Origin of the sequence: Escherichia sp. MOD1-EC6819 (assembly GCF_002965765.1) — a bacterium.
GTDB lineage: Bacteria > Pseudomonadota > Gammaproteobacteria > Enterobacterales > Enterobacteriaceae > Escherichia > Escherichia ruysiae.
Window position 1 is genome coordinate 113,147 of record NZ_PTRG01000009.1, and the last position, 56,700, is coordinate 169,846.

The 56,700-nt window shown below is 50.3% G+C and carries 59 protein-coding genes and 1 tRNA gene (2 of these 60 only partly in view); 29 read left to right on the plus strand and 31 right to left on the minus strand.

Features of this window, described 5'->3' with window-relative positions; genetic code table 11:
• Both flgC and flgB read right to left on the minus strand, forming a co-directional pair.
• On the minus strand, positions 1-374 hold the 5' portion of the coding sequence (gene flgC / locus A7Z06_RS14420) for a flagellar basal body rod protein FlgC (protein WP_001196460.1). It extends 31 nt beyond the left edge of the window; 374 of the gene's 405 nt are visible here — the first part of the coding sequence; it begins with the start codon at positions 372-374; its stop codon lies off the left edge, out of view.
• A 3-nt stretch (positions 375-377) separates the two neighbouring features.
• On the minus strand, positions 378-794 hold the full coding sequence (gene flgB, locus A7Z06_RS14425; RefSeq protein WP_000884706.1) for a flagellar basal body rod protein FlgB: 417 nt from the start codon (positions 792-794) through the stop codon (positions 378-380).
• A 153-nt stretch (positions 795-947) separates the two neighbouring features.
• Between flgB and flgA the strand changes: the two genes are divergently transcribed.
• The 3 genes from flgA to flgN all read left to right on the plus strand — a co-directional run bounded on the left by flgA (position 948) and on the right by flgN (position 2,397).
• Entirely contained in the window at positions 948-1,607 is a 660-nt protein-coding gene (gene flgA, locus A7Z06_RS14430; RefSeq protein ID WP_000880637.1) for a flagellar basal body P-ring formation chaperone FlgA, read from the plus strand.
• Between the two features lie 75 nt (positions 1,608-1,682).
• A complete protein-coding gene (gene flgM / locus A7Z06_RS14435) occupies positions 1,683-1,976 on the plus strand; it encodes a flagellar biosynthesis anti-sigma factor FlgM (RefSeq protein WP_000020870.1) in 294 nt (97 codons plus the stop codon).
• 4 nt (positions 1,977-1,980) lie between these two features.
• Entirely contained in the window at positions 1,981-2,397 is a 417-nt protein-coding gene (gene flgN, locus A7Z06_RS14440; RefSeq protein WP_000197371.1) for a flagella biosynthesis chaperone FlgN, read from the plus strand.
• Positions 2,398-2,436: 39 nt separating this feature from the next.
• Here flgN and murJ read toward each other — a convergent pair whose 3' ends face one another.
• The 4 genes from murJ to rimJ form a co-directional block, all read right to left on the minus strand.
• Complete coding sequence (gene murJ, locus A7Z06_RS14445) at positions 2,437-3,972, minus strand: murein biosynthesis integral membrane protein MurJ (RefSeq protein WP_001050689.1); 1,536 nt, start codon at positions 3,970-3,972, stop codon at positions 2,437-2,439.
• Positions 3,973-4,081: 109 nt separating this feature from the next.
• Positions 4,082-5,005, minus strand: a complete 924-nt coding sequence (locus A7Z06_RS14450) for a Gfo/Idh/MocA family protein (protein WP_000736172.1) — start codon at positions 5,003-5,005, stop codon at positions 4,082-4,084.
• A 1-nt stretch (position 5,006) separates the two neighbouring features.
• Complete coding sequence (locus A7Z06_RS14455) at positions 5,007-5,654, minus strand: YceH family protein (RefSeq protein ID WP_000877105.1); 648 nt, start codon at positions 5,652-5,654, stop codon at positions 5,007-5,009.
• Positions 5,655-5,664: 10 nt separating this feature from the next.
• Positions 5,665-6,249 carry a ribosomal protein S5-alanine N-acetyltransferase gene (gene rimJ, locus A7Z06_RS14460; protein WP_000468197.1) on the minus strand — a complete coding sequence of 195 codons (585 nt, stop codon included), beginning with the start codon at positions 6,247-6,249 and terminating at the stop codon, positions 5,665-5,667.
• 235 nt (positions 6,250-6,484) lie between these two features.
• Between rimJ and mdtH the strand changes: the two genes are divergently transcribed.
• The 9 genes from mdtH (at position 6,485) to A7Z06_RS14505 (ending at position 13,225) form a co-directional block, all read left to right on the plus strand.
• Positions 6,485-7,693, plus strand: a complete 1,209-nt coding sequence (mdtH, locus tag A7Z06_RS14465) for a multidrug efflux MFS transporter MdtH (protein WP_000092224.1) — start codon at positions 6,485-6,487, stop codon at positions 7,691-7,693.
• A gap of 171 nt (positions 7,694-7,864) precedes the next feature.
• On the plus strand, positions 7,865-8,425 hold the full coding sequence (locus tag A7Z06_RS14470; RefSeq protein ID WP_010345626.1) for a lipoprotein: 561 nt from the start codon (positions 7,865-7,867) through the stop codon (positions 8,423-8,425).
• 105 nt (positions 8,426-8,530) lie between these two features.
• Positions 8,531-9,577 carry a dihydroorotase gene (gene pyrC / locus A7Z06_RS14475; RefSeq protein ID WP_000126572.1) on the plus strand — a complete coding sequence of 349 codons (1,047 nt, stop codon included), beginning with the start codon at positions 8,531-8,533 and terminating at the stop codon, positions 9,575-9,577.
• 73 nt (positions 9,578-9,650) lie between these two features.
• Entirely contained in the window at positions 9,651-9,896 is a 246-nt protein-coding gene (gene dinI / locus A7Z06_RS14480; RefSeq protein WP_001217767.1) for a DNA damage-inducible protein I, read from the plus strand.
• 276 nt (positions 9,897-10,172) lie between these two features.
• A complete protein-coding gene (gene bssS, locus A7Z06_RS14485) occupies positions 10,173-10,427 on the plus strand; it encodes a biofilm formation regulator BssS (protein ID WP_000414435.1) in 255 nt (84 codons plus the stop codon).
• Between the two features lie 114 nt (positions 10,428-10,541).
• Positions 10,542-11,660 carry an N-methyl-L-tryptophan oxidase gene (solA, locus tag A7Z06_RS14490; RefSeq protein ID WP_000872755.1) on the plus strand — a complete coding sequence of 373 codons (1,119 nt, stop codon included), beginning with the start codon at positions 10,542-10,544 and terminating at the stop codon, positions 11,658-11,660.
• Between the two features lie 46 nt (positions 11,661-11,706).
• Entirely contained in the window at positions 11,707-11,820 is a 114-nt protein-coding gene (locus A7Z06_RS14495) for a YceO family protein (RefSeq protein WP_001253424.1), read from the plus strand.
• A gap of 261 nt (positions 11,821-12,081) precedes the next feature.
• On the plus strand, positions 12,082-12,648 hold the full coding sequence (locus tag A7Z06_RS14500) for a cytochrome b (protein ID WP_000060038.1): 567 nt from the start codon (positions 12,082-12,084) through the stop codon (positions 12,646-12,648).
• Between the two features lies 1 nt (position 12,649).
• Complete coding sequence (locus tag A7Z06_RS14505; RefSeq protein WP_000749261.1) at positions 12,650-13,225, plus strand: YceI family protein; 576 nt, start codon at positions 12,650-12,652, stop codon at positions 13,223-13,225.
• 41 nt (positions 13,226-13,266) lie between these two features.
• Here A7Z06_RS14505 and trhO read toward each other — a convergent pair whose 3' ends face one another.
• Positions 13,267-14,319 (minus strand): oxygen-dependent tRNA uridine(34) hydroxylase TrhO, encoded by a 1,053-nt coding sequence (gene trhO, locus A7Z06_RS14510; RefSeq protein WP_010345633.1) that lies wholly within the window; start codon positions 14,317-14,319, stop codon positions 13,267-13,269.
• Positions 14,320-14,543: 224 nt separating this feature from the next.
• Here trhO and lpxL point away from each other — a divergent pair, with 224 nt between their 5' ends.
• The 3 genes from lpxL (at position 14,544) to A7Z06_RS14525 (ending at position 17,318) form a co-directional block, all read left to right on the plus strand.
• The gene (gene lpxL, locus A7Z06_RS14515) at positions 14,544-15,464 is read left to right on the plus strand and encodes a kdo(2)-lipid IV(A) lauroyltransferase (RefSeq protein WP_010345635.1); all 921 of its coding nucleotides are present in this window, start codon (positions 14,544-14,546) and stop codon (positions 15,462-15,464) included.
• 170 nt (positions 15,465-15,634) lie between these two features.
• Complete coding sequence (mdtG, locus tag A7Z06_RS14520; RefSeq protein ID WP_000050573.1) at positions 15,635-16,861, plus strand: multidrug efflux MFS transporter MdtG; 1,227 nt, start codon at positions 15,635-15,637, stop codon at positions 16,859-16,861.
• 82 nt (positions 16,862-16,943) lie between these two features.
• Positions 16,944-17,318, plus strand: a complete 375-nt coding sequence (locus tag A7Z06_RS14525; RefSeq protein WP_000180062.1) for a MysB family protein — start codon at positions 16,944-16,946, stop codon at positions 17,316-17,318.
• Here A7Z06_RS14525 and A7Z06_RS14530 read toward each other — a convergent pair whose 3' ends face one another.
• The 3 genes from A7Z06_RS14530 to mdoG form a co-directional block, all read right to left on the minus strand.
• Positions 17,319-17,546 carry a YceK/YidQ family lipoprotein gene (locus A7Z06_RS14530; protein ID WP_001211109.1) on the minus strand — a complete coding sequence of 76 codons (228 nt, stop codon included), beginning with the start codon at positions 17,544-17,546 and terminating at the stop codon, positions 17,319-17,321.
• Between the two features lie 148 nt (positions 17,547-17,694).
• The gene (gene mdoH, locus A7Z06_RS14535; protein WP_105279474.1) at positions 17,695-20,238 is read right to left on the minus strand and encodes a glucans biosynthesis glucosyltransferase MdoH; all 2,544 of its coding nucleotides are present in this window, start codon (positions 20,236-20,238) and stop codon (positions 17,695-17,697) included.
• Positions 20,231-21,766 carry a glucans biosynthesis protein MdoG gene (gene mdoG / locus A7Z06_RS14540; RefSeq protein ID WP_077629659.1) on the minus strand — a complete coding sequence of 512 codons (1,536 nt, stop codon included), beginning with the start codon at positions 21,764-21,766 and terminating at the stop codon, positions 20,231-20,233. The genes mdoH and mdoG overlap by 8 nt, the downstream gene beginning before the upstream one ends.
• 392 nt (positions 21,767-22,158) lie before the next feature.
• Here mdoG and mdoC point away from each other — a divergent pair, with 392 nt between their 5' ends.
• The gene (mdoC, locus tag A7Z06_RS14550; protein ID WP_001070367.1) at positions 22,159-23,316 is read left to right on the plus strand and encodes a glucans biosynthesis protein MdoC; all 1,158 of its coding nucleotides are present in this window, start codon (positions 22,159-22,161) and stop codon (positions 23,314-23,316) included.
• 7 nt (positions 23,317-23,323) lie between these two features.
• On the opposite strand, the gene clsC is transcribed toward mdoC, so the two are convergent.
• The 6 genes from clsC to csgB all read right to left on the minus strand — a co-directional run bounded on the left by clsC (position 23,324) and on the right by csgB (position 27,148).
• On the minus strand, positions 23,324-24,805 hold the full coding sequence (gene clsC / locus A7Z06_RS14555) for a cardiolipin synthase ClsC (RefSeq protein WP_123058182.1): 1,482 nt from the start codon (positions 24,803-24,805) through the stop codon (positions 23,324-23,326).
• Positions 24,747-25,280: an O-acetyl-ADP-ribose deacetylase gene (gene ymdB / locus A7Z06_RS14560; RefSeq protein ID WP_000842234.1), complete on the minus strand. Its 534-nt coding sequence runs from the start codon at positions 25,278-25,280 to the stop codon at positions 24,747-24,749. The genes clsC and ymdB overlap by 59 nt, the downstream gene beginning before the upstream one ends.
• Positions 25,281-25,374: 94 nt before the next feature.
• Positions 25,375-25,686 carry a hypothetical protein gene (locus A7Z06_RS14565; protein ID WP_000489602.1) on the minus strand — a complete coding sequence of 104 codons (312 nt, stop codon included), beginning with the start codon at positions 25,684-25,686 and terminating at the stop codon, positions 25,375-25,377.
• Between the two features lie 116 nt (positions 25,687-25,802).
• On the minus strand, positions 25,803-26,135 hold the full coding sequence (gene csgC / locus A7Z06_RS14570; RefSeq protein ID WP_000992819.1) for a curli assembly chaperone CsgC: 333 nt from the start codon (positions 26,133-26,135) through the stop codon (positions 25,803-25,805).
• 58 nt (positions 26,136-26,193) lie between these two features.
• Positions 26,194-26,652 (minus strand): curli major subunit CsgA, encoded by a 459-nt coding sequence (gene csgA / locus A7Z06_RS14575; protein ID WP_000771421.1) that lies wholly within the window; start codon positions 26,650-26,652, stop codon positions 26,194-26,196.
• A gap of 40 nt (positions 26,653-26,692) precedes the next feature.
• A complete protein-coding gene (gene csgB, locus A7Z06_RS14580) occupies positions 26,693-27,148 on the minus strand; it encodes a curli minor subunit CsgB (RefSeq protein ID WP_010345644.1) in 456 nt (151 codons plus the stop codon).
• A gap of 756 nt (positions 27,149-27,904) precedes the next feature.
• Between csgB and csgD the strand changes: the two genes are divergently transcribed.
• The 4 genes from csgD to csgG are packed head-to-tail and all read left to right on the plus strand — an operon-like array spanning position 27,905 to position 30,250.
• Positions 27,905-28,555 carry a biofilm master transcriptional regulator CsgD gene (csgD, locus tag A7Z06_RS14590; protein WP_000481491.1) on the plus strand — a complete coding sequence of 217 codons (651 nt, stop codon included), beginning with the start codon at positions 27,905-27,907 and terminating at the stop codon, positions 28,553-28,555.
• 4 nt (positions 28,556-28,559) lie between these two features.
• Positions 28,560-28,949, plus strand: coding sequence for a curli production assembly/transport protein CsgE (csgE, locus tag A7Z06_RS14595; RefSeq protein ID WP_000833234.1), 390 nt, complete (start codon positions 28,560-28,562; stop codon positions 28,947-28,949).
• 24 nt (positions 28,950-28,973) lie between these two features.
• Entirely contained in the window at positions 28,974-29,390 is a 417-nt protein-coding gene (gene csgF, locus A7Z06_RS14600) for a curli production assembly/transport protein CsgF (RefSeq protein WP_001264078.1), read from the plus strand.
• Between the two features lie 26 nt (positions 29,391-29,416).
• Positions 29,417-30,250 carry a curli production assembly/transport protein CsgG gene (gene csgG / locus A7Z06_RS14605; RefSeq protein WP_001189336.1) on the plus strand — a complete coding sequence of 278 codons (834 nt, stop codon included), beginning with the start codon at positions 29,417-29,419 and terminating at the stop codon, positions 30,248-30,250.
• A gap of 62 nt (positions 30,251-30,312) precedes the next feature.
• Here csgG and A7Z06_RS14610 read toward each other — a convergent pair whose 3' ends face one another.
• From A7Z06_RS14610 to ghrA, 4 genes are all read right to left on the minus strand, one after another.
• Positions 30,313-30,804: a DUF1097 domain-containing protein gene (locus A7Z06_RS14610; protein ID WP_032147879.1), complete on the minus strand. Its 492-nt coding sequence runs from the start codon at positions 30,802-30,804 to the stop codon at positions 30,313-30,315.
• 101 nt (positions 30,805-30,905) lie between these two features.
• The gene (gene ycdY / locus A7Z06_RS14615; RefSeq protein WP_001001898.1) at positions 30,906-31,460 is read right to left on the minus strand and encodes a molecular chaperone YcdY; all 555 of its coding nucleotides are present in this window, start codon (positions 31,458-31,460) and stop codon (positions 30,906-30,908) included.
• Positions 31,461-31,483: 23 nt separating this feature from the next.
• Positions 31,484-32,221 carry a phosphatase gene (locus tag A7Z06_RS14620; RefSeq protein ID WP_000283652.1) on the minus strand — a complete coding sequence of 246 codons (738 nt, stop codon included), beginning with the start codon at positions 32,219-32,221 and terminating at the stop codon, positions 31,484-31,486.
• A 54-nt stretch (positions 32,222-32,275) separates the two neighbouring features.
• Positions 32,276-33,214: a glyoxylate/hydroxypyruvate reductase GhrA gene (gene ghrA / locus A7Z06_RS14625; RefSeq protein ID WP_000351340.1), complete on the minus strand. Its 939-nt coding sequence runs from the start codon at positions 33,212-33,214 to the stop codon at positions 32,276-32,278.
• Positions 33,215-33,447: 233 nt separating this feature from the next.
• Here ghrA and A7Z06_RS14630 point away from each other — a divergent pair.
• Positions 33,448-33,535, plus strand: a tRNA-Ser gene (locus A7Z06_RS14630).
• A gap of 195 nt (positions 33,536-33,730) precedes the next feature.
• Here the strand turns inward: A7Z06_RS14630 and phoH are convergent.
• From phoH to putP, 5 genes are all read right to left on the minus strand, one after another.
• Positions 33,731-34,519, minus strand: a complete 789-nt coding sequence (phoH, locus tag A7Z06_RS14635) for a phosphate starvation-inducible protein PhoH (protein ID WP_000533536.1) — start codon at positions 34,517-34,519, stop codon at positions 33,731-33,733.
• A gap of 643 nt (positions 34,520-35,162) precedes the next feature.
• On the minus strand, positions 35,163-36,434 hold the full coding sequence (efeB, locus tag A7Z06_RS14645; RefSeq protein ID WP_001199151.1) for an iron uptake transporter deferrochelatase/peroxidase subunit: 1,272 nt from the start codon (positions 36,432-36,434) through the stop codon (positions 35,163-35,165).
• Between the two features lie 5 nt (positions 36,435-36,439).
• Positions 36,440-37,567 (minus strand): iron uptake system protein EfeO, encoded by a 1,128-nt coding sequence (gene efeO, locus A7Z06_RS14650; protein ID WP_000154420.1) that lies wholly within the window; start codon positions 37,565-37,567, stop codon positions 36,440-36,442.
• Positions 37,568-37,624: 57 nt separating this feature from the next.
• Entirely contained in the window at positions 37,625-38,455 is an 831-nt protein-coding gene (gene efeU, locus A7Z06_RS14655) for an iron uptake transporter permease EfeU (protein ID WP_000497964.1), read from the minus strand.
• Positions 38,456-38,674: 219 nt separating this feature from the next.
• A complete protein-coding gene (putP, locus tag A7Z06_RS14660; protein WP_066019061.1) occupies positions 38,675-40,183 on the minus strand; it encodes a sodium/proline symporter PutP in 1,509 nt (502 codons plus the stop codon).
• A gap of 421 nt (positions 40,184-40,604) precedes the next feature.
• Here putP and putA point away from each other — a divergent pair, with 421 nt between their 5' ends.
• Entirely contained in the window at positions 40,605-44,567 is a 3,963-nt protein-coding gene (gene putA / locus A7Z06_RS14670) for a trifunctional transcriptional regulator/proline dehydrogenase/L-glutamate gamma-semialdehyde dehydrogenase (RefSeq protein ID WP_105279477.1), read from the plus strand.
• Positions 44,568-44,606: 39 nt separating this feature from the next.
• On the opposite strand, the gene rutR is transcribed toward putA, so the two are convergent.
• Positions 44,607-45,245, minus strand: a complete 639-nt coding sequence (gene rutR / locus A7Z06_RS14675) for an HTH-type transcriptional regulator RutR (protein ID WP_010344430.1) — start codon at positions 45,243-45,245, stop codon at positions 44,607-44,609.
• 221 nt (positions 45,246-45,466) lie between these two features.
• Positions 45,467-45,640 (minus strand): general stress protein, encoded by a 174-nt coding sequence (locus A7Z06_RS14680; protein WP_001273661.1) that lies wholly within the window; start codon positions 45,638-45,640, stop codon positions 45,467-45,469.
• Between the two features lie 361 nt (positions 45,641-46,001).
• Here A7Z06_RS14680 and wrbA point away from each other — a divergent pair, with 361 nt between their 5' ends.
• Both wrbA and A7Z06_RS14695 read left to right on the plus strand, forming a co-directional pair.
• Positions 46,002-46,598 (plus strand): NAD(P)H:quinone oxidoreductase, encoded by a 597-nt coding sequence (gene wrbA, locus A7Z06_RS14690; RefSeq protein WP_001151442.1) that lies wholly within the window; start codon positions 46,002-46,004, stop codon positions 46,596-46,598.
• A 20-nt stretch (positions 46,599-46,618) separates the two neighbouring features.
• On the plus strand, positions 46,619-46,846 hold the full coding sequence (locus tag A7Z06_RS14695) for a YccJ family protein (protein WP_001143120.1): 228 nt from the start codon (positions 46,619-46,621) through the stop codon (positions 46,844-46,846).
• Between the two features lie 37 nt (positions 46,847-46,883).
• Here A7Z06_RS14695 and agp read toward each other — a convergent pair whose 3' ends face one another.
• Both agp and A7Z06_RS14705 read right to left on the minus strand, forming a co-directional pair.
• Positions 46,884-48,125: a bifunctional glucose-1-phosphatase/inositol phosphatase gene (gene agp / locus A7Z06_RS14700; RefSeq protein ID WP_000751741.1), complete on the minus strand. Its 1,242-nt coding sequence runs from the start codon at positions 48,123-48,125 to the stop codon at positions 46,884-46,886.
• A gap of 157 nt (positions 48,126-48,282) precedes the next feature.
• A complete protein-coding gene (locus tag A7Z06_RS14705; RefSeq protein WP_001285185.1) occupies positions 48,283-49,716 on the minus strand; it encodes a hypothetical protein in 1,434 nt (477 codons plus the stop codon).
• A 272-nt stretch (positions 49,717-49,988) separates the two neighbouring features.
• Between A7Z06_RS14705 and A7Z06_RS14710 the strand changes: the two genes are divergently transcribed.
• From A7Z06_RS14710 to cbpM, 5 genes are all read left to right on the plus strand, one after another.
• Positions 49,989-50,903, plus strand: a complete 915-nt coding sequence (locus A7Z06_RS14710) for a LysR family transcriptional regulator (protein WP_000776562.1) — start codon at positions 49,989-49,991, stop codon at positions 50,901-50,903.
• A 50-nt stretch (positions 50,904-50,953) separates the two neighbouring features.
• Entirely contained in the window at positions 50,954-52,207 is a 1,254-nt protein-coding gene (locus A7Z06_RS14715; RefSeq protein WP_000746239.1) for a D-amino acid dehydrogenase, read from the plus strand.
• A complete protein-coding gene (locus A7Z06_RS14720) occupies positions 52,204-52,560 on the plus strand; it encodes a RidA family protein (RefSeq protein ID WP_024165060.1) in 357 nt (118 codons plus the stop codon). Before A7Z06_RS14715 ends, A7Z06_RS14720 begins: the two co-directional genes overlap by 4 nt.
• A 213-nt stretch (positions 52,561-52,773) precedes the next feature.
• Positions 52,774-53,694, plus strand: coding sequence for a curved DNA-binding protein (gene cbpA, locus A7Z06_RS14725; RefSeq protein ID WP_000420621.1), 921 nt, complete (start codon positions 52,774-52,776; stop codon positions 53,692-53,694).
• Positions 53,694-53,999, plus strand: coding sequence for a chaperone modulator CbpM (gene cbpM / locus A7Z06_RS14730; protein ID WP_000024502.1), 306 nt, complete (start codon positions 53,694-53,696; stop codon positions 53,997-53,999). Before cbpA ends, cbpM begins: the two co-directional genes overlap by 1 nt.
• Positions 54,000-54,153: 154 nt before the next feature.
• On the opposite strand, the gene torD is transcribed toward cbpM, so the two are convergent.
• The gene (torD, locus tag A7Z06_RS14735; RefSeq protein WP_000209885.1) at positions 54,154-54,753 is read right to left on the minus strand and encodes a molecular chaperone TorD; all 600 of its coding nucleotides are present in this window, start codon (positions 54,751-54,753) and stop codon (positions 54,154-54,156) included.
• Positions 54,750-56,700, minus strand: partial view of a trimethylamine-N-oxide reductase TorA gene (gene torA / locus A7Z06_RS14740; RefSeq protein WP_001063157.1) — the 3' portion only. Its footprint extends 596 nt past the window's final position; 1,951 of the gene's 2,547 nt are visible here — the last part of the coding sequence; its start codon lies off the right edge, out of view — the gene reads right to left on this strand; its stop codon occupies positions 54,750-54,752. The genes torD and torA overlap by 4 nt, the downstream gene beginning before the upstream one ends.

The window sequence follows — 56,700 nt, forward strand, 5'->3', positions numbered from 1 at the left end:
ATGCTTTTCACCGTGTTAAGCACTTCCACGTTGGCCTGATAGCTGCGCGACGCCGACATGGTGTTAACCATCTCCCCGACAACATCAACGTTTGGCATTTTCACGTAGCCCTTCGCGTCCGCCAGCGGATTACCCGGCTCATAAACCAGTTTGTCCGGAGCCTGACTTTCAATAACATCGGCAACCTTTACGCCGCCCGTAGCAGCGCCTGGCGCGGCGTTCACCTGGAACACCACCTGTTTTGCCCGATAAGGTTGTCCGTCTGGGCCAGTCACACTGTCGGCATTAGCCAGATTACTGGCCGCCACGTTCAGACGCTGGGACTGAGCAGTTAACGCCGATCCGGCGATATCAAAAATATTCAGCAGTGCCATCCGTTAATTTCCGCTCTGTAAAACGTTCATCATGCCTTTGATTTGCCCACTCAACGCACTAAGGCTCATCTGGTATTGCAGGCTGTTATCGGCAAACTGGGTACGTTCGCGATCCATATCGACGGTATTGCCGTCCAGCGAAGGCTGATCCGGAATACGGTATTGCAGTTCTGTGGAAGGAGGCGTCAGCGCCTGCGCCGGAATGTGTTGCGTTGAGGTCATGGTCAGCGCAACCACGCTGGTTTCATCTCGTCCACGCTGCATCACTTTTTTAAGTTCACTGGCAAAATCTATATCGCGCGCCTGATAACCAGGGGTATCAGCATTGGCGATATTTGCCGCCAGCACTTCCTGACGCTGGGCGCGCAGATTGAGCGCCTCTTGTTGAAAACGTAAGGCGGCGTCGAGCTTATCGAGCATATCTCCTCCGCAGGTATCAAAATTCTGCCGTCAGCTTAAAGGCTTTACGCGCGCGTTATCGGCGGAATAAACGCAAAATGGGTCGCTATTTATGCCGTTGATGGTCACAACGCGCGGGTACAATTTGGCCTGTAGAAATGGCTGGAGGTGAAAATGCTGGCAATGAAGCGTTGTATGGTGATCATCGCGATACTGTTCAGTCCGCTGAGTGCGGCTGGCGATCTCACATCACAATTGCAAACCTTTTTTGCCGCACAACTGGCAGGGTTGAGTGATGAAGTCCGGGTCTCTATTCGTACTGCGCCCCATTTACTGCCTCCGTGTGAACAGCCATTGCTGTCGATGACCAGCAATTCCCGCCTGTGGGGCAATGTGAATGTGCTGGCGCGCTGCGGCAACAACAAACGATATTTGCAGGTTAATGTGCAGGCCACGGGAAATTATGTGGTTGCTGCGATGCCCGTTGTGCGTGGGGGAAAACTGGAATCTGGCAGTGTCAAACTAAAACACGGACGGCTGGATACCTTACCGCCGCGTACTGTACTGGATGTCAATCAACTTGTTGATGCCGTCAGCCTGCGCGATCTGGCGCCCGAACAGCCTGTACAGCTAACCATGCTGCGCCAGGCCTGGCGAGTCAAAGCCGGTCAACGCGTCAATGTGATTGCCAGCGGGGAGGGATTCAGCGCCAATGCTGAAGGTCAGGCACTGAACAATGCCGCCGTCGCGCAAAATGCTCGTGTCCGCATGGTGTCGGGTCAGGTGGTCAGTGGCGTGGTGGATGCTGATGGGAATATTCTTATAAACCTGTAAGCTGTTAAAGATTGACCGACTATTGCCGATAAATAAGCAACAAATGATAAAAGCGCCCTCAATGAGGAATAAACCATGAGTATTGACCGCACTTCACCTCTGAAGCCCGTAAGCACCGTTCAGCCACGCGAAAACACTGACGCGCCGGTAGCCAATACCCGCTCGACTAAAACGACCGCAGCCACCAGCACCAACGTCACGTTAAGCGATGCGCAGGCAAAATTGATGCAGCCAGGCAGCAGTGATATCAATCTTGAACGCGTAGAAGCGTTGAGACAGGCGATTCGTAACGGTGAGCTAAAAATGGATATCGGCAAAATTGCCGACGCGCTGATCAGCGAAGTACAACAAGACTTACTGAGTAAATAGGCTTATGACGCGTCTTGCAGAGATCCTCGACCAGATGTCCACAGTGCTTAACGAGCTTAAAATGGTGATGGATCAAGAGCAACAACATCTCTCTATGGGGCAGATCAACGGCAGCCAGTTGCAATGGACTACAGAACAAAAAAGCTCACAGCTGGCAACGCTGGATTACCTTGAGCAGTTACGTCGGCAAACACTGGATACTGTAAACAGCGACGAGATCACACAGCGATGGCAGGAAATTACCGTGAAAACGCAGCAACTGCGCCAGTTAAATCAACATAACGGCTGGCTTCTGGAAGGACAGATTGAGCGCAATCAACAGGCGCTGGAGATGCTGAAACCGCATCAGGAACCGACGCTGTACGGGGCTAACGGTCAAACCTCAACGTCCCATCGCGGCAGTAAAAAGATATCTATCTGAAGATTTTCTCCGGCCTGCAATGCAGGCCGGAACGCATTATTACACCGTCCGACGGGCAAACTCTTTAACTTTGAAGCCCAGCACCGCCAGCGCGGCAAAGTATGCCGCGATCCCCGCGACAACAACCGCCATCAAGCGTAGTAAACGCCAGGGCATAGTGCCCAATGACCACTCTGGCATGATGTGTAACATACCTAACAGCACGCCAGACATCACCAATACGGCTACCAACAAACGCAGCAGAAACGCAGTCCAGCCGGGCTGCGGGGTGAAGATTTTCTGCTTACGCAACTGCCAGTACAGCAGCGAAGCATTCAGGCAAGCCGCAAGACCAATGGAAAGCGACAATCCGGCATGTTTCAACGGGCCGATAAACGCCAGGTTCATCAATTGCGTCAGGATCAGCGTGACGATGGCTATTTTTACCGGTGTTTTAATGTCCTGTCGGGAATAAAAGCCCGGAGCCAGCACTTTCACCACAATCAGGCCAATCAAACCCACCGAGTAAGCAATTAACGCCCGCTGGGTCATCAGCGCATCAAAGGCGGTAAATTTACCGTATTGAAACAGTGAAACGGTCAACGGCCCGGAAAGGATACCCAGCGCCACCGCGCTTGGCAGCGCCAGCAAGAAACAAAGACGCAGCCCCCAGTCCATCAAGCGGTTGTATTCATCGTGATTGCCGCTGGCAAAACTTTTCGACAGCGACGGTAGCAAAATGGTGCCCAGCGCCACGCCCAGTACGCCAGACGGGAACTCCATTAAACGGTCGGCGTAATACATCCAGGACACAGAACCGGATGCCAAAAACGAAGCGAAAATGGTGTTAATGATCAAGGAGATCTGACTGACAGAGACGCCAAGAATCGCCGGTCCCATCTGTTTCACCACGCGCATCGCACCCGCATCGTGGAAGTTAATGCGTGGCAAAACCAACATGCCTATCTTCTTCAGGTGCGGTAGCTGATAAACCAGTTGCAGGATACCGCCCACCGTTACAGCCCACGCCAGCGCCAGCACAGGCGGATTAAAGTACGGCGCGGCAAACAGCGCAAAACCAATCATGCTGATGTTAAGTAACGTCGGGGCAAATGCCGGAATCGAAAAACGGTTCCAGGTATTGAGAATCGCCCCCACCAGCGACGCCAGGGAGATCAGCAAAATATAGGGAAAAGTAATCTGTAATAGCTGGGTAGTCAGGGCAAATTTGTCGGCAGTATCAGCAAAGCCCGGCGCGGTCACCATGATTACCCACGGCGCGGCGAGCATCCCGGCAACCGTCACAACCGCCAGCGCGAGTGTCAGCAGACCAGAAACATAAGAGACAAAGACCCGCGTGGCGTCTTCACCCTGCTTGCTTTTATATTCCGCCAGAATCGGCACAAATGCCTGGGAGAAGGCTCCTTCAGCAAAAATACGGCGCAACAAGTTAGGAAGTTTAAAAGCGACAAAAAAGGCGTCGGTTGCCATCCCTGCGCCAAAGATTCTGGCGACAATTGCGTCACGTGCGAAGCCAAGCACACGCGAAAACATGGTCATCGAGCTGACGGCGGCCAGCGATTTTAATAAATTCATCGGTGTTCTAATCCAGACCCACGGGCAAAACGCCTGCAAGGCAGGCGCTGAAAGAGGCGAATAGTCTACCTGGATTATGGTGAATTGCTACCGCCAGATGTTACAGGGTTTATTCACTCATCGCGTCGCGCCAGATCTTGTCAACGATGCGCTGCGCCAGCACCGCCTGTTCACCGGCGGTTTGCGGAACTGTCTGATTTTGCACGCACTCAATGAAGTGACGTGCGCAACCAACAAATCCACGCTGCTCAAGGGTACTCTGCCAGCCTGGAATCGGTTTATGCACTACCCCCTGCCCGCGCTCCTCACGCCATTCACGCATATCCGTAATGTCGATGAGCGCACCGTCAGTCACGGCCTGCACGGCTTCACGCTGACTTCCGGCACGGCGATGCATACTGGTGGTAATCTGCAAAGAACCCGCAGAAAAATGGTGCTCGGCAAATAGCATTTCGCCAGCGTCGTTAGTCAGTAGCGTGCCGCCATCCAGAGAGGCTTTACCGCCAGACAACCACAGCGCGGTATCCACCACATGCAGATAATCATCCAGCAACGTGAAATAAAGATCGTGCGGCCCGACACTATTGCTACGATGCTTATCCATTCTTAGCGAGGCCGCCGTAGCGAGTTGCGTTTTTAACTCACAGTAGAGAGGTGCGAAACGGCGGTTAAAACCGACCATCAGGGTGAGTTTTTTCCGTGCTGCCAGTTCCACCAGCCGCTCGGCATCACGCAGATTTTCCGCCAGCGGTTTATCAACACAAACATGCACCCCCGCATTTAACAGCGCACTGACAACCTCAAAGTGGCTGGCAGTGCTTGAATGCACGAAAACCGCATCGCAACTGGCGGCGAGGCTGGATAACGAATCAGCGTAGGGAATGCGCCAGCTTTCACAAACTGGCAGGGCTTTCTCACGCGTTGGCGACCACGCGCCTTGTAACGTCCAGTCTGATGCTGCCGCCAGCACCGGTAACCACGCTTTTTGCGCGATGCCGCCTAATCCCACTACGCCGATACGTAATTTTTTCACTTTAATCTCCCAGATGGGCCAGCAATGAATCAAGACGCTGTTTCAGTTCTGCCACTTCGATTTCCAGTGCTTCGACACGAGCCTGTAAATCGCCGTCAACCGCGTTCGACGACTCCGTTAACACCGGTTGATCCTCAACCTCACCGCTGAAAAGATGCATATAACGGCTTTCACGTTTACCCGGGTCACGAGCCAGGCGAACCACAAAAGGCCCGTCTTCACGATTAGCCAGTTGTTCCAGCGTGGACTCCACTTCCGCCATATCGCTAAATTCATACATCCGCGCCGCGCGGCTGCGCAATTCGCCTGGCGTCTGGGCACCGCGTAACAACAAAGTGGTTATCAACGCCACTTCTGCGGCACTCAGTTTCAGATCGCCAAATTCTGAATTACAAAAGCGTTGCTCATATTTGGTGACCCGATTACCAAAACCGCTCACCGTGCGTAAATAATGACGTTTGACCAGATTATCCAGCTGCTCCTGCACCTCGGATTCACTCAGATTCATTACCGGTTCACGGTTCGTTTTCTGATTACAGGCCGTTACTACACCATTTACAGAAAGCGGATATTGCTCCGGCGTTGTCACCTGTTTTTCCAGCAAGCAGCCAATCACGCGGGCTTCCAGTGCAGTAAGTTGATATTTCATGAGATTCTCCTTAGCGGCCGGGCGTCCAGTCTGGGGTGGTTAATGCCGTCAGTACGTGATCGCGCCATTGTCCATCAATCAACAAATAATCTTTCGCATAGCCTTCTTTTTCAAAACCCAGTCGCGCAAGTAAATCACCGCTGCGTTTATTGTGCGGCATATAGTTGGCCATAATGCGATGAATATGTTGGGTGCGCTGCATATAACGAATGGCGGCGGTCAGGGCTTCAAACATTAGCCCTTTGCCCTGCCATTTTTGCCCAATCGAATAACCGAGATAGCAGGCATGAAAAGATCCTCGCACCACATTAGAAAAATTGGCAACGCCAATAATCTCTTTCTCATCCGGGTCGAATAACCCAAAATAGAATGCAGAACCTTGTTTATGAAATTCATTAATCATGCTTAACCTGGCCTGCCAGCCTGAAGGATAGCAGTGGCTTTCGTCGCGCACTGGTTCCCAGGGCTTGAGGAAATGGCGATTCTCTGCGTAATAATCCGCCAGCCGCCAGGCATCACGATCATGCACCAGACGCACGACCAGTCGGTCCGTGGTTAAGCGCACTTTTGGCACGTTACTGCGATAGCCAAACATTCTATACCTACTCCTTCCCGTAACGTCTTTAATACGCTGTAAGTATTACTATACCTGCGCAACCAGAGCCTGTGAAAAGTCCAAAATGCCATTTCCTGCATTATTCACATATTTGATAAAAACTCTCTATCAAAGAGGGCTTTCGATAAAAAAATATTGTCCCGGGAATTGTGGGAAAAGTATTAGCGACCATGCAGAATAGAAAGTGCTCATCTTTTATTTCCCAGGAGGGGAAATGTCGCGCGTGTCGCAGGCGAGGAACCTGGGTAAATATTTCCTGCTCATCGATAATATGCTGGTCGTGCTGGGGTTCTTTGTTGTCTTCCCGCTGATCTCCATCCGCTTCGTTGATCAAATGGGCTGGGCCGCCGTGATGGTCGGTATTGCCCTCGGTCTGCGTCAGTTCATTCAGCAAGGGTTGGGTATTTTTGGCGGCGCAATTGCCGACCGCTTTGGCGCTAAACCAATGATTGTCACCGGTATGCTGATGCGCGCCGCCGGATTCGCCACTATGGGCATCGCCCAGGAGCCCTGGTTACTGTGGTTTTCCTGCCTTCTCTCAGGTCTTGGCGGCACTCTTTTCGATCCGCCGCGTTCGGCGCTGGTGGTCAAATTGATTCGCCCGCAGCAACGTGGGCGCTTTTTCTCGTTGTTGATGATGCAGGACAGTGCCGGTGCGGTCATTGGCGCTTTGTTGGGAAGCTGGCTGTTGCAATATGATTTCCGCCTGGTCTGCGCCACAGGGGCGATTCTATTTGTACTGTGTGCAGCGTTTAATGCCTGGTTGTTACCGGCATGGAAACTCTCTACCGTGCGCACGCCAGTCCGCGAAGGCATGGCTCGCGTGATGCGTGATAAACGTTTTGTCACCTACGTCCTGACGCTGGCGGGCTACTACATGCTTGCCGTTCAGGTGATGTTGATGCTGCCGATTATGGTCAACGACGTCGCCGGAGCGCCCTCTGCCGTTAAATGGATGTATGCCATTGAAGCATGTCTCTCCTTAACCTTGCTCTACCCTATCGCTCGCTGGAGCGAAAGGCGCTTTCGTCTGGAACACCGGTTGATGGCTGGGTTGTTGATAATGTCATTAAGCATGATGCCGGTGGGCATGGTCAGCAGCCTGCAACAACTTTTCACCCTGATTTGTCTGTTTTATATCGGTTCGATCATTGCCGAACCTGCGCGTGAAACCTTAAGTGCCTCGCTGGCGGATGCACGAGCACGCGGCAGCTATATGGGTTTTAGCCGTCTGGGTCTGGCCATTGGCGGAGCTATTGGCTATATCGGCGGCGGTTGGCTGTTTGATCTGGGAAAGTCGGCACAACAACCAGAGTTACCGTGGATGATGTTGGGCATTATTGGCATAATCACCTTCCTTGCGCTGGGTTGGCAATTTAGCCAGAAACGCGCGGCGCGTCGGTTGCTGGAACGCGACGCCTGAAAACGCGATGCTTTCTGTTACCATTGCTCGCCCTGTCAACCTGACACGCCTTAACAGCTTGTTATTACCTGCCGCCGCAGAATTCAGTTTTTTCTGCTGGCGAGTTTAACGCTGGTGGCACATGCTGCGTTGTGTCAGGATATTGACGCAGATTTCATGTCGAGGACTACCATGAACAAGTTTTTATTTGCCGCTGCATTGCTCGTCAGCGGCCTGCTCGTTGGCTGTAATCAACTCACCCAGTACACGATTAGCGAACAAGAAATTAACCAGTCACTTGAGAAACATAATAATTTCTCGAAAGATATCGGTTTGCCCGGCGTAGCGGATGCCCATATTGTTCTGACAAACCTGGCCAGCCAAATTGGTCGCGAAGAGCCGAATAAGATAACCTTAACCGGGGATGCAAATCTGGATATGAACTCCCTGTTCGGCAGCCAGAAAGCGACCATGAAACTAAAACTGAAAGCACTGCCGGTTTTCGATAAAGAAAAAGGCGCTATCTTCCTGAAGGAAATGGAAGTGGTCGATGCGACGGTACAACCGGAAAAAATGCAGACAGTGATGCAAACGTTGCTCCCCTATTTGAATCAGGCATTACGCAACTACTTTAACCAGCAACCGGCTTACATTCTGCGCGAAGATGGCAGCAAAGGTGAAGCAATGGCGAAAAAACTGGCGAAAGGTATTGAGGTGAAACCTGGCGAAATTGTCATTCCGTTTACTGATTAAACACGAGGGCGCATTCGCGCCCTTTATTTTTCGTGCAAAGGAAAACGTTTCCGCTTATCCTTTGTGTCCGGCAAAAACATCCCTTCAGCCGGAGCATAGAGATTAATGACTGCACCATCCCAGGTATTAAAGATCCGCCGCCCAGACGACTGGCACCTTCACCTCCGCGATGGCGACATGTTAAAAACTGTCGTGCCGTATACCAGCCAAACCTATGGTCGGGCCATCGTTATGCCCAATCTGGCACCGCCCGTGACGACCGTTGAAGCTGCCGTGGCTTATCGTCAACGTATTCTTGACGCCGTCCCTGCCGGGCACGACTTCATCCCGCTGATGACCTGCTACCTAACTGATTCACTGGATGCAGACGAACTGGAGCGAGGGTTTAACGAAGGCGTGTTCACCGCTGCAAAACTTTACCCAGCAAACGCGACCACCAACTCCAGCCACGGCGTGACGTCGGTTGACGCTATCATGCCCGTACTGGAGCGAATGGAAAAAATGGGTATGCCACTGCTGGTACACGGAGAGGTGACACACGCCGACATCGACATTTTTGACCGTGAAGCGCGCTTTATTGAAACTGTTATGGAGCCGCTACGCCAACGTCTGGCTGGGCTGAAAGTGGTTTTTGAGCACATCACGACGAAAGATGCCGCTGAATATGTTCGTGACGGTAATGAACTGCTGGCTGCTACCATTACACCCCAGCATTTGATGTTTAACCGTAACCATATGCTGGTTGGTGGCATACGTCCGCATCTGTACTGCCTGCCCATTCTCAAACGTAATGTGCATCAACAGGCGCTGCGTGAACTGGTCGCCAGTGGCTTTAGTCGCGTTTTCCTTGGGACTGACTCCGCGCCACATGCGCGTCATCGCAAAGAGAGTAGCTGCGGTTGTGCCGGCTGTTTTAATGCCCCAACGGCGCTGGGCAGTTACGCCACTGTCTTTGAAGAAATGAATGCGTTACAGCACTTTGAAGCATTCTGTTCTTTAAACGGCCCGCAGTTCTATGGTTTGCCAGTCAACGAATCGTTTATTGAACTGGTACGCGAAGAGCAGAAAGTGGCTGAAAGCATCGCTCTGACTGACGACACGTTGGTGCCATTCCTGGCCGGAGAAACAGTACGCTGGACAGTTAAACAATAAAAAACGTAGTTCCCTGTTGTCATTAGGTTATTTTGCCTGTATAAATAACCAGTATATTAAACAGGGGGCTATTATGAGAATTGAAGTCACCATAGCGAAAACTTCTCCATTACCTGCCGGAGCCATTGACGCTCTGGCAGTTGAACTTTCCCGCCGTATTCAATATGCGTTTCCTGATAACGAAGGTCATGTTTCTGTTCGTTATGCCGCAGCTAATAATTTATCGGTTATTGGCGCAACAAAAGAAGATAAACAGCGCATTAGCGAAATTCTGCAAGAAACATGGGAAAGCGCAGATGACTGGTTCGTTAGCGAATAATATGCAGTAATGTTTGTTTTTGCCGGGTCGCCCCGGCTTTTTTATTTTCAGCACAAAATTTCTACACTTCCTCAAAATAATTGCACGATATGCTAAAAAAATATGAATGACATGCTGTTTTATTGTTCATATAAATCTTAAAAACAAAAAAATATCTCTTTCCCCCTTTAAAAATTCTGTGGATACCCTTACTTATTGGTATACTGAAGTTGCTTCAGATAAAAATGCATTGAACCTCGAATAACGTTGTCTAGTAACACGAATTAGGGGGCCATGATGGAAAAAAACAATGAAGTCATTCAGACTCATCCGCTCGTAGGGTGGGACATCAGCACCGTTGATAGCTATGATGCTCTGATGTTGCGTTTGCACTACCAGACCCCAAATAAGTCCGAGCAGGAAGGGACTGAAGTTGGTCAGACACTCTGGTTAACTACTGATGTTGCCAGACAATTTATTTCGATATTAGAAGCAGGAATCGCCAAAATTGAATCTGGTGATTTCCATGTAAATGAGTATCGTCGTCATTAACTTGACATGACCATCCACCCAAAAGGCACCAGATTGGTGCCTTTACTATTTCTGGGTTGTATATCTGCATTCACTTAATTACTCTGCTTAAACCATGAGAGCAGAGAGAAAAAAATGAAATACGATCTCATCATTATTGGCAGCGGTTCCGTAGGCGCTGCAGCCGGGTATTATGCCACTCGGGCCGGTTTGAAAGTGCTGATGACCGACGCCCATATGCCGCCGCACCAACACGGCAGCCACCACGGTGATACACGATTAATTCGCCATGCTTATGGTGAAGGTGAAAAGTATGTTCCGTTGGTACTTCGCGCGCAAACCCTGTGGGATGAACTCTCCCGTTACAACGAAGAAGACCCCATTTTTGTGCGCTCTGGCGTCATTAACCTCGGCCCAGCCGACTCCGAATTCCTCGCCAATGTCGCCCACAGCGCGGAACAATGGCAACTCAACGTCGAAAAACTGGATGCGCAAACCATTATGGCTCGCTGGCCTGAAATACGCGTCCCTGACAATTACATCGGCTTGTTTGAGGCTGATTCTGGCTTTCTGCGCAGCGAACTGGCAATTAAAACCTGGATCCAACTGGCGAAGGAAGCTGGCTGTGCCCAACTGTTCAACTGCCCGGTCACCGCAATTCGTCATGACGATGACGGCGTAACTATTGAAACAGCTGACGGCGAGTATCAGGCGAAAAAAGCGATCGTCTGCGCGGGAACCTGGGTAAAAGACCTGCTGCCAGAACTGCCTGTCCAGCCAGTACGCAAAGTGTTCGCCTGGTATCAGGCCGATGGTCGTTATAGCGTGAAAAATAAATTTCCGGCCTTTACCGGAGAACTGCCCAATGGCGATCAGTATTACGGCTTTCCCGCCGAAAATGACGCTCTGAAAATTGGAAAACATAATGGTGGTCAGGTGATTCATTCAGCGGATGAACGCGTTCCGTTTGCTGAAATCGCCAGTGACGGTTCTGAAGCATTTCCCTTCTTACGTAGCATACTGCCGGGCATTGGTTGCTGCCTGTACGGAGCTGCCTGTACCTACGATAATTCGCCTGATGAAGATTTTATTATCGACACCCTGCCCGGTCACGATAATACGCTGCTGATTACCGGCCTGAGTGGTCACGGATTTAAATTTGCATCGGTATTAGGGGAAATAGCCGCCGATTTTGCGCAAGGTATAAATAGCGATTTTGATTTGACGCCATTCAGACTTTCCCGCTTCAAATAATCATCATCACGGCCTCAAAATGAGGCCGTTTTTACAGGAGTATTTAATGCGTCGGCTGTTGAACTATCTCATCAATAATATTCGCGAGCATCTGATGCTTTATCTTTTTCTGTGGGGATTATTGGCCATTATGGATCTGATCTACGTGATTTATTTTTAACCACGCAGCACTGACATAAATTGACAAAAACTTAATCTCTCTTTCATTTGGTGTGAAAAATTGAATAAGCTTATGTCTCTCTTAACTTCATTCCCCAGACATACCTCATCCTGAAACCACTAAACTTATGAAGATTCTTTCATTATTAAATCAAAATTATTGAAATAAAAATAAATATCATTTGAATTGTTATTTTTAAGTTGCAATTCATTCTCCAACGCGCCATTTTCATTCTTTCGCAAATAAGTTTCGGATGCACTGATGTCCCTTACAAATACCCCCAAACGCTATGGTGTTATATCAATGACCTTTCATTGGCTGAGTGCAATCATTATCTACTGCATGTTTGCTTTAGGGCTATGGATGGTAACACTCAGTTATTACGATGGCTGGTATCACAAAGCACCAGAGCTGCATAAAAGCGTCGGTATTCTGCTCATGATGGGGCTGGTTATACGCATTCTGTGGCGTGTTATATCCCCACCACCTGGTCCGTTGCAAAGTTATTCGACCATGACGCGTCTCGGCGCACAAATTGGACATCTCGCGCTATACCTTTTGCTCTTCGCCATTGGCATCAGCGGCTATCTCATCTCGACCGCCGATGGCAAACCAATCAGCGTTTTTGGCTGGTTTGACATCCCCGCGACCCTTGCCGATGCTGGCGCACAGGCTGACTTAGCCGGTGCCCTGCATTTTTGGCTAGCGTGGAGCGTCGTCGTACTGTCCGTTATGCACGGATTTATGGCCCTGAAGCATCATTTCATCGATAAAGACGACACCCTGAAGCGTATGCTGGGAAAATCGTCATCTGACTATGGAGTATAAAATGAAAAAAAGCCTGCTTGGTTTAACCTTCGCTTCCCTGATGTTCTCTGCCGGTTCAGCTGTCGCCGCCGATTACAAAATTGACAAAGAAGGTCAGCACGCCTTTGTCAATTTCCGCATCCAGCATCTTGGCTATAGCTGGTTATATGGCACCTTTAAAGATTTCGACGGTACTTTTACCTTTGATGAAAAGAACCCAGCTGCTGATAAAGTGAATGTGACAATTAACACCACCAGCGTCGATACCAATCACGCCGAACGTGATAAGCATCTTCGCAGCGCAGATTTCCTCAACACCGCAAAATATCCGCAGGCGACGTTCACTTCTACCAGCGTGAAGAAAGACGGTGATGAGCTGGATATTACGGGTGATCTGACACTCAATGGCGTAACCAAACCAGTAACGCTGGAAGCAAAATTGATTGGTCAGGGCGACGATCCGTGGGGCGGTAAACGTGCGGGCTTCGAGGCAGAAGGCAAAATTAAGCTGAAAGACTTCAACATTAAGACTGATTTAGGTCCAGCTTCGCAGGAGGTTGATCTGATTATTTCGGTGGAAGGTGTACAGCAGAAGTAATGCATAGATGTTGCCGGATGACGCGCATCCGGCACGAATGTTTATTTTGTTGGATCAGGAATGACCAGCGTCGTGTTCAGCCGTCCACGCGATTTATTAAAGATCTTATTGCCATTTTCTCGCCCGGCACGACGGCGGCGCTGTTCTTCTGGCGGTAATGCGCTTTCTTCACAGCAAATCTCACTACAACAGCCCTTGAATTTCTCGGCACATGCCGGACACTGGATAAACAACAGATGACAGCCATCATTTCTACAATTGGTATGGCTGTCACAAGGTGTGCCGCACTGATGACAATGCGCAATAATTTCGTCAGAGATCCGCTCGCCCATCCGCTCGTCAAAAACAAAATTTTTACCAATAAAGCGGACAGGCAAACCTTGTTCACGCGCCTTACGAGCGTATTCAATAATCCCGCCTTCAATATGCCAGACTTTATTGAATCCGTTATGTTTCATCCAGGCACTGGCCTTTTCGCAACGAATACCACCGGTACAGTACATCACGATTTTTTTATCTTTATGCACCTGCATCATCTCAACCGCTTTTGGCAGTTGTTCGCGAAAGGTATCTGCCGGAATTTCCAGCGCGTTTTCAAAATGCCCCACTTCATATTCATAGTGGTTGCGCATATCGATAAACAGCGCATCGGGATCATCAAGCATGGCATTCACTTCCGCTGCTTGCAGGTATTCCCCCACGTTACTGGCATCAAATTGAGGATCGTCAATACCATCGGCAACAATTCGGTCGCGAACCTTCATGCGCAGCACCCAGAAGGATTTCCCGTCATCATCCAGCGCAATATTCAGACGTAAACCGTTTAAAGCAGGATCAAAAGCATAAAGCTGTGCGCGAAATGTCTCTACGTTGCTCGCCGGTACGCTGATTTGTGCGTTGATCCCTTCATGCGCCAGATAGACCCGCCCAAAGACATTCAACGCGGTAAATAGCTTATATAAAGCATCGCGGGTCGTTTTGGGATCGGTAATGTGGAAATATTTATAGAACGAAATGGTGGTACGTGGTTCGCTCTCGGCCAGCATTTTGGCTTTCAGCGCGTCATTAGAAATGCGGTTGTGTAACACTGGCATGGTGTACGGTTCCTGCAGGGTGGGAAAGTAAAAATCCGCAGCATGATATAGCAATTATCGACAATTAACATCCATACATTTTACGCTACATTTGCGCATTAAAAATTATTAATGATTTACATACGCGGTAATTTCGCCCAGTCTTCGGTCACAAATTTTGGTTGCGGACGAAAAAATGCGACAATACATACAATTGCCCGTATAGGTTGAAAGACAGGATTTATATGACGAATCTACCCAAGTTCTCCACCGCACTGCTTCATCCGCGTTATTGGTTAACCTGGTTGGGTATTGGCGTACTTTGGTTGGTCGTGCAATTGCCCTACCCGGTCATCTACCGTCTCGGTTGTGGATTAGGAAAACTGGCGTTACATGTTATGAAACGTCGCGCCAAAATTGTACATCGCAATCTGGAACTGTGCTTCCCGGAGATGAGCGAACAAGAACGCCATGAAATGATGGTGAAGAATTTCGAATCCGTTGGGATGGGGCTGATGGAGACCGGCATGGCGTGGTTCTGGTCGGATCGTCGAATTGCCCGCTGGACGGAAGTGATTGGCATGGAACATATCCGTGACGTGCAGGCGCAAAAGCGCGGCATTCTGTTGGTCGGCATCCATTTCCTGACGCTGGAGCTGGGCGCAAGGCAATTTGGTATGCAGGAACCGGGTATCGGCGTCTATCGCCCAAACGATAATCCGTTGCTCGACTGGCTGCAAACCTGGGGGCGCCTGCGTTCGAATAAATCGATGCTTGATCGCAAAGACTTAAAAGGAATGATCCGGGCACTAAAGAAAGGCGAAGTGGTCTGGTATGCGCCAGATCACGATTACGGCCCGCGCTCAAGTGTTTTCGTGCCGCTGTTTGCTGTTGAGCAGGCGGCGACCACCAGTGGCACCTGGATGCTGGCGAAAATGTCTGGTGCGTGCCTGGTGCCGTTTGTTCCGCGTCGTAAGCCAGACGGCAAAGGGTATCAGTTGATCATGCTGCCGCCAGAGTGTTCACCTCCGTTGGATAACGCTGAAATCACCGCTGCATGGATGAATAAAGTGGTCGAAAAATGCATCATGATGGCACCGGAACAGTATATGTGGCTGCATCGTCGCTTTAAAACGCGCCCGGAAGGCGTACCTTCACGCTATTAAATCTCCCTTGCCGGATGTTTCGAACTGCATCCGGCATTACCACTACAAATCCTCCTGATTTAGCGATAAAAGCTCTGTACATTGCGTCACTTATAAGTCAGGCGCATAATTAGTGTGCTTACTTTTTCTTCTTTTAATCACCGCGCCTGGCGCACCAACAGCGGATTGCTATGTCACTCTGTGAAAATGACACCCCCATAAACTGGAAACGAAACCTGATCGTTGCCTGGCTAGGTTGTTTTCTTACCGGTGCCGCCTTCAGTCTGGTGATGCCATTCTTACCCCTCTACGTTGAGCAACTTGGCATCACCGGCCACAGCGCGCTGAATATGTGGTCGGGGATTGTCTTCAGTATTACCTTTTTATTTTCCGCCATCGCCTCCCCTTTCTGGGGCGGGCTTGCCGACCGCAAAGGCAGAAAAATCATGTTATTGCGTTCTGCTCTCGGCATGGGCATCGTGATGGTGCTGATGGGGCTGGCGCAAAATATCTGGCAGTTTTTGATTCTGCGGGCGCTGCTTGGTTTGCTTGGCGGATTTGTCCCCAACGCCAATGCTCTTATCGCCACACAAGTACCGCGTAATAAAAGCGGCTGGGCGCTGGGCACGCTCTCCACCGGCGGCGTTAGCGGCGCGTTGCTCGGCCCGATGGCTGGTGGCTTACTCGCTGATAACTACGGCTTACGTCCGGTATTCTTTATTACCGCCAGTGTGCTCATACTCTGCTTTTTCGTCACCCTGTTTTGTATCAGAGAAAAATTCCAGCCCGTCAGCAAAAAAGAGATGCTGCACATGCGGGAAGTCGTAACATCGCTTAAAAATCCGAAACTGGTACTTAGCCTGTTTGTCACAACATTAATTATCCAGATTGCTACTGGATCTATCGCACCAATCCTGACGCTGTATGTCCGCGAACTGGCAGGAAATGTCAGTAATATCGCCTTTATTAGTGGCATGATCGCCTCCGTGCCCGGCGTGGCTGCACTGCTAAGTGCTCCACGACTTGGTAAACTTGGCGATCGTATCGGGCCAGAAAAGATCCTGATAACTGCGCTGATCTTTTCTGTGCTGCTGTTGATCCCAATGTCTTATGTCCAGACACCACTGCAACTGGGGATTTTACGCTTTTTGCTCGGCGCCGCAGACGGCGCTCTGCTCCCAGCCGTACAAACGTTGCTGGTTTATAATTCGACCAACCAAATCGCCGGACGCATTTTCAGCTATAACCAGTCGTTTCGCGATATTGGCAACGTTACGGGGCCGTTGATGGGCGCAGCTATTTCAGCACACTACGGCTTTCGTGCTGTATTTCTGGTTACCGCCGGAGTCGTTTTGTTTAACGCGGTCTATTCGTGGAACAGCCTGCGCCGTCGCCGACTCCCCCAGGTATCGAACTGATTTTTCGCCTTTCATACTTGCAAAAGCGGAGAATCAGCTATTCTTTCCCTGAACACCTCAGCAAATCAAAGGGAGAGTCGTGATGACTATGTACGCAACGCTTGAAGAAGCCATTGATGCCGCACGCGAAGAATTTCTTGCTGACAACCCCGGCATCGACGCCGAAGAAGCGAATGTGCAACAGTTCAATGTCCAGAAATATATTCTGCAAGATGGCGACATTATGTGGCAGGTTGAGTTTTTAGCCGATGAGGGCGAAGAAGGTGAATGCCTGCCAATGTTCAGTGGAGAAGCCGCACAAAGCATCTTTGATGGCGACTATGATGAGATTGAAATCCGCCAGGAATGGCAGGAAGAAAATACCCTGCATGAATGGGACGAAGGTGAATTTCAGCTTGAACCACCGCTGGATACCGAAGAAGGACGCGCAGCAGCAGATGAGTGGGATGAGCGTTAATTACTCATATGCTCCGTGATGAATGTCGATCGGTAGCAGTAAGGTATCAAAGACTAAAGAGAAAGGGAGATCAAGGATTGTGACATAGCGCCATGCGGAGTCACGTACATCCCATTGCACGCCGGGATAATATTGGTTGCCATGCCCCTGTCCCGGTATGGTGCGGCTAATGATGCTGCCACAACCACTCAGCAAGGTAACCATGATGCTGACTACGATGAAACGCATTTGAACCCTCTTCCGTAAAAAAATACCGGCATAACGCCGGTATTTTTATTGCTGACAAAATGCTTGTTGTTTTTGCCGGATGCGGCATGAACGCCTTATCCGGCCTACGAAACCTTGCAAATTCAATATATTGCAGGTATCTACACTTTTATTGCGAAGCCGCATCCGGTTTACGCAATGCCAGTGGATTCAACTTTATCCCTTCGTAGTAACTCACCCATGAAGAATATCTCTCCGGGGAATTCCAGACGCGGAAATGCAAACGAGCCATCGTCACCGGATCGCTTAGCAGCACCAGACGACGATCGCGATTCAGCTTCTCTGGCGTCTCGTTCAGCGCCTGTTCAACATGGCGGTCACGGGCGATTTCCAGCACCTTACTGGCGCGGTGACGCGCAGTGGCCATTGCCGTTGCCAGAGCGTTAAACGACGGATTAAACACTGCATGCATAAAGCCATCGTCGAGAGAACGTTGACGGTTCAACTCAAGGAAACGATCGGTATCGATCAGTACCTGAGGCGGTGAATACTCTTCCGGGATCAGGAACAGTTTCCAGCGTTTCGTGCGCAGCCCAACGGTTGTACGGCTGGAGATCACCGAAACAAACGGTGACAGAATCAGCGAGAAGACAATCGGTGCCAGCCAGAACAGGAAACGCAGATCCAGCCACGCCATACCGACCGCCCACACTAACCCCAGCAGCAACTGTGAGCCGTGGCGTTTAAACGCTTCGCCCCAGGAGGTAGAGTCGTCATCACGTTGCGGGGAATTCCACACCACTTCCCAGCCAAGGAAGGCGCTAACCACGAATACCGTATGGAACAACATACGCACCGGCGCCAACAGCACGGAGAACAGCACTTCTAACAGCAGCGATAACGTAACTCGCCAGAAGCCGCCATACTCTTTAGTCCCTTTGCACCAAATAAGCAAAATACTCAACAACTTCGGCAGGAACAGCAGCACCATCGTCGAGGCAAACAGCGCAATCGCCAGTTCAGGACGCCACTGTGGCCAGACCGGGAATAACTGCCGTGGTTGCAGGAAGTATTGCGGTTCGGTAAGCGCGTGCACGACCTGCAATGCGGTAGAGAGCGCAAGGAACATAAACCACAGCGGTGCGGAAAGATAAGACATCACGCCCGTCAGGAACACCGCGCGGTGAACCGGGTGCATCCCTTTAACCAGGAACAAACGGAAGTTCATCAGGTTACCATGGCACCAGCGGCGATCACGTTTTAACTCGTCAAGCAGGTTAGGCGGCAGTTCTTCATAAGAGCCAGGGAGATCGTAAGCAATCCATACCCCCCAGCCTGCACGGCGCATCAGTGCGGCTTCCACGAAGTCGTGCGAAAGGATTGAACCCGCAAATGATCCTTCACCAGGCAGCGGCGCCAGCGCGCAGTGCTCGATAAACGGTTTCACGCGGATAATCGCATTATGCCCCCAGTAGTGCGACTCGCCGAGCTGCCAGAAATGCAAACCGGCAGTGAACAATGGCCCATAGACACGGGTCGCAAACTGTTGGCAACGTGCATATAGCGTATCCATACCAGACGCTTTCGGCGACGACTGGATAATCCCGGCGTTCGGGTTGGCTTCCATCAGGCGCACCAGACCGCACAAACAATCACCGGTCATCACCGAGTCCGCATCCAGCACCACCATGTAGCTGTACTGGCTACCCCAGCGACGGCAGAAATCGTCAATGTTACCGCTTTTACGCTTCACGCGACGGCGGCGACGGCGATAGAAAATCTGGCCCTCGCCCTGCACTTCGGCGATCAGCTCCATCCAGGCTTTTTGTTCTGCCACACAGATGTCCGGGTTGTAGCTGTCACTCAGGATATAAACATCAAAGTGTTTGGCATTACCAGTCGCTTTCACGGATTCCCACGTTGCACGCAGACCTGCAAAAACGCGATTCACGTCTTCGTTACAGATAGGCATGATCAATGCTGTGCGATGCTCCGGATTTAACGGTTCATCGCCAACGGTTGAAGCGGAAATACTGTATTTATCGCGCCCAATAAGCAGTTGCAGGAAGCCCATCAACGCCGTCCAGAAACCGGCTGACACCCAGCAGAAAAGAACAGCGAAGAGGATCAGAATACCGGTTTGCAGCATGTAAGGCAGAAGCTGCATAAAGGAAACCCACAAATCCTGATCGACCATATCAACTGGATTAATCAGCGCCCACCCCTGATAAGGCAGAATGGTCTTCATATACCAGGTAGCGACGACGGTTTGCGCCAGAGTGAGAAGAAGCAGGATGTAACGACGGATGGTGCCGACGGTACGCCACTTTTGCTCGCTCTCCTGCTCTTCTTTGGTCAATCGCGCCAGATAGCGCGGCGTCACATCGCGCCCACGCAGACGATCCCAGAAACGACCAACCGGGTTAGTACGCCACGGATCGGGGAACATAGAAGAACGTTTTGCTTTCGGCATTGCCTTAAGCTGATCGCGCCCTTCGTCGTCTTGAATTAACTGTCCATCAGCGAGTGAATCTGGCCAGGCTTGTTCCAGACGTGCTTTTACCGACCCTTGCGGGGAGTCATCCTCTCGCGCCCAGGTTCGGTGTTCAGCATCCAGCGCCTGATGAACAGCGCGGATATCAGTCTTCGGCAATGCCGCTTTCTCGCTTGCGGAGATGGGCATTGCGTCAATGTACTCGGTTGTCTTATTCATTGGCAGGTAACTGGTAGCTCCAGGTTTCACTCAACGTTTGATCGGCATTCACCAGGGCAGCACGCATTTCAGTGGTTTTCTTGGCATCTTTCACTTTCACACGCATTACCAGACGCCAGCCTTTGGTGACCGGGTTATAGCGCACCGTGCTTTCTACAATCTCACCATTATCGCCAATGCTGGTTTGTGCAGTGACCGGTGTATTCTCTGGCAGTTTTTTCATCTCTGCGCCAGTAAAATCGACCACAAAAGCGATAGTGCCGTCAGGCTGTCGAATCAGGTTCGACTGCTTCACATCCCCCGTTGAACGACGCGTCTGCTGCACCCAAGCGTTATCAGGCGCGTGAAGTTTGTCTTCATCACGGCTGAAAGTAATGGTGTATTTAAAGTTCATCTCTTTACCTGGTTCCGGTAACTGATCCGGCGTCCAGTAAGCGACGATGTTATCGTTGGTTTCATCGTTGGTTGGAATTTCCACCAGCTCAACGCTGCCTTTGCCCCACTCCCCTTTCGGTGTCACCCACGCGCTTGGACGGAGATCGTAACGATCGTCGAGATCTTCAAAGCGGGAGAAATCGCGGCCGCGCTGCAACAGACCGAAGCCTTGCGGGTTTTCCATCGAGAAGCTGCTGATCGCCAGATGTTTCGGGTTGTTTAGCGGACGCCAGATCCACTCACCGTTACCAGCATGGATAGACAGACCGTTGGAGTCGTGCAATTCCGGACGATAATTATTCGCCGGAGATGGCTGGTTCGGCCCGAACAGGAACATACTGGTTAACGGCGCAACGCCCAGTTTGCCGACTTTATCGCGCAGGTAGATTTTCGATTGCACATCAACAACCGTGTCACGTCCCGGCATAACAACGAACTTGTAAGCGCCTGTCGCACGCGGCGAATCAAGCAACGCATAAATCGTTAAACGCTTATCGGTCGGTTTTGGACGCTCGATCCAGAACTCCTTAAAGCGTGGAAATTCTTCACCTGATGGCAAAGCGGTATCAATAGCCAGGCCTCGGGCAGAAAGACCGTAAACCTGACCTGCGCCAATCACGCGGAAATAGCTGGCCCCGAGCATGCTGACGATTTCATCATTTTTATCTTTGCTGTTGATCGGGTAAAGCACTTTAAAACCGGCAAAACCAAGGTCTTTTACCGTGTCTTTGTCATGCTGAACATCGCCGAAAGTGAAATAATCCGGGCTGTATTTGATTCTTTTTACTGCCGTTGCAGTGACTTCATTTATTTTGACCGGTGTGTCGAAGTACATACCCTGATGGTAGAACTCGAGCTTGAATGGGGTCTTCAGATTGTTCCAGTATGCTTTGTCATGATTAAACTGGATCTGTTGATAGTCCGCGTATTTCATGTCGCGGAAAACGGAGGGCAAGTTACTTTTAGGCGCCTCATAGCCTTTCCCGGCTAAGGATTGAGCTTGCTTTGCGACATCGTCAATGCTGAAGGCCCAGCTTGATGATGTATACAGGGTTAACATTACTGCAGCACTCAACCAACGCATTTTCATCATTTGTAGTTTATGTTTCATAATAAGTAAGCACTTCCCCCTTTGTGTGCTTATATCGATCCGATCTATTTTAATGGATAACCAGCCATTCCGACAACAGAATCCCGGTATTATTCAGCGCGCCGGCTCATGGATTAAGCACCTGATTGCAACCGTTTTCACTTTCCGTGCTTATCCTAAAGACAGAAGGAGCGAGTTCGTGTAGGGTTTGCCGGCAAATTTATTTATCAACCGTCTTACAGGCGCTTCCATTTTGGTTAGTGATTGCGGCTATGCCGCGCAAAAACACATTTGAAGCCTGCACCTCATGCAGCAGGTCAGTGTCGTTACGGCAAAAGCCTAAAGGCATTACCCGGCGGGGATAAGACGAAAAATCCGAGATTAGTTAACCATATATGAATCCAGTACCCGCGCAGCGTGAATATTTCCTCGACTCCATCCGCGCATGGTTGATGTTGTTAGGGATCCCTTTTCATATTTCTTTAATCTATTCAAGCCACACCTGGCATGTGAATAGCGCAGAACCGTCATGGTGGCTGACGCTTTTTAACGATTTCATCCACGCCTTCCGTATGCAGGTATTTTTCGTTATTTCCGGATATTTTTCCTACATGCTGTTTTTGCGCTACCCATTGAAAAAATGGTGGAAAGTGCGCGTTGAACGCGTAGGGATCCCGATGTTAACGGCTATTCCCCTGCTCACCTTGCCGCAATTCATTATGCTGCAATATGTCAAAGGCAAAGCGGAAAGCTGGCCTGGGCTATCATTGTATGACAAATATAATACGCTGGCCTGGGAATTAATTTCGCACCTGTGGTTTTTACTGGTGTTGGTCGTTATGACGACACTTTGCGTGTGGATATTTAAACGAATAAGAAATAATTTAGAAAATTCAGATAAAACAAATAAAACTTTCTCGATGGTTAAGCTATCGATACTATTTTTCTGTCTGGGAATTGGCTATGCAGCAATAAGAAGAACGCTATTTATCGTTTATCCACCCATTTTAAGCGATGGCATGTTCAATTTTATTTTCATGCAGACGCTGTTTTATATGCCGTTCTTTATTCTCGGTGCGCTGGCTTTCATTTTTCCTAATCTAAAAGCCTTGTTTACCACACCGTCTCGTGGATGCACTCTCGCGGCAGCACTGGCATTTGTTGCTTATTTGCTCAATCAACGCTACGGCAGCGGCGATGCCTGGATGTATGAAACCGAGTCAGTGATCACGATGGTGCTCGGCCTGTGGATGGTGAATGTGGTCTTCTCCTTTGGCCACCGTTTGCTTAATTTCCAGTCAGCGCGGGTAACCTATTTTGTAAACGCGTCGCTATTTATTTATCTGGTTCACCACCCGTTAACGCTCTTTTTCGGTGCTTACATCACTCCGCACATTACATCAAATCTGCTGGGTTTCCTCTGCGGTCTGATATTTGTGGTAGGGATTGCGATAATTCTGTACGAAATTCATTTACGCATTCCGTTGTTGAAGTTTTTGTTCTCCGGCAAACCGATCGTAAAACGCGAGAATGACAAAGCGCCAGCTCGCTAAACCATACTTACAATAACCATTCAACGGGCAATATTGACGCCAGTCTGACCATAACCCGCTTCCAGAAACTGGTGGCGGGTTCTTTTTTGAGGATAATTTCCTCCTTCCCATGGCGATCGACCCAGTTGATTCGTCCCCACCGATCCAGACGGAGCTGCCAGGCCGCATCATACTGGCTCTGAATGAAGCGTTTATCGATTAATTGTGCCAGCGTTTCGCTCTCTATCACGAAGCCCATTTCAGTATTGAGCAGCGTTGAACGCGGATCGAAATTGAATGAGCCAATAAACACTATTTTGCCATCGACACTGAATGTTTTAGCATGAAGGCTTGCGCCGGAATTACCAGTTATACCGCGATCGTGCAACGTGCTGCTTTGTTCCCGCGTCGGTTTCAGTTCATATAACTCAACGCCATAGCGGAGCAATTTTTTGCGCCAGCGAGCATACCCGGCATGAACGACAGCGACATCGTTAGCGGCAAGTGAATTGGTTAAGATAGCTATCCTGACCCCTTTTCTGACCATTCGTAAAAGCTGCGCCACTCCCGCGCGCGTTGGCACAAAATAGGAAGAGATAATATCAATACGTTCGCTGGGGGAGCCCATGATATCGAACAGGCGCTGCGGTAACAGTGAATGCCGTTTTGCCTTGCCCTCCCCTTTTGCCGGATCATCACTTAATAAACGCGTTCTTGCCCAGATAAGCGGCAATGTTCCGTCAACCAGTTGATTTATAAACGGACTTAACTCCATTTGGCACAAATAGCGATGTGTCTCGGTGTCGTTGTACCAGGACGCAGGTAGCTCAATACGGTCAGCCATTTCGCCATCGGGAACATCCAGCACCTGCTGCAACGGTGAAACTGATTTGCAATACCAGTAGCGGGCAAAATCATCGGCAACATCCTCAACAACCGGCCCTATTGCCAGGACATCTAAATCTGAAAAAAGTGGCTCTTCTCCCGCGCCGAAATAGGCATCGCCAACGTTGCGCCCGCCCACCAGCGTTACCACGCCATCGACGGTAAAACTTTTATTGTGCATACGACGATTGAGGCGGGAAAAATCGGTGATATAACCAAGCGGACGTAACAAGCGAAAAGAGAAAGGATTGAAAAGTCGAACTTCAATACGCGGGTGACTATCGAGCAAGCGTAAAATATCATCAAGACCGGGAGTATTATTGTCATCCAGCAGCAAACGGACGCGAACGCCACGCTTCGCTGCGGCTAACAGAGCCGAAAACAGCAATCGCCCCGACATATCGTCCTGCCAGATGTAATACTGAACATCCAGCGTATGCTCCGCCATTTCTGCCAGACGATATCGTGCAGCAAACGCATCCAGACTTTTATCAAGGGGGAAAATGCCGCACTGCCCAGGATGTTGCGAGCACAGCGGCAGCACCGCGCTCGCCAGCCGGGGCAAATCATTCATCTCCTTGTTGGGTAAGGAGTCTTTCGTAGAGGTGGGCATTTTCTGCATCATAACAGACAAAGTATACCTGCTCAGGCAAAGCGTGACGGGTAATAAATTCTGAAACGGTTTTTACTGCTATTTCAGCCGCTGCAGCACGCGGGTAACCATAAACGCCGGTGCTGATGGCAGGAAATGCCACTGTCGCATAGCCGTTCGCCGCTACCAGTCGTAGACTATTGAGATAGGCATCCTGCAATAACTGGTCTTCGTTTTGTTCGCCACCGCGCCAGACAGGCCCAACGGTATGCACAACAGCTTTGGCAGGGAGATCGCCCGCAAGAGTAATCACTGCATGTCCCGTGGGGCAATCGCCCTGTTGCTGGCGAACTTTCAAACAGGCATCCAGCAACGCCGGGCCGGCTGCGCGATGAATAGCGCCATCAACGCCGCCGCCCCCCATTAATGACGGATTAGCCGCATTAACAATAACATCAACGGCTAGTTTAGTAATATCACCCTGCACAACATGAATACGCGATTTCATAACGCCTCCTTACACCCTCTTGTTTCTTAAGTGTACAGCAGTGTTTTTAGGTAAATCGCATTTTTCTTGTCAGCAACGTGAGTAGTTCAGAAACTTAGTTATATTCGATGTTCATCACAGCCAGCTTTTTCTGCTCATCAAGATACTGCACTTTTACTGAGGCAATTTGCGCATTTTTAACTTTGCCACTCATTAGCTCTTTGCTGGAATACGTTTTGCTCTGTACTGGACCATTTTGCATACAGGTCATTTCAACTGGCGTTAGCAAAGAGCTCACGTCACACGCGGGTTCCACGATTTGACCATAAAAATGAATCACGCCACCTTGCGCATTGCTTTCCGCTGTTGCAAAGAAAGGAAAAACCAGGCTGCCGAGCATAAGGGAGTTTAACAACGGTCTGAACATCTATTCTGTTTCCTCAATGATTAATCATCCTTGAGGGGGTTATCCATGCTTTCAGGTTGGTCGATTCGCATCAGACCGTTCTCTTCCGGCTCGTTTTATGCTCAACTATTAATACATTAAGACTTTCCTGAAGAGGGCGGCCATTGTTGTGATAAATGAAGTGACTGTCCATCAGAAACCGTAACAACTATTTTCACCCGATCGTCCGGGGAAATATTTAAACTCAACTTCGTCAAGGCAATGGGTTGATTAGCGGGTAATGAAAGGGTCTTTTCTTGCTTCGTCTGACTTTGTCCCGAACTGCCTTCGCGTAGTGACAATATCTGAACCCGGCACAAGCATGATTGCGTAAGAGTAACTTCAGGAATAATGGTGTACATGTCACCTTGCTGGGTTGTATTAAAGGTTATCTGGCTGGAAAGTGCCGCGAGAAGTAATAACGCGTTCATACTATTCTCCCGAAAAAAAACAGGGCTTGCGCCCTGTTTCTGTCATACAAATTCTGTATTAGTACTGATGAGCGGTCGCGTTGTTACCAAAGCCAACCTGAGTTACGTTGACGCTGGAGTTAGATGCAGTCTGGTCAACTGCTGCACCGTTGCCACCACCGAACTGTTTAACAGTCATTTCAGAGTTTTTACCGTTCCACTGATCAAGAGTGGCGCTGTTACCGAAGCCACGCTGGGTCAGTTCAATTGAGCTGTCATCAGAACCTTGTCCTACGTCTGCGCCGTTACCGCCGCCGTGCTGGGTAATAGTCAGATCAGAGTTGCGGGCATCAGCCTGCAATGCAACAGCAGAGTTACCGCCACCGTACTGATAAATATTCAGCTCTGAATTCGGGCCGCTGTTATTGCCGCCACCACCGTGGTTGCCGCCGCCACCGCCGTACTGAGGAATAGAACCTGCCAGAGCGCTACCGGAGAATACGATTGCTGCAATTGCTGCTACTTTTAAAAGTTTCATGTAAAACCCCCATCGGATTGATTTAAAAGTCGAATGGAAATTAACGTTGTGTCACGCGAATAGCCATTTGCGACTGTCTCTGCACTACAATTGCCGTTTTTTGAGTACCATGCTGCGTAATATTTGCTTTATTACCAGAACCTTTCTGGATAATCATTGCAGTATTACCATATGCGCCTTGCGAAATACTGGCATCGTTGGCATTGCCCGCCTGATCAATATATGCAAGGTTATAATCTCCTGTCTGGTCAATCTTTGCCCGGTTGCTATTACCCTCTTGCGAAACAACCGACAAAAGTTTTGAGCCTCCCTGCCGTAACTGTGCACTATTATTAGTACCAGCTTGACCAACTATGGCTGCCTGATTAAATGAAGACTTACTCAATTCATTTACCGCTAAGTTATATTCTGAATTAGCTAAATCATAACCTGCTGCGGCTGCAATCCCAGGCGCACCCAGTATTGTTAACATCACAAATAACAATTTGTTTTTCATGTTGTCACCCTGGACCTGGTCGTACATTTAAGAAATTAAATCATTTCAACTTGGTTGTTAACGCAAACCGTTTTTTGTTAACGCTGCGTTACGATGGAAAGTATGTCTGCGGAAATATTTTTAATAACTCACCCGCGCGTTGTATTTTGCTTTTTTTGTTCATACCAAAGTATTAAAACTCGCGCAAATACGCTGTTATTTACGCAAAAATTATTTTGTTTTCTTTTAAAGTACCGTTTTTTGACAGCAAAAAATCGACAGTCAGCCTTCCTTCATGATTCGCGAAGATTACGTCGATATGTCTGTTTGACAAGCCGTGACAAACATCGTCTTTTTACGGCAAAAAATTGTCCATGGGCAACATCAGAGAAAGTAAGAAATTTTCACACGACAAAAGAACTATGTGAAAATAATTTTTATATGGATAATTATGGACTTAGCGTAATTTGTATGACTTTTTAAAATTGTGCAATAAAAGCCATATGTACAACTTTTCTATCAATTCTAAACTCCACAACCACGCCGCGTTAACATTTTAAAATTCCAGATTACATTTTGTTACACGTTTAACACTTGATTTAAGATTTGTAATGGCTAGATTGAAATCAGATGTAATCCATTAGTTTTATATTTTACCCATTTAGGGTTGATTTATTACTACACACAGCAGTGCAACATCTGTCAGTACTTCTGGTGCCTCTATTTTATAAAGGCAGCTGTCAGGTGTGCGATTAATAAAAAAAGCGGGGTTTCATCATGTTTAATGAAGTCCATAGTATTCATGGTCATACATTACTGTTGATCACTAAACCTTCTTTGCAGGCGACCGCGTTATTGCAGCATTTAAAACAATCGCTGGCAATCACAGGAAAACTGCATAATATTCAACGTTCTCTGGACGATATATCTTCTGGCTGCATTATTCTGTTGGATATGATGGAAGCAGATAAAAAGCTCATTCATTACTGGCAGGATACATTAAGCAGAAAACACAACAACATTAAAACGCTGTTGTTAAATACTCCAGATGATTACCCGTACCGCGACATTGAAAACTGGCCGCATATCAATGGTGTTTTTTACGCCATGGAGGATCAAGAACGCGTAGTCAATGGGTTGCAAGGCGTCTTACGTGGTGAATGCTACTTTACGCAAAAGCTTGCCAGTTACTTGATTACACATTCCGGTAACTATCGTTATAACAGCACGGAATCTGCCCTCCTTACTCATAGGGAAAAAGAGATCCTTAATAAGCTGCGTATCGGCGCCTCCAATAACGAGATTGCTCGTTCGCTGTTCATCAGCGAAAACACGGTAAAAACGCATCTTTATAATCTTTTCAAAAAGATAGCAGTTAAAAACCGAACACAAGCGGTCTCATGGGCAAACGATAACCTCAGGCGATAAAGCCATGAAACGTTATTTATGCTGGATTGTAGCAGTAGAACTTCTCTTCGCTGCGGGAAATGTTCACGCCGTTGAAGTAGAAGTACCGGGATTGTTAACTGACCATACTGTTTCCTCTATTGGCCATGATTTTTACCGTGCCTTTAGTGATAAATGGGAAAGTGACTACACCGGTAACTTAACAATTAATGAAAGACCCAGTGCACGATGGGGAAGCTGGATCACAATAACGGTGAATCAGGACGTTATTTTCCAGACATTTTTATTCCCATTGAAAAGAGACTTCGAGAAAACTGTTGTCTTTGCACTGATTCAAACTGAAGAAGCACTAAATCGTCGCCAGATAAATCAGGCGTTATTGAGTACGGGCGATTTGGCGCATGATGAATTTTAAATAAAAAATTGTTCGGAGGCTGCAATGCGTGTCAAACATGCAGTAGTTCTACTCATGCTTATTTCACCATTAAGTTGGGCAGGAAATATGACTTTCCAGTTCCGCAATCCAAACTTTGGTGGTAACCCGAATAACGGCGCTTTTTTATTAAATAGTGCCCAGGCACAGAACTCGTATAAAGATCCGAGCTATGACGATGACTTTGGTATTGAAACGCCATCGGCGTTAGATAACTTTACTCAGGCCATTCAGTCCCAAATTTTAGGTGGACTGTTGTCGAATATTAACACGGGTCAGCCAGGGAGAATGGTAACCAATGAATATATTGTTGATATTGCCAACCGCGATGGTCAATTGCAGTTGAATGTGACGGATCGCAAGACAGGACAAACCTCGACCATCCAGGTTTCGGGTTTACAAAATAACTCAACCGATTTTTAAGCCCCAGCTTCATAAGGAAAATAATCATGCAGCGCTTATTTGTTTTGGTTGCCGTCATGTTGCTGAGCGGATGCTTAACCGCCCCACCTAAAGAAGCCGCCAGACCGACATTAATGCCTCGTGCCCAGAGCTACAAAGATTTGACCCACCTGCCAGCGCCAACGGGTAAGATCTTTGTTTCGGTATACAACATTCAGGACGAAACCGGGCAATTTAAACCCTACCCGGCGAGTAACTTCTCCACTGCTGTTCCGCAAAGCGCCACTGCGATGCTGGTCACGGCATTGAAAGATTCTCGCTGGTTTATACCGCTGGAACGTCAGGGCTTACAAAACCTGCTCAACGAACGCAAGATTATTCGTGCGGCACAGGAAAACGGCACTGTCGCGGTAAACAACCGAATCCCGCTTCAATCGTTGACCGCAGCCAATATCATGGTTGAAGGCTCTATTATTGGTTATGAAAGCAACGTCAAATCGGGCGGTGTTGGGGCGAGATATTTTGGTATTGGTGCAGATACGCAATACCAACTTGATCAGATTGCCGTGAACCTGCGCGTCGTCAATGTAAGTACCGGTGAGATCCTCTCTTCGGTGAACACCAGTAAGACGATCCTTTCCTATGAAGTCCAGGCGGGTGTCTTCCGCTTTATTGACTACCAGCGGTTACTGGAAGGGGAAGTGGGTTATACCTCTAACGAACCGGTTATGCTCTGTCTAATGTCCGCCATCGAAACAGGCGTTATCTTCCTGATTAACGACGGCATCGACCGTGGCTTGTGGGATTTACAGAATAAATCAGAGCGGCAGAATGACATTCTGGTGAAATACCGTCACTTATCAGTACCACCGGAATCCTGATACATAAAAAAGCCGGAGTTTATTCCGGCCCTTTACGATTCAATCTAAAGCGTGAGTGCTCCTCACGCTTTATTTTTGACTTGTTGCTCACGGTGAGCGGACTTAGCACTGCGCGCCGCCAGCCAAAGACCGCTGTTTTTCATTGCGTAACCAAACACCAGCCCAAGCGCCAGCGAAGGTAGCACCAGCTTCCAGTTCCCTTGCCCGGCAAACGTCGCACATGCGCCAATAAACGTCCCCGGAACAAACGACAACAATACCTGTTTCGCCTGAATACACATCAGAAAAGCGACAATACCGGTTATGACATAACCGAGAATTTCCAGATGTGGTGCCAGAGCACTGCCGTAAATAATAACCATCGCCCACACCACGCCGCTAAGCAGTGTTGCAGCGGAAATAGCCAGCCCTTTTAGCCCACCTTGCGGACAGGCAAAGTAGGCCGTACAGCCCAGGAAACCTGCCCAGCTAAGTAAGCCAAGGGAAACAGCCACCCAGCCCCAGATACCGGAGAGAATGCCTGTTGTGATTGCAATAGAGAGAAGTATGTTCATGCCGCGCATGATAGCAGAAAACGCGACTATGAATGAGATCGAGCACACATTTTATGCAACAGCTATATATAGATTGCAGTAATGAGTGATTCCGATCACATTTATTCCTCTGATTCTTCCTCAAGTTCATCCCACATTGCGCTGATTGCATCGCGGGTTAGCGGTGCCATGGTGCGCCAGAACGGTGTAGTCGCATGAGCCTCAACTTTACCGAGAAATGCGCCGCACCAGGGCAACAGATACTCGCTAAACAGTGTTTCCAGAGCTTCGCTTTCATCCTCTGTTGACTGATCTTCCAGCCAGGAAGCGGCCAGCAGCAAAGTACCAATGTGATCGGCTGGCGTATCCGCTAACGGCATACCGCGTTCGGAAAGGAAAGTACGGACTTCTGTTTCTGTGGCGCCCTCAACCCAGGTGCTGCGATAAGGTGAAACTGCGCATTCATCACCGACGAATAATGCATTGTAATCGGCAGAAACTTGCGCCATATCACAGCTTTTCTGCAAACGCGCCAGCAATTCATCCTGTTCCAGCGGCCAGTTCGCCGCCAGTTTCCCTTCACGAATTAAGGTAAACAGCGGAACCAGTAAAGGATCCTGCGGTTGACGGTAATAGAGCGAACCCAGCACACGACACAGGATAGAAAACTCGTTCATTAATTTATTTCCGTTAATAGCAATTAAAGATCAGCAAATTCCGCAATCGGCGCCATACCGCGAGATTCAAGGAAATTCAGCAAACGGCGTGGCGAAACATTCAATATTCTCTCTTCCGGAAAATCCACTGCGTCGAGGATCTTACGGCATTCTTCAAAATCGCCCATGGTAAAAGCGGTATGAGAATCCGATCCTAACGCGACCCAACCTCCGGCATCGCGCACCGCAGCGGCAACCGCACGGCAGTTATCTTCACTGCCCTTACGCGAATGTAAGAATGAGGAGTTATTGATTTCCAGCGCCACCTGATACTTAGCAGCAGCTTCAGCAACAGCTTTAAAATCAATTGGATATCGTGGATTTCCGGGATGGCTAACCACGTGCACATGCCCACTCGCCATCGCGGCAATCATGGCCTGAGTATTCGTAGCTTCATCATGCGGCGCAAAAACCGGTTCATGAAAACCAGCAATGATCAGATCCAGTGAGTCAAACATTTTGCCGCTGCAATCAATTTCACCATCAATATTTTTGATATTGGCTTCGATGCCACGCAGGATCCCCACCCCATCGACGACTCGCGGCCAGATACGCATATTAATGAAGTGCCAGTGATGCGGTGCATCTTCCATATCAGGGCCATGATCGGTGATCGCAAAAAGTTTAATGCCTTTCTGTTTGGCCTGGGCAATGTAATCACTTAATGTGCTATATGCATGTGTACTGGCAACGGTATGCATATGAAGGTCGACGGGATACATAACTCTCTCCTGTATTCAATTCCCGCCAAGGATAGCAGGAATCCGTATGGTTTATTAGTAGCCTCGTACACGGTCGACTTGTCCGCTGACCGTCTTCCCTTTTTCGAGTTGTGTAATGGCGCGAGCAATGTACTCCACCGCTTCAACGGGTCGGGTAATGGCTGCAACATGTGGTGTTATTGTCACGCGTGGATGTTGCCAGAGCGGACTTTCAGGCGGTAAAGGTTCACGATTAAAAACATCCAGCATCGCCGCTTTAACTTTACCGCTATCCAGCGCCGCAAGCAGGTCATCTTCTACCACATGAACGCCACGCGCCAGGTTGAGGAGATATGCGCCATCCGGTAATTTTTCTAATAATTGTTGATTAATAATGCCGACGGTTTCAGGCGTATTCGGTAACAGATTAATTAATACACGACATTGACTCAAAAATTTGCCCAACTCTTCAGTTCCGGCAAAACTTTGTACACCGGGCCAGCTTTTATGGCTACGGCTCCAGCAACGCAGCGGAAAACGCCAGGTCTGCAAGCTCTGTGCGACTTTACTGCCTAATACGCCAGCCCCCAGGATGCCGATAGTAAAATCTTCCCGTTGATACTCAGGCAGAGGTTGCCAAAACGAAGCATTTTGCTGCGCTCGATAATCGTCAAAACGTCTGAACCAATGGAGCACCTGACTGACAGCATATTCCTGCATTTGCTCGCCCATACCGGTATCTTCCAGACGAAAAAGCGGAATAGACGGTTTCAGCATTTCAGGGTACGTCTGTAATTTACTCAAAATCGAATCAACACCGGCACCCAATGCGAACACGGCCTTAAGGTCACGACCTGCCAACATTTCAACAGGCGGATGCCAGACCAAAGCATAATCCGCAGGATGATTATCACCGGTTTTCCATGCTCTGACTCTGGCCTGAGGAATAGCTTTACCCAGCGCATCAATCCACCAGGCGGTATCGAACACAGGATGATAAAAAATGATATCCATACTAACTCCCGAAAGCGGTTGTGCGGAATTTACCCGCACTTATCATTATGATCTACAAAGCACCTCAGCATAACAAATCCACTACCGGTGGCAAAAAAAGCAAACTCTGCTTACTAAAAGCGCAGATTGATTGAAGTTTGAATAAACGCGCTATTTTTTAAAAAAGTTTGTTGACCTCAGGCCGTGATTTCCCTAAATTAGCGCCCGTTCCAGCAAGACAGGAACGACAATTTGGTGAGGTGTCCGAGTGGCTGAAGGAGCACGCCTGGAAAGTGTGTATACGGCAACGTATCGGGGGTTCGAATCCCCCCCTCACCGCCATCTTTTAAGAAGAGCCCGTACGTAAGTACGGGCTTTTTTTTCGCATATTGCACGCACCGGGGGGATGAGAAGCCCCGACAGGGGTTCGACAACTGGCGACAGTCCGCGAACACAGTGAGTGGACTGCACCTTACTCAGTTGGGTGTCCAACTTTTGGGGTGCACTCCACGCCAGGGCTTTGTACCATTAAAACTCTCAACTATAGGCATGTAGCGTACGTTGGCAAAGTGCCGAACGCACGCAATCCTCTTTACCGAATCGGACAATCCCGACCATTTCATCTTCTTCGAAACGTTCCAGCGCGTCACTTAAGCCGGAGCGCACACCGCGAGGTAAATCGCACTGTGTAATATCTCCGTTAACAATAACCGTCACGTTCTCCCCCAGACGGGTTAAAAACATTTTCATTTGTGCGGCAGTCACATTCTGCGCCTCATCAAGAATGACGACCGCATTTTCAAATGTACGTCCACGCATATAGGCGAACGGCGCGATTTCGACCTTCCCTATCTCCGGCCGCAGGCAGTATTGCATAAAGGAAGCGCCCAACCGCCGAACCAGCACGTCGTAGACCGGACGAAAATAAGGAGCAAACTTTTCTGCAATATCTCCAGGTAAGAAGCCAAGATCTTCATCGGCTTGCAGAACAGGACGGGTGACGATAATCCTGTCGACATCCTTATGTATCAGGGCTTCTGCCGCTTTTGCCGCACTGATCCAGGTTTTACCACACCCGGCTTCGCCCGTGGCGAATATCAGTTGCTTACTCTCAATAGCCTTCAGATAGTGCAATTGCGCTTCATTTCGCGCGAGGATTGGCGAGGTATCGCGACTGTCGCGAGCCATGCCAATGGCTTCTACGCCGCTCATCTGCACAAGCGAGGTGACCGATTCTTCTTCACGCTGTTTATGGCTGCGCGAATCCCGTCTCAGCACACGTTTTGCCTCGCGACGAGCTTTGATCACTGCTTTTTGTCTTCCCATGGAGAGCACCTTGAGTTGTTTGTATTCATCACACGCGCCGTTGGCAGCGCGATTATGCGCACGAACATCAGAGGGTTGGCTTCCTTGTAAGCCATAGTTTGCTTTTGGAAATAACACCGAAAACGGCTACGCGCACCGTTAAAGGCGTCGGTAACACGAATAAAGAAAGGAAGTGGGTAAAAATACAGAGTGACGAGATGACTACCGGAGGAGAAATCTCCGCGAGTGGTGGAGCGTTGCTTAACAAAACATTGTCCAGTACAGGACGTTACCATCCGCGATCTCCATAGTGACTGACTATCACTGCCGGGAACTACCGCTGTTACTTAATAAGTACAACAGTTTTCGCATTTGTTGCAACAATATATTTACTTATATTTAACCATAAAGCACCATTTAGATGGCATTAGCTTCTACTGGAAAGATGACAGAGTGATGACAGTGATGGTAAAAGCTGTGTACTTTCAGCAGGATTCGCGTTTGCTGGTAAAATGAGCCTTGTGCTTGCCGGATGCGGCGTGAACGCCTTATTCTGCCTACCGATCCGGCACCGATTGTAGGCCTGATAAGACGCGCAAGCGTCGCATCAGGCATCAGCGCACGAACGTCGGATGCGGCGTAAACGCCTATCCGCCTAAAAACATTAAACCCGCAATAATGCGCTTCCGAGATAATCGTTCGTGTCCTTCACCCCTGGCAATGCAAAGAAATAACCGCCACCGATAGGTTTGACGTATTCCTCCAGCGCCTCGCCATTCAGTCTTTTTTGTACTGTCAGAAAGCCCTTTTCCAGATCGTGTTGGTAGCAAACGAACAGTAGCCCCATATCCAGTTGCCCGGAGTTGGTGACGCCCAGTGAATAACTGTAGCCACGGCGCAACATCAGGCTGGACTCACTCTCTGGCGTGCGCGGATTCGCCAGCCGGATATGGCTGTCCAGCGCAATCACCTTACCTTCAGGATCGCTGGCGTAATCGGGCACATCATGCTCGTGCTGCATTCCCAGCGGAGCACCGGTTTGCTTATCACGACCAAAAATCGTCTGCTGTTCTTTCAGTGGCGTTCTGTCCCAAAACTCCACCCGAAACTGAATCAACCGCACCGCCTGGTAGCTGCCGCCGATGGTCCAGGCAGGTTCCTGCTGATCTGCCGTGACCCACACCACTTTTTGCATCAACTTCGCATTATGGCTGTCGGGATTAGCAGTGCCGTCTTTGAAGCCCAGCAAATTAATTGGCGTCTCTTTGCCTTTACTTCGCGCCGCATGATCGGAAATAAACCCTTCCCGCTTCCAGCGCACGCTGAGCAAATCCGGCGTGTGTTTAATGATATCGCGCAGCGCATGGATCACCGTGTCCTGGGTGTTGGCGCAAATCTGTAGCAACACATCTCCATGACATAACGCTGCATCAAGCGAGTCGTTGGGGAAACGCGTCATCTTCTGCAACTTTTTCGGCATCTGTGGCGCAAGGCCAAACCGCTCATCAAACAACGAGTGACCAACAGACAACGTGATGGTGAGATTATCGGGCGCAATGTAGCCGCCGAGAATGCCGGAATCGAGTGGCGGCAGGCGCGGATTTGGTGTTTCTGGTGCCGCTCCTCCCTGAGTCAGAAAAGCAAAACGCTGAGTCAACAAGCGAAACAACCGCTCAAGATCGGCTTTATCACTGGCAAGCACATCAAACGCCACCAGCATCATTGCGGCCTGCTGTGGCGTCACAATCCCCGCCTGATGTTCGCCATAAAAAGGCTGTTTCTCATTGCGCGCATCCGGCGAAAGCGTACCCGGCGCACTTTGCGTTTTTTGTGCATGAGCGACCGGGCAACTCCCCGCCAGCGCCAGCGCGCCAATCCCTTTCAGTAAACGTCGGCGTGACGGTTCATTCACGCCGTTTTCATCTTCATACTGCATAACGCTTAGTCCAGCCCCAGCACACCGCGAAGTTGCGCCAGATCTTCCGCCAGCGCGGTAATCGGGCCTTTTAGCGCATTACGGTCAGCATCGGTCAGCTTGTCGTAAGTTTCAAAACCGTCTTTGGTACGGTATTTCGCCAGAATGGTATCGACCTTTTTGAAGTTGGCATCGACTTTTGCCAGCAATTCCGGGTTAGCTTTTTGCAGTTGTGGACGCAGCAGATCGACAATTTTCTGCGAGCCTTCAACGTTAGCCTGGAAATCCCACAGATCGGTGTGGCTGTAGCGATCTTCTTCACCGCTGATTTTGCTGGCTGCCACTTCCTCAATCAGTCCCGCTGCGCCGCCGACCACTTTTGAAGGGGGGAAAGCCAGTTCACTGATGCGTTTATGCAAATCAACCACATCGGTATAAAGCTGGTCAGCGTACTGATCCATTCCTTTGGTGGTGTTGTCGCCAAACAAGGCTTTTTCCAGACGGTGGAAACCGGTGAATTTTGGGTCGGCGGCTTTTTGCTCGTAATCATCCTCACGGGCGTCAATGCTGCCATCCAGATCGGAGAACAGTTCAGCGATCGGTTCAATGCGCTCATAGTGCTGGCGCGTCGGTGCATACAGTGCTTTCGCTTTTTCGATATCGCCCGCTTTAATGGCGTCGGTAAAGGCTTTAGTGTCGGTCACCAGCTGCGTGGTTTCCGCCATGACATACGCCTTATATGCGGTAATTGCACCGCCGAGGCTTAACAGTGCATCACTTTGCGCCGCATCCGCTGTCGCCTCGCCTTTGACGATCAACTTCCCTTTCGGGTTAGTCAGCAGACCGCAGGTCATATCGTATTCACCAGGCTGTAAATTCGCCGTCATTTTCTGGCTAAAGCCAGGGGCGATATTTTCCCGCTCTTCCACCACCATCACGCCTTTGAGGATCTCCCACTCCAGCGCCTTCTGGCTGTGGTTCTGAATAATGAACTGTGTTTTCCCGGCGTTAACCGTAATGGTCATCGGTTCGCACTGCTTATCCGTCACGGTCACTTTGACTTGCGGAATATCGGCGGCGTTAGCCATAAAAGCAGAAGAGAACAGCGCAGCCACGCTTAATTGCAGTGCGCTACGACGGAAGTTAATGGTCATGACGAGACTATCCCTTTAAAGTATGTTGTAACTAAGCAAGAGTTTGCGTCGTATTTGTTACGCGGAGCGAGACGCTGTCGCCCCTGCACGTGGCGGCAGAGCAAACGCCACCAGCGCCGGGATGAGATAAATAAACCAGACGGCGACTTCGCTGACGCTCGGCGCTTCCTGATAACCAAAAATCCCTTCCATCAGCGTGCCAAACAGCGAGTGAGTTGACAGCACCGCGCTCATATCGAAGGCGATTTCCTGAAAGTGGTTCCACAATCCGGCTTCATGAAATGCGCGAATAGCACCAGCTGCCAGCCCTGCGGCGACGAAGAGAATAAACAGGCTGGTCCATTTGAAAAATGCGCCAAGATTGAGGCGAATACCGCCCCAGTAGAGCAGGAAACCAAGCACCACGGCAGTGGCGAGGCCAAGCATTGCGCCGAGTGGCGGCCAGATCCCGACATCTTGTTGAAATGCCGCCAGCAGGAAAAAGACCGACTCCAGCCCTTCCCTTGCAACGGCAAAAAAGACCATCATCACCAGCGCCCAGCCGTGATGATTCCCGCGCTGCAATGCGCTATCGACCGCCTGCTCCAGTTGCACTTTGACGTTGCGCGACACTTTGCGCATCCAGAAAACCATCCAGGTGAGGATCACCACGGCGATCACCGCCACGATACCTTCGAACAGTTCCTGTTCTTTTTGCGGAAATTCGCCGGTAGTTTCGTTAATGAAGATACCCAGCCCCAGGCACAACGCAGCGGCAAGCAACACGCCAACCCACATCACACCAATCCATCGGCCTCGCTGGGTACGCTTAAGATAGCTGGCAATCAAACTGACAATCAGCGCGGCTTCAAGTCCTTCGCGCAACATAATGAGAAACGGAACAAACATGCCACCCACCCTTAAACGTTTTTCTGAATCAATCTATGCAAAGAAAAGTAAATCGCAGTGATAGCGATTATCATTACGGCGGAGAAAAACACAAGCGGAATGTAGTGATAATGATGAGGAAATGTAAAATTTTTTTTGCGAGAAAACACAGAGGGCAATCACTGATTGCCCTCTTCTGCTTCCCATTATGACGTGGGATTTTCGGTAAAACGCCTTCCCTTAACCTTCCTGCAACCGTGACGGCGGCGCCGAATGATAATGCGCATCTGCTTCAGCAAAACGTTTTTGCATCGCCGCTGACGGCGCTTTACCCAGCAAACTGAACACCACAATCCCGATACTGCCGAAGATAAAGCCCGGAATAATTTCGTACAGCCCCAGCCAGCCGAACTGCTTCCAGACGATAACCGTCAGCGCACCGATGATCATCCCCGCCAGCGCACCGTTGCGCGTCATGCGTGACCACATCACCGAGAACAGCACCACTGGACCAAACGCCGCGCCAAAGCCTGCCCACGCGTAGCTCACCAGCCCCAGCACGCGGTTTTCCGGGTTCGCCGCCAGCGCAATGGCCACCAACGCCACCACCAGCACCATCACACGCCCTACCCACACCAGCTCTTTCTGGCTGGCATGTTTACGCAGAAACGCTTTGTACAGATCTTCGGTAATCGCACTGGAACATACCAGCAGCTGGCAGCTTAACGTTGACATCACCGCAGCCAGAATCGCCGACAGCAGGATCCCGGCAATCCACGGGTTAAACAGAATTTGCGCCAGTTCGATAAACACGCGCTCAGCGTTCTGATTTACCGCACCAGCCAACGCCGGATGATCGTTAAAGTAAGCAATCCCAAAGAAGCCGACAGCCACCGCCCCTGCCAGGCAGAGGATCATCCAGGTCATACTGATACGACGCGCATGGACAATGCTGTGGTGAGAATCTGCCGCCATAAAACGCGCCAGGATGTGCGGCTGCCCGAAGTAACCCAGCCCCCAACCCATCAGTGAGATAATGGCAACAAAGTTCAGCCCTTTGAGCATATCAACGTTTTCGATGCTCTTTTGTTTGATCACTTCCAGCGAGTCACCAAAACCACCGACGCTGATAATGACGATAACCGGCGTCAGGATCAGGGCAAAAATCATCAGACTGGCCTGTACGGTATCGGTCCAGCTCACCGCGAGGAACCCACCAATAAAGGTATAAAGGATGGTCGCCGCTGCACCTGCCCACAGAGCCGTTTCGTAGCTCATGCCAAAGGTGCTTTCAAACAGACGCGCGCCTGCCACAATGCCCGAAGCGCAATAAATGGTGAAGAACAGCAAAATAACCAGCGCGGAGATAATACGCAAAATACGGCTTTTATCTTCAAAGCGCCCGGTGAAATAATCCGGCAAGGTTAAGGCGTTATTGTTGTATTCGGTATGCACACGCAACCGCCCGGCCACCAGCTTCCAGTTAATCCATGCGCCTAATGTCAGGCCAATAGCGATCCAGCTTTCAGAAATCCCGGAAAGAAACACCGCGCCCGGCAACCCCATTAACAGCCAGCCGCTCATATCCGACGCACCCGCCGATAACGCCGTCACAAACGGCCCAAGGCTGCGACCGCCCAGAATATAGTCGTCAAAGTTTTTAGTTGATCGCCAGGCGATAAACCCAATCAATATCATGCCAAAGATATAGACACAAAATGTCACCAACATCGGTGTGCTAATAGCCATCTAAAGTCTCCAAAAAATTATTATCGGCAATGTCGAAACTTGCCGTTATATCTGCCACCGGAACGGGGTAACAGAGTTTATGTTTACCAGGGCGACCGTATCCTGCCGGAAGCGTTGGTTATTCACAATCGATTTAACACATCATTTACATTAAATTTTAGTGCCCAGCGATACTATTTTTCATCAGGTTGCACTCCCTCACATTTTTTGCGGTTGCACCTGTCAAAAATGTTAACTGCCGCAGAGAAAAAGTCTGCGTTATTTTTTTATTCCCTGTCATATCGATTTCTTTTATTAACATTTAATTCATTTTTAAGCTTGCTACGTAAGTCACATTTAACATGGTTGCACAAAGTTGCAACATAATAGATATTTCACAATAACGTTAAGTTGCACCTTTCAGAACAACAGGAGTAATGGCATGGGAACCACCACCATGGGGGTTAAGCTGGACGACGCGACGCGTGAGCGTATTAAGTCTGCCGCGACACGTATCGATCGCACGCCACACTGGTTAATTAAGCAGGCGATTTTTTCTTATCTTGAACAACTGGAGAACAGCGATACCCTGCCGGAGCTGCCTGCGCTGCTTTCTGGCGCTGCCAATGAGAGCGATGAAGCACCGACTCCGGCAGAGGAACCACACCAGCCATTCCTCGATTTTGCCGAGCAAATTTTGCCGCAGTCAGTTTCCCGTGCTGCCATCACCGCTGCCTATCGCCGCCCGGAAACCGAAGCGGTTTCTATGCTGCTGGAACAAGCTCGTCTGCCGCAGCCGGTTGCGGAACAGGCGCACAAACTGGCATATCAACTGGCAGATAAACTGCGTAATCAAAAAAACGCCAGTGGTCGCGCAGGCATGGTTCAGGGATTATTGCAGGAGTTTTCACTGTCATCGCAGGAAGGCGTGGCGCTGATGTGTCTGGCAGAAGCGTTATTGCGTATTCCCGACAAAGCCACCCGTGACGCGTTAATTCGCGACAAAATCAGCAACGGTAACTGGCAGTCACATATTGGTCGTAGCCCGTCTTTGTTTGTAAATGCCGCCACCTGGGGGCTGCTGTTTACCGGCAAACTGGTTTCTACCCATAACGAAGCCAGCCTCTCCCGTTCGCTGAACCGCATTATCGGTAAGAGCGGTGAACCACTGATCCGCAAAGGTGTGGATATGGCGATGCGCCTGATGGGCGAACAGTTTGTCACCGGTGAGACCATCGCGGAAGCATTAGCCAATGCCCGCAAGCTGGAAGAGAAAGGTTTCCGTTACTCTTACGATATGCTCGGCGAAGCCGCGCTGACCGCCGCAGATGCGCAGGCGTATATGGTGTCCTATCAGCAGGCGATTCACGCCATTGGTAAAGCGTCCAACGGTCGTGGCATCTATGAAGGGCCGGGCATTTCAATCAAGCTGTCGGCGCTGCATCCGCGCTACAGCCGCGCCCAGTACGACCGGGTAATGGAAGAGCTTTACCCGCGTCTGAAATCATTAACCCTGCTGGCGCGTCAGTACGATATTGGTATCAACATTGACGCCGAAGAGGCCGATCGTCTGGAGATCTCCCTCGATTTGCTGGAAAAACTCTGTTTCGAGCCTGAACTGGCAGGCTGGAACGGCATCGGTTTTGTTATTCAGGCTTATCAGAAACGCTGCCCGCTGGTGATCGATTACCTGATTGATCTCGCCACCCGCAGCCGTCGCCGTCTGATGATTCGCCTGGTGAAAGGCGCGTACTGGGACAGTGAAATCAAGCGTGCGCAAATGGACGGCCTTGAAGGTTATCCAGTTTATACCCGTAAGGTGTATACCGACGTTTCTTATCTCGCCTGTGCGAAAAAGCTGCTGGCGGTGCCGAATTTAATTTATCCGCAGTTCGCGACGCACAACGCCCATACGCTGGCGGCAATTTATCAACTGGCGGGTCAAAACTACTACCCGGGTCAGTACGAGTTCCAGTGCCTGCATGGTATGGGCGAGCCACTGTATGAGCAGGTCACCGGGAAAATCGCCGACGGTAAACTTAATCGTCCGTGTCGTATTTATGCCCCTGTCGGCACACATGAAACGCTGCTGGCGTATCTGGTGCGTCGCCTGCTGGAAAATGGTGCCAACACCTCGTTTGTTAACCGTATTGCTGATACCTCTTTGCCGCTGGATGAACTGGTTGCCGATCCGGTCGCGGCTGTAGAAAAAATTGCGCAACAGGAAGGGCAAACAGGCTTACCGCATCCGAAAATTCCCCTGCCGCGCGATCTTTACGGTCAGGGGCGCGATAACTCGGCAGGATTAGATCTTGCTAATGAACATCGTCTGGCATCGCTCTCCTCTGCCCTGCTCAACAGCGCACTGCAAAAATGGCAGGCCCAGCCAATGCTGGAACAGCCGGTTTCGACAGGTGAAATGTCGCCCGTTATTAACCCGGCAGAACCAAAAGATATCGTTGGCTATGTGCGTGAAGCCACGCCGCGTGAAGTGGAACAGGCACTGGAAAATGCGGTTAATAACGCGCCAATCTGGTTTGCCACTCCTCCGGCTGAACGTGCGGCGATATTGCATCGCGCTGCCGTGCTGATGGAAAGCCAGATGCAGCAACTGATTGGTATTCTGGTGCGTGAAGCCGGAAAAACCTTCAGTAACGCCATCGCCGAAGTGCGTGAAGCCGTCGATTTTCTCCACTATTACGCGGGACAGGTGCGGGATGATTTCGCTAACGAAACCCACCGTCCATTAGGGCCTGTGGTGTGTATCAGCCCGTGGAACTTCCCGCTGGCGATTTTCACCGGGCAGATCGCTGCCGCACTGGCGGCAGGTAACAGCGTACTGGCAAAACCGGCAGAACAAACGCCGCTGATTGCCGCGCAAGGGATCGCCATTTTGCTGGAAGCGGGTGTACCGCCAGGCGTAGTGCAGTTGCTGCCAGGTCAGGGTGAAACCGTAGGTGCGCAACTGACGGGGGATGATCGCGTGCGCGGGGTGATGTTTACCGGTTCAACCGAAGTCGCCACGTTACTGCAACGCAATATCGCCAGCCGCCTGGACGCTCAGGGTCGCCCCATTCCGCTCATTGCTGAAACCGGCGGCATGAACGCGATGATTGTCGATTCTTCAGCACTGACCGAACAGGTCGTCGTGGATGTACTGGCTTCGGCGTTCGACAGTGCAGGTCAGCGTTGTTCGGCGCTGCGTGTACTGTGCCTGCAAGATGAGATTGCCGACCACACGCTGAAAATGCTGCGCGGCGCAATGGCTGAGTGCCGAATGGGTAATCCAGGTCGCTTGACCACCGATATCGGGCCGGTAATTGATAGCGAAGCGAAAACCAATATTGAGCGTCATATTCAGACCATGCGCAGCAAAGGCCGTCCGGTGTTCCAGGCGGTGCGGGAAAACAGCGAAGATGCCCGTGAATGGCAAAGCGGCACTTTTGTTGCTCCGACGCTGATCGAACTGGATGACTTTGCCGAATTGCAAAAAGAGGTCTTTGGTCCGGTGCTGCATGTGGTGCGCTACAACCGTAATCAATTGCCGGAGCTGATCGAGCAGATTAACGCTTCCGGTTATGGTCTGACGCTCGGCGTCCATACGCGTATTGATGAAACCATTGCCCAGGTCACTGGCTCGGCGCATGTCGGTAATTTGTATGTTAATCGCAATATGGTTGGTGCGGTGGTTGGTGTGCAGCCGTTCGGCGGCGAAGGGTTGTCCGGTACAGGTCCGAAAGCAGGTGGTCCGCTCTATCTCTACCGTCTGCTGGCGAATCGCCCGGAAAGCGCGCTGGCGGTGACACTCGCGCGTCAGGATGCAGAGTATCCGGTCGATGCACAGTTGAAAGCCGCATTGACTCAGCCACTGAATGCACTGCGGGAATGGGCGGCAAACCGGGCAGAATTGCAGGCGTTATGTACGCAATATGGCGAGCTGGCGCAGGCAGGAACACAACGATTGCTGCCGGGGCCGACGGGTGAACGCAACACCTGGACGCTGCTGCCGCGTGAGCGCGTATTGTGTATCGCGGATGATGAACAGGATGCGCTGACTCAGCTCGCCGCCGTGCTGGCGGTGGGCAGCCAGGTACTGTGGCCGGATGACGCGCTGCATCGTCAGTTAGTGAAGGCATTGCCATCGGCAGTCAGCGAACGTATTCAACTGGCGAAAGCGGAAAATATAACCGCTCAACCGTTTGATGCGGTGATCTTCCACGGTGATTCGGATCAGCTTCGCGCATTGTGTGAAGCCGTTGCCGCGCGGGATGGCGCAATTGTTTCGGTGCAAGGTTTTGCCCGTGGCGAAAGCAATATCCTGCTGGAACGGCTGTATATCGAACGTTCGCTGAGTGTGAATACCGCTGCCGCTGGCGGTAACGCCAGTTTAATGACGATCGGTTAAACAGGTAGCCGGAGGATGTTACAACCTCCTCCGGCATCTTTAACGTGGTCGAATCCCCTCAATAATAATCCGCTGCACGTTTTCAACCGTTTGATTGAAAAATACCTCATCGCGCAACGTCGCGCCTGTCACCGCCTCCACCTGAGGGGCGAAATCGGCGTAATGTTGAGTGGAAGCCCAAATCATAAAAATCAGATGCTGCGGGTCAATCGGCGCGAGTTTGCCGCTTTTGACCCAACCGGCAATCAGCGCCGATTTCTCATCAATTAATGCTTTCAAATCGCCCGTCAGTTCATCCATTAACAGCGGCGCGCCTGCCAGCATCTCCATACAGAACAGGCGCGAAGCCTGCGGATAATCACGGGAGACTTCCAGCTTCAGACGGATGTACTCTTTGATCGCCGCCAGCGGGGCGAAATCTTCACGAAACGCTTTTAACGGTGCCAGCCAGATATCGAGAATCTGCCGCAGCACGGCAATATACAGCGCCTCTTTTGACGGAAAGTAATACAGCAGATTGGTTTTTGAAACACCCGCCAACTCTGCGATCTGCTCCAGCCTTGTGCCGTGAAAACCGAATTGTGAAAAAGTGTCCAGTGCCGCACCAAGAATCGCTTTTTTCTTCGCACTCACTGCGCGCGAACGTTTACCCGTTGTTTTCACTGCGCCTTGCGTCATGCGCTCACCCCTCTTGTAGACTGGCAACAGGATAGCAAAATCAGCACGATGCCTCGACCATCAACATTCACGGCACGAATGAATAATGGTGGAATGAGCGAGAAAGGTATTAACGTAAGGATATTAAGGAGAGTACCAGAACGAAAAACCGCCGGAATTACCGGCGGCAGTGGCGTATTGACGCGCGTCAGACAAAACGCATTCGTCATAGAGTAGCCCGGCTAGTTGTTGCTTTTGCCGTGACTGCTTTTGCCCCCTTTTTTTCCTGCTTCAGATGCGCGTTGCGGGTCATTTTTGAAATTCCCCCCGCTGTGCTGTCCACCTTTTTTACCTGCTTCTGATGCTCTTTCGCGGTCTTCTGCAAAATTGCCGGAACCGCCTCGATGGTTTGCCATTACTGACCTCCGTCATCATAGTGCCCAGGATTAACGCGGCGTATGGCGGGTGCCATATTTTCGCTACGTGGGACTAAGCTTAGTGAACTGACGCGGGTAAGCCTGCGTTTGGTAATATCCTGCAACAGCTTCTTAGCGAGAATAGATATCATTTCCGGTAATCAGCCATAAGCCGCTCTTATGATTAAAAAAACACTATGGGATAAAAATGTATCATTTTGCGACAAAATTACATGCTTGTGAAAATTGTTATAAATCAAATAAGTGGTTGTGAAATTTGCACTCTGAATAGGACGTCTTATCTTTAAATGAGTGGTAGCGAATCGCTACGGAATAGAGATAACACGAGGAGTGGTTAGAAATGGCTAAAGTTCTGGTGCTTTATTATTCCATGTACGGACATATCGAAACGATGGCGCGTGCAGTCGCTGAAGGCGCAAGCAAAGTCGATGGCGCAGAAGTTGTCGTTAAGCGTGTACCGGAGACCATGCAGCCGCAATTATTCGAAAAAGCAGGCGGTAAAACGCAAACTGCGCCCGTTGCAACCCCGCAAGAACTGGCCGATTACGACGCGATTATTTTTGGTACACCAACCCGCTTTGGCAATATGTCAGGCCAGATGCGTACTTTCCTGGATCAGACTGGCGGCCTGTGGGCTTCCGGCGCTCTGTACGGCAAACTGGCGAGCGTCTTTAGTTCGACCGGCACCGGCGGCGGTCAGGAACAGACTATCACTTCAACCTGGACGACCCTTGCACATCACGGCATGGTGATTGTCCCCATTGGCTACGCAGCACAGGAATTATTTGACGTCTCGCAGGTTCGCGGCGGAACGCCTTATGGCGCGACCACCATTGCAGGCGGTGACGGTTCGCGCCAGCCCAGTCAGGAAGAGTTGTCTATCGCACGTTACCAGGGGGAATATGTTGCTGGTCTGGCAGTCAAACTTAATGGCTAATCTTCAACAGGAGGATACGCATGCCAACTCAAGAAGCGAAAGCTCATCACGTGGGTGAATGGGCATCTCTGCGCAATACGTCGCCGGAAATAGCCGAGGCCATTTTTGAAGTCGCCGGGTACGACGAGAAAATGGCGGAAAAAATTTGGGAAGAAGGTAGCGATGAAGTGTTAGTCAAAGCCTTTGCCAAAACCGATAAAGATTCGCTTTTTTGGGGCGAACAGACCATCGAACGTAAAAACGTTTAACCAGTGACTCCCCCGTTTCTCGCGGGGGAGTTTTCTGTTATTTCACTGCTTCATTCAACACGCTATCAAACTTATCCATTGGACAGAAACCATCAGCGTCTATCGGGCAACCGCTTAATTCCAGCGTCACCCGCTGAGCCGGAGCCTGTAACGTTAACGCGTCGGCATTACGCAACTGTTCCGAACTTTGATAAACATATTCAATTTTCATCAAATCACGATTGGCTTTGCTGTCATGCCAACGCTGGAAAACGATTTTGCCGCCAATTGGCGTGCGTTCGTTCTGGTCATGCAACTGATAGGGTTTAAAGTCCAGCGCGGTGAGCAGCGAGGCAATATTAGAGTCATGCCCTACCAACACAGTGATTTTCGGTGCGCTGGCACGATCGGTGACCAGGGCTTTGTCGATATAACTGACCAGCGGTTTCGCAACATTGCGCGCTACTTCCGGTGAGGTAAACAAGCTGTCCTGGTAGCCGTTTTTCAGCTTCGACAACACCTTCCACTGTTGGTCAGATTTAATTTCCCCCCACGCCACCTGATCCATCGGGAAACCTTCGTAGTATTGCAAAGTGAAAGCATCCACCAGCGAGTTGCCTACTTTCAATGGCCCGGAAACGCCCGGCTCTTGTTGATACTTCGCACTGAAGGTATTTTTGCCATCCACCAGCGAACATTGCTGCTTCTCTTTACAGGCTGGAGAGTCTTTATAGTTAACGATTTTTTCCAGTAGCTGATAGCTGTCAGTCAGTTGTAGTTTGCTGAACTCTTTCTCCATTGCCGCCACCGCCTGCTCACTGAATGCGGCGGAATCATCGGTGATTACCGGGTTAAAGGTTGGATCCATAGTGCCCATTTTTTCCTGGTGATGAACAGGAATATCACATCCAGGGAATGCGCCGGTAATAAAGAACTGCGCGGTAGCGACGGTACGTTGCAAGCTGTTTGCGTAGGCATAAACGGTGTCCGGCGGCGGGCATTCACCCGACTTTACCATCCCCTGCTCTGCCAGCCATTCACGCATGTAATGCCCCATATACACTTCCAGCACGCCACCTTTAGTGGTGAGCTGCCCGCCGGGAACATCCCATTCTGGCCATTTATTCGGCGTCGACTGCTCAAGCACACTGCCATTATTAGCCAGCGGTGCGCGTAAGTTATGGCGACTCATCATAAGCACTTGCTGTAGCTGATAGCCCTCCGGTACAGCCTGTGCCTGAGTATTTGAAGAAAGCAAAGCCATCCCTGCCACGGCTGCGGCGATTAGCGTTTTTTTCATTCCTCACACCTCTTTTGTTATCAATGATTAAAGAGTGTGACAGAAATATGACTTATTTCCGGGAACCGGTTCGCAAATTAGCAGATAACGAGGCGGGAAACTTGCAGGGCACCAGGCGATGACTGACAGTAGCTGCGCTATCGCCTGGTTTGTATCGTTAAACTAATATCTGAAACAGCACGGCAAAAAGAATGATATTGGCAATGACAATGGTCCAACCGTTATAAAGCATATATTTCAGATGGGTTGATTGTGCCAGCCCCATTTGACCAAACATATCCGATGAAGGGAAAGGCCCAAACCAGTCCACTTGCGATGAGGCCAACAATACCGCCGTTGTCCCCTGTGGCGGCACTCCCGCAGCCATCAACATCGGACCAAATATTTTGTGCGTAAAGGTCATCTGAGCAACAGCGGCGCCTGGCACATGACCGATAATGTTAAAGGCAAAAATACAGAAGCAAAGCCATGCCGGTGATATCCCGGTTAACAGAGGTTGTGTGTATTCGAGCAACCCCTGATACGCCTGCAGGCTATCCATAAGTTCCAGAATCGGGTTATACAGCCAGTAGAGCAGAAACATCCACACCAGTCTGCCACACCCCTTATACAGCGCCTGCAGTATCCCGGCAGGGCTTAATCCTCCCACCAGTCCGGTGATCAAAGCCACCAGTAACATCACGATAATGGCAAAACTAAAACCTGCTTTTATCACTACACCGATAACCGCCATAACAATAATGGTTGCGGCAAATGCCAGCGCGCTGAGCTTGCGACGGCGAACACGGGCGGGCTGCTCTTCTTCCTGAGTTTTCTCAGAGAGATCCACTTCGTAATGTAATTTTCCTTCCGTCATCTTCTGAATTCGCCCGGCCATGATCCAGCCAGCGAATAACGTCACGGCGCTCATTGGTAGCCCAACGTACATCAGGTATTGCGGATAAGTCAGGCCGCCGAGTTGTAAAATCGTCACGGTACTGGGAGTAAATGGCCCGGTAAACAATCCCACTGAACCCGCCGTCATCATCAGTGCAGCCACCGTGGGAGGCGTCAGCCGTACTGCCGCCGCCACAGGAATAATCACCGCGACAATAATGGCATTGCCGCCTGCCATAGTGCCCAGCGCGCCACAGATGAGAATGGAAGAGACAACGATGCCAAATTTGACCCGCGTCTGGCTGGAAAGCCCGATACGATGTACCACAAATTTGACCAGTTCAACGGCGGCTCCGGTACGTGTTGCAACTTCCCCGACACCGGCACCAAGCATAATGATCAGACCTACAGTGGCGATAAACGATCCCGTCGATTTTGCCAGCATGGTGCCCATTTCAGGTAAGCCGGTGGAAGTCATTATCATCGCAATAATAATCGATGAAATAACCGCCAGAACAATATCGACGCCTATCAACGAGAGCACCGCTAACGCTACCAGCGGTGTAAAACCAAGCAGTCCGAGTTCATTACCTGGACGCCCCTGACACCAGAACGCTGTCAGTAAAAAAACAACCAACAGTAAACCAATAATGACATTCTTTTTGGTGATATTTTGTCTGGTTAGCGAACCACCAGCGAGCATTGAGTCACTCATATAACTCCTTAACCCCATCGAATCGACCATCAATATCAGCCGATGTATTTGGACAGCTCAGAAAATATCCCCCCTCGTTATTATTGTTAGCAAAATGCACTGAGGGTTTGTCCGGGTACTACAGGTATTATTCTGAGTTCGTAATTAACCCCTTTAGGTGGGCAAATAACGCATTGTTACCAGAACAGGCGTTACAGATTAAATTTATGTTAACTTGGTGTTACCATGAAATGACTTTTTATCTATCGTCTATAACTCTGGGTTAACTCTTAATGAAACTGCGCCACCTGGAAATCTTCTATGCCGTGATGACATGCGGGACACTTTCCCGGGCTGCGGAATCGCTGAATATTTCCCAGCCGGCCGCCAGTAAAGCGTTAAAAAACGCTGAACAAAAACTCGGTTTTCAGCTCTTTCAGCGAGTTCGTGGCAAGCTTCTTCCAACCAGCGAAGCGATCACACTTTTTGAAAAAGCGCAGTCGATTTATCACGAACTCGATAACCTGCGACTGCTGGCCGATAACCTGACGCGAGATCCGCGAGCCAAAATAGCCCTGGGATGCCTGCCAAGCCTGGGGTTAAGTCTGGTGCCAGAAATAGTCACCGCGTTTTACCAGCAGAATGCAAATCTGGTAATGACACTGACGACAGAGCACACCGAAACGTTGGTTAAAAAGCTTGATCTGCGCGAGATTGATCTGGCTCTGACGCTACAGCCGATTCAACAGGGGGATATTATGACGACGCTGATAGCCGAAGTTCCGCTGGTTTATATCGACCGGGACTATCGACAGGGCGCGGTAGAAATAGACAAGATTGACCAACAACGCTGGATTTCTCCCGGCCCCTATTCCCTTTCCGATGCAATAGCCAAACGGCGTGATTTTTTGACGACGCGCCTGAATGTCCAGACGTATTACATGGCGACTGAATTTGTAAAACGAGGAATGGGATGCAGTATTACCGATATTTTCTCTGCCCGTCATAACCTCCCGGCAGAGACAATTCACCCCATCGAACCACCAATAAAAATTGATCTTTGCTTACTACGCCGTGCCGATGTTTCGCTTAGTCCTATTACACAAAAATTTGTCGATTTCCTCTGTCAGCAATTACGTCAGCAACTGCGAGCCATTAACCTTGAGTTATACCCTGAAAATAAAAAGTCAATTGCTCCTCAGGCCTAAATGTTTTGACATATCCCCAACGCATTTATTAGCGGTGGATATCTCAGGTGATGAAAAAACGCATTGTAGTTATTGGCGGCGGGGTAATTGGTCTGGCGACAGCATGGGTTCTGGTAAAACAGGGCCATCAGGTGCAATTGTTAGAACGCAACAGTCAGGCAGGTATCGCCACCAGTTTCGCTAATGGCGGGCAACTCAGCTATCGCTACGTTGCTCCTCTGGCGGATAAAGGCGTACCGATGCAGGGACTTAAGTGGATGGGGAAAAGTGACTCCCCTCTGAATATGCGTTTGCGCATGTCATTTAGCCAGTGGCGCTGGTTGCTGGCGTTTTTAATGTCCTGTAATAGCCGGACAAATAAACTCAATGGCGACCATATTTTACGCTTATCACTGTTAAGTCGTCAGGTCATGGAAGCATGGTTGCTGGAAGATAATCTTGATGATTTTCACTGGCGCCGTTCTGGCAAACTGATTATTCATCGCCGTCAGCAAGATTTAGCCAAAGCGGCAAAAGGCATTGATCCGCAATTTCAACAGGCTTTATCACGCGAAGAGTGTGTTCATCTTGAACCTGCACTAAAACATATTGGTCATTCCCTGTGCGGTGGTATTTACTCCCCCGGCGATGAAACGGCGGATTGCTATAAGTTCTGTCAGGCATTACTTGCCAAACTTAATGCCAGCGCGAATTTTTCGCTACAAACCGATTGTGAAGTTTTGCAGTTGAATAAAAAAGGTGAGCGCATTGTCTCTATTACCACCCGCACTGGAACGCTGGTTGCGGATGATTATGTCGTTGCCGCCGGTAATGGCAGCACGCATTTGCTTGCCGGAACCGGGACTCACGTACCGCTCTGCGGTTTGAAAGGTTACAGTCTGACGCTCCCCTTCCCACAAAAAATGGGGATCGCACCACAAATCAGTGTCACCGACTATGGTCATAAAATTGTCTATGCCCGACTCGGTGATCGGTTGCGCATCGCCGCCATGGTCGATATTGGCTATGACGGTAATGAACTGCGCTCTGAACGCATTGGCGCGTTAAAACAGATCGTAGCGGCCAGCTTTCCGCAACTGCAAGGTATCGATGAGGCCGAATTATGGACGGGTATGCGTCCATCCACCCCTGCGGGTCCGCCACTATTAGGACGGGCGAAGTATCAAAATCTATGGATGAATCTTGGTCAGGGCAGTCTGGGCTTTACGCTGGCGGCGGGTAGTGCCGTGGTGTTAGGCGCTCTGCTGTCGGGCGAAGACCCTGCAATTTCACTTGATGGACTGACATGGAGCCAATCAGCTTGAATATCAAACGTAATAACCCACAACCGCGTCTTGCCGCCAGCGTGGAATATGGCAATCTTGTTTTTCTCTCCGGTCAGACACCGAAGAGCAATACCCCGTCCATCGCGCAACAAACGCGCGAAGTGCTGGAGAAAATCGACGAATTACTTGCGGCAGCTGACAGTGATAAATTTCATCTCTTGTCCGCTCAGATATGGTTAAAAGATATCAGCCGCGATTTTGCCGATTTCAACGACGTATGGGTTAGCTGGATACCAGAAGGATATAGCCCGGCACGTGCTACCGTACAAGCTGAGATGGCCCGCCCGGAGATTCTGGTTGAAGTGATGGTAACTGCGGTAAAAGCGGGATAAGCCCCCATTTTCTGCCCCCTGGCAAGGTCGTCATGGGGCATCCCTGAAGGTTAAACGTCCCTTCTTTTACCTGCCAACATTCAGGCTGAAAATATCATTTTTAGTTATGTTGTTGTCTCTGGCCTACGATTTTTTCTGATTTCCCCTACACTTAACACTGATACCTTGTCAGGGGTTTCCCTTTGTCTGTATTGATTTACGCGAGATAACGCTATGGAATTAAAGGATTATTACGCCATCATGGGCGTGAAACCGACGGACGATCTCAAGACAATCAAGACCGCCTATCGTCGACTGGCCCGTAAATACCATCCCGATGTCAGTAAAGAACCCGATGCCGAAGCCCGCTTCAAAGAGGTCGCTGAAGCGTGGGAAGTGTTGAGTGATGAGCAACGTCGCGCTGAGTATGATCAGATGTGGCAACATCGCAACGATCCGCAATTTAACCGTCAGTTCCATCATGGCGACGGTCAGAGTTTTAACGCCGAAGATTTTGACGATATCTTCTCGTCAATTTTCGGTCAACATGCCCGCCAGAGTCGCCAGCGCCCCGCTACACGTGGCCACGATATTGAAATCGAAGTGGCGGTATTCCTTGAAGAAACGCTTACTGAGCACAAGCGTACCATCAGCTATAACCTGCCGGTTTATAACGCCTTTGGCATGATCGAACAGGAAATTCCGAAAACGCTGAATGTGAAGATCCCGGCGGGCGTCGGCAATGGTCAACGCATCCGCCTGAAAGGCCAGGGGACGCCGGGCGAAAACGGCGGTCCAAATGGCGATTTGTGGCTGGTGATTCATATTGCGCCACATCCGTTGTTCGATATTGTCGGCCAGGATCTGGAAATTGTGGTGCCGGTTAGCCCGTGGGAAGCGGCGCTGGGTGCTAAAGTCACCGTCCCAACACTGAAAGAAAGCATTTTGCTGACTATCCCGCCTGGCAGCCAGGCCGGGCAACGATTGCGCGTTAAAGGCAAAGGTCTGGTGAGCAAAAAACAGACCGGCGATCTGTATGCGGTACTGAAAATCGTGATGCCGCCGAAACCAGATGAAAACACTGCCGCGCTGTGGCAGCAACTGGCAGACGCCCAGTCGTCTTTTGATCCACGCAAAGATTGGGGGAAAGCATGATGGCTAATGTTATGGTGACTTTTACCATTACCGAATTTTGCCTGCATACCGGCATCTCTGAAGAGGAGTTGAATGAAATTGTCGGTTTGGGGGTGGTTGAACCGCGTGAGATCCAGGAAACAACCTGGGTATTTGACGACCATGCCGCCATTGTGGTGCAACGCGCAGTACGGCTGCGTAATGAGCTGGCGCTGGACTGGCCGGGGATCGCGGTGGCGCTGACGTTAATGGATGATATTGCACATCTGAAACAGGAAAACCGCCTGCTGCGCCAGCGGCTTTCCCGGTTTGTGGCTCATCCGTGAGTTTGTTGCCTGATGCGACGCTTAACGCGTCTTATCAGGCCTACAAAGGGCACTGTTCCCGTAGGCCGGATAAGGCGTTCACGCCGCATCCGGCGGCTCTGCCATAATGCCTGATGCGACGCTTACCGCGTCTTATCAGGCCTACAAATCGGCATTATCTCTTTTGGTTGTCGCACTCCACCAACACCTGCAATAACTGGCTTAGTGCCGCGTAAAAACCAAAGCTATCATACTGACGGCAACGCGCAGCAAACTCCGGTAACCAGCGCCACAGCGCCGTCAGTGTTTTTTGCCGCAAACTTTCGATTCCTCGCGCAGGAACGGTCCCCTCTCCCAGCGAAAAATGCAGATGACTCAACAACTCGAGATAGATCGCCAGATGATCTGCCGGTTCGTTGAAATTGCCGCTGGTTTCCATCCCCGCCTCAACTAACAAGCGTTTAATCTCTTGCTCGTCCTGTTTGTAGGCCGATGCATACGGCAGCGCGGCTTGTTTGTCGGTCATCAGAAACAGGCCGCAAAAGTCAGCGGCCAGTTCCAGACGAGCATCGTCACGTACTGTCAGCGTGGCAATACGGTTTTCCAGATCATTCACCGCCGCTGTGAGCGGCGGTTCGCTTTTCAGCAACGAAAACCATTCAGCCATCTGCGCACTGGCGATTTGCGTCAGTTGTTCATCGTCCAGTTCACGGGAGAACAACTGCGCCAGCCAGGCGTAAACACAGGCAATCTGTTGTGCTGTCAGCGTGGTCATGATTTCACCTGCGACGCCGGAACATATTCGCACTGCGCCACCATCTCCACGGGGCCGTTAAACGCCGTCACCTGCTCCACTGTTCCGTTGTACTTCTCAATTTCCACCAGCGTAGTGTGCGCACTGGTCGCCTGCGCCAGCTGCGAAGTTCCGATGTCGATGGTCAACACGTTGGGGTTACCGTATTTGCACAGCGCACCAGGCTCGCCACCTTTATCTGGATCGTACCATGCCCCTTCGTGAATTCGCGCCACGCCGGGTGCATAGCGGTCAGAAACCACTGCCCCTGCCAACACCTGACCGCGAGCGTTAAAGACGCGTACCACATCACCGTTACGAATACCGCGCGCACTGGCATCCTGCGGGCTAATAAATACTGGCTCTTTACCCGCTACCGTATATTGCTGACGCAGGGTTTCAGATTCACATAACTGTGAGTGAAGTCGGAAATCGGGATGCACAGATTGCAGATGCAACGGATACTTTTGCGAGCCAGGCCCACCGTGGGAACGTTCGATTTTCTCAAACCACATCGGATGCCCCTGACAATCGTCATAGTTCATGTCGGCGATGGTTTTCGAGTAGATCTCAATCAGGCCACTCGGCGTGCCCAGCGGTTCGAGATCCGGATCTTCGCGGAATGCCTGGTGGCGAACGAACATCTGCGGATGGTCAAACTCGACGTACTCTTTGTTATTCCAGAAGTCATCAAACGCGGGCAGATGAACGCCGCGTCCTTTACCCTGTTGTACACCTTCCTGCCAGATGCGTTTCAGCCAGCCCATTTCGTCCAGCCCTTCGGTAAAGGCTTCTTCGCGATTAAAGCGGCGGCACAGCTCGCGGAAAATATCAAAGTCGTTGCGCGCCTCGAACTGCGGCGGCACGACCTGTTTCATGGCGATAATGCCACGGTTGGAGTGGTTGCCGTACTGGTCGAGATCGTTACGCTCAAACTGCGTGGTCGCAGGCAGCACGATGTCGGCAAAGCGGCAGGTTGAGGTCCACTGGTTATCTATGGCGATAACCGTTTCCAGCTTGCGCCAGCCTTCAATAATGCGGTTGATCTGCTGATGGCGATGGAACGGGTTAGTTCCGGCAAAAATACACATTTTCAGCGGCGGCAGTTTTACCGATTTACCGTTCCAGTTGATCACTTTCCCCGGTTCGAGGATCGCATCGATAAAACGGGCAATCGGAATGGTGCTGCTGTAGCCTTTGTAGTCACTGTTGTCGTGAACAGGCGGAATCGACGTAGAGCCGGAAAAACCACTCAGAATAACGCCTTTACGTCCCGGCGTGCCTGCACCGTTATAGTGCCAGCCAAAACCAAAGCCACCACCTGGCAGGCCAATTTGCCCCAGCATCGCCGCCAGAACGACAATCATCCACGCCCACTGTTCACCGTGCTGCATACGCTGCACGCACCAGCCAGCAATAATTTGCGTTCTGTTCGCCGCCATCTGCCGCGCCAGCCCACGAATGGTTTCGGCATCAATGCCGGTCAGTTTTTCAGCCCATGCGGCATCTTTCGGCTGACCGTCTTTCTCACCCAGCAGATACGGCAGGAACTGCTCAAAACCCACACAGTAGTTAGCGAGGAAGTTTTTGTCGTACAGGTTTTCACTGTACAGCGTATGCGCCAGCGCCAGTTGCAGCGGCACGTCAGTTTGCGGGTTAACCGCAATGTGCTTCACATGCTCGCGCCCCAGATACTCATGGGTGGATGTGACAACCGGATCGATGCTGATGACCACAACTTCACCGGCGGCGACTTTCGCTTTTAGCTGCTCGTAATATTCATAAACATCGTGATCCGGGCACCACCAGTTCGCTTGCTGGTTTTTCAGCAAATCGGAGCCCCACAGCACAATGGTTTTGCTGTTCTGCAATACCAGCGGCCAGGAGGTTTGCTGTTCATACACTTCCATCGAACCGACTACGCGCGGC

Excerpts from the sequence above, each read along its gene's own strand:
- flgB (WP_000884706.1), bottom strand. The coding sequence starts at position 794 with ATGCTCGATAAGCTCGACGCCGCCTTACGTTTTCAACAAGAGGCGCTC.
- flgA (WP_000880637.1), top strand. The coding sequence starts at position 948 with ATGCTGGCAATGAAGCGTTGTATGGTGATCATCGCGATACTGTTCAGT.
- flgM (WP_000020870.1), top strand. The coding sequence starts at position 1,683 with ATGAGTATTGACCGCACTTCACCTCTGAAGCCCGTAAGCACCGTTCAG.
- flgN (WP_000197371.1), top strand. The coding sequence starts at position 1,981 with ATGACGCGTCTTGCAGAGATCCTCGACCAGATGTCCACAGTGCTTAAC.
- murJ (WP_001050689.1), bottom strand. The coding sequence starts at position 3,972 with ATGAATTTATTAAAATCGCTGGCCGCCGTCAGCTCGATGACCATGTTT.
- A7Z06_RS14455 (WP_000877105.1), bottom strand. The coding sequence starts at position 5,654 with ATGAAATATCAACTTACTGCACTGGAAGCCCGCGTGATTGGCTGCTTG.
- rimJ (WP_000468197.1), bottom strand. The coding sequence starts at position 6,249 with ATGTTTGGCTATCGCAGTAACGTGCCAAAAGTGCGCTTAACCACGGAC.
- mdtH (WP_000092224.1), top strand. The coding sequence starts at position 6,485 with ATGTCGCGCGTGTCGCAGGCGAGGAACCTGGGTAAATATTTCCTGCTC.
- A7Z06_RS14470 (WP_010345626.1), top strand. The coding sequence starts at position 7,865 with ATGAACAAGTTTTTATTTGCCGCTGCATTGCTCGTCAGCGGCCTGCTC.
- pyrC (WP_000126572.1), top strand. The coding sequence starts at position 8,531 with ATGACTGCACCATCCCAGGTATTAAAGATCCGCCGCCCAGACGACTGG.
- dinI (WP_001217767.1), top strand. The coding sequence starts at position 9,651 with ATGAGAATTGAAGTCACCATAGCGAAAACTTCTCCATTACCTGCCGGA.
- bssS (WP_000414435.1), top strand. The coding sequence starts at position 10,173 with ATGGAAAAAAACAATGAAGTCATTCAGACTCATCCGCTCGTAGGGTGG.
- solA (WP_000872755.1), top strand. The coding sequence starts at position 10,542 with ATGAAATACGATCTCATCATTATTGGCAGCGGTTCCGTAGGCGCTGCA.
- A7Z06_RS14495 (WP_001253424.1), top strand. The coding sequence starts at position 11,707 with ATGCGTCGGCTGTTGAACTATCTCATCAATAATATTCGCGAGCATCTG.
- A7Z06_RS14500 (WP_000060038.1), top strand. The coding sequence starts at position 12,082 with ATGTCCCTTACAAATACCCCCAAACGCTATGGTGTTATATCAATGACC.
- A7Z06_RS14505 (WP_000749261.1), top strand. The coding sequence starts at position 12,650 with ATGAAAAAAAGCCTGCTTGGTTTAACCTTCGCTTCCCTGATGTTCTCT.
- trhO (WP_010345633.1), bottom strand. The coding sequence starts at position 14,319 with ATGCCAGTGTTACACAACCGCATTTCTAATGACGCGCTGAAAGCCAAA.
- lpxL (WP_010345635.1), top strand. The coding sequence starts at position 14,544 with ATGACGAATCTACCCAAGTTCTCCACCGCACTGCTTCATCCGCGTTAT.
- mdtG (WP_000050573.1), top strand. The coding sequence starts at position 15,635 with ATGTCACTCTGTGAAAATGACACCCCCATAAACTGGAAACGAAACCTG.
- A7Z06_RS14525 (WP_000180062.1), top strand. The coding sequence starts at position 16,944 with ATGACTATGTACGCAACGCTTGAAGAAGCCATTGATGCCGCACGCGAA.
- A7Z06_RS14530 (WP_001211109.1), bottom strand. The coding sequence starts at position 17,546 with ATGCGTTTCATCGTAGTCAGCATCATGGTTACCTTGCTGAGTGGTTGT.
- mdoH (WP_105279474.1), bottom strand. The coding sequence starts at position 20,238 with ATGAATAAGACAACCGAGTACATTGACGCAATGCCCATCTCCGCAAGC.
- mdoG (WP_077629659.1), bottom strand. The coding sequence starts at position 21,766 with ATGATGAAAATGCGTTGGTTGAGTGCTGCAGTAATGTTAACCCTGTAT.
- mdoC (WP_001070367.1), top strand. The coding sequence starts at position 22,159 with ATGAATCCAGTACCCGCGCAGCGTGAATATTTCCTCGACTCCATCCGC.
- clsC (WP_123058182.1), bottom strand. The coding sequence starts at position 24,805 with ATGATGCAGAAAATGCCCACCTCTACGAAAGACTCCTTACCCAACAAG.
- ymdB (WP_000842234.1), bottom strand. The coding sequence starts at position 25,280 with ATGAAATCGCGTATTCATGTTGTGCAGGGTGATATTACTAAACTAGCC.
- A7Z06_RS14565 (WP_000489602.1), bottom strand. The coding sequence starts at position 25,686 with ATGTTCAGACCGTTGTTAAACTCCCTTATGCTCGGCAGCCTGGTTTTT.
- csgC (WP_000992819.1), bottom strand. The coding sequence starts at position 26,135 with ATGAACGCGTTATTACTTCTCGCGGCACTTTCCAGCCAGATAACCTTT.
- csgA (WP_000771421.1), bottom strand. The coding sequence starts at position 26,652 with ATGAAACTTTTAAAAGTAGCAGCAATTGCAGCAATCGTATTCTCCGGT.
- csgB (WP_010345644.1), bottom strand. The coding sequence starts at position 27,148 with ATGAAAAACAAATTGTTATTTGTGATGTTAACAATACTGGGTGCGCCT.
- csgD (WP_000481491.1), top strand. The coding sequence starts at position 27,905 with ATGTTTAATGAAGTCCATAGTATTCATGGTCATACATTACTGTTGATC.
- csgE (WP_000833234.1), top strand. The coding sequence starts at position 28,560 with ATGAAACGTTATTTATGCTGGATTGTAGCAGTAGAACTTCTCTTCGCT.
- csgF (WP_001264078.1), top strand. The coding sequence starts at position 28,974 with ATGCGTGTCAAACATGCAGTAGTTCTACTCATGCTTATTTCACCATTA.
- csgG (WP_001189336.1), top strand. The coding sequence starts at position 29,417 with ATGCAGCGCTTATTTGTTTTGGTTGCCGTCATGTTGCTGAGCGGATGC.
- A7Z06_RS14610 (WP_032147879.1), bottom strand. The coding sequence starts at position 30,804 with ATGAACATACTTCTCTCTATTGCAATCACAACAGGCATTCTCTCCGGT.
- ycdY (WP_001001898.1), bottom strand. The coding sequence starts at position 31,460 with ATGAACGAGTTTTCTATCCTGTGTCGTGTGCTGGGTTCGCTCTATTAC.
- A7Z06_RS14620 (WP_000283652.1), bottom strand. The coding sequence starts at position 32,221 with ATGTATCCCGTCGACCTTCATATGCATACCGTTGCCAGTACACATGCA.
- ghrA (WP_000351340.1), bottom strand. The coding sequence starts at position 33,214 with ATGGATATCATTTTTTATCATCCTGTGTTCGATACCGCCTGGTGGATT.
- phoH (WP_000533536.1), bottom strand. The coding sequence starts at position 34,519 with ATGGGAAGACAAAAAGCAGTGATCAAAGCTCGTCGCGAGGCAAAACGT.
- efeB (WP_001199151.1), bottom strand. The coding sequence starts at position 36,434 with ATGCAGTATGAAGATGAAAACGGCGTGAATGAACCGTCACGCCGACGT.
- efeO (WP_000154420.1), bottom strand. The coding sequence starts at position 37,567 with ATGACCATTAACTTCCGTCGTAGCGCACTGCAATTAAGCGTGGCTGCG.
- efeU (WP_000497964.1), bottom strand. The coding sequence starts at position 38,455 with ATGTTTGTTCCGTTTCTCATTATGTTGCGCGAAGGACTTGAAGCCGCG.
- putP (WP_066019061.1), bottom strand. The coding sequence starts at position 40,183 with ATGGCTATTAGCACACCGATGTTGGTGACATTTTGTGTCTATATCTTT.
- putA (WP_105279477.1), top strand. The coding sequence starts at position 40,605 with ATGGGAACCACCACCATGGGGGTTAAGCTGGACGACGCGACGCGTGAG.
- rutR (WP_010344430.1), bottom strand. The coding sequence starts at position 45,245 with ATGACGCAAGGCGCAGTGAAAACAACGGGTAAACGTTCGCGCGCAGTG.
- A7Z06_RS14680 (WP_001273661.1), bottom strand. The coding sequence starts at position 45,640 with ATGGCAAACCATCGAGGCGGTTCCGGCAATTTTGCAGAAGACCGCGAA.
- wrbA (WP_001151442.1), top strand. The coding sequence starts at position 46,002 with ATGGCTAAAGTTCTGGTGCTTTATTATTCCATGTACGGACATATCGAA.
- A7Z06_RS14695 (WP_001143120.1), top strand. The coding sequence starts at position 46,619 with ATGCCAACTCAAGAAGCGAAAGCTCATCACGTGGGTGAATGGGCATCT.
- agp (WP_000751741.1), bottom strand. The coding sequence starts at position 48,125 with ATGAAAAAAACGCTAATCGCCGCAGCCGTGGCAGGGATGGCTTTGCTT.
- A7Z06_RS14705 (WP_001285185.1), bottom strand. The coding sequence starts at position 49,716 with ATGAGTGACTCAATGCTCGCTGGTGGTTCGCTAACCAGACAAAATATC.
- A7Z06_RS14710 (WP_000776562.1), top strand. The coding sequence starts at position 49,989 with ATGAAACTGCGCCACCTGGAAATCTTCTATGCCGTGATGACATGCGGG.
- A7Z06_RS14715 (WP_000746239.1), top strand. The coding sequence starts at position 50,954 with ATGAAAAAACGCATTGTAGTTATTGGCGGCGGGGTAATTGGTCTGGCG.
- cbpA (WP_000420621.1), top strand. The coding sequence starts at position 52,774 with ATGGAATTAAAGGATTATTACGCCATCATGGGCGTGAAACCGACGGAC.
- cbpM (WP_000024502.1), top strand. The coding sequence starts at position 53,694 with ATGGCTAATGTTATGGTGACTTTTACCATTACCGAATTTTGCCTGCAT.
- torD (WP_000209885.1), bottom strand. The coding sequence starts at position 54,753 with ATGACCACGCTGACAGCACAACAGATTGCCTGTGTTTACGCCTGGCTG.